This is a genomic window from Thermostichus sp. MS-CIW-25 (genome assembly GCF_054060015.1).
The window spans coordinates 112,468-170,138 of the sequence record NZ_JBSSCS010000002.1; the positions used below are offsets into that span (position 1 = coordinate 112,468).

Genomic DNA, 57,671 nt, shown 5'->3' on the forward strand with positions numbered 1-57,671 from the left:
AACGACCATTTGTTTGGGGCCGATAGGAAGGAGCTAGCCAGTGCGGAATCGCTGCTGCGCCAGGGCAGCCTGACGGTGCGGGAGTTTGTGCGATGGATCGCCAAGTCCGAAGCCTACAAAAAGCGGTTTTTCTACCCCAACTCGCAAACCCGGGCCATCGAGCTCAATTTCAAGCATCTGCTGGGACGCGCTCCCACCAGCCCCAAAGACATCGCCCGCCATTTGGACATCTACCAATCCGGCGGCCATGGGGCGGAGATCGATTCCTACATCGACAGCCCAGAATACCTGGAAGCTTTTGGAGACAACATCGTCCCCTACCCGCGTGGGTTTGAATACCGCAAGGCCCATTCCACCCGCGACTTTACCAATCTCTTCGCCCTCTACGGGGGCTACGCCAACAACGACCGCTCCCAAGGGCCCAGACCCCGTTTGATGATGCCTTTGGCCACCGGGTTTACCCCGGCCATTCGCCGCATTGGGGTGCGGGGGCTGCTGCCGCCCAGCCCCATTTCCAAACACCTGGGGCCGCCAACGGGCCAGTCGGATCGCATGTTCTGTGTGGAAGTGACCCGGCTGCTGAATCCGCCTTCGGCCCTGGCCACTTCCAGCCGAGTGCGCAAATCCAACCAGCAGATCTTCGTCTCTGCCGATCAACTGTCGGCAACAATGCAGCGGTTGCTCAAATCGGGCGCCAAGATCGTCAGTGTCCGCAGCGCTTAATCCCTTCTCGGTGTCCTCTCCGTTGTTGATTCCATGACCACTGCTGTTCCTCTGGATCCCAATCCGTTGGTGGATCTCACCCCGGCTGGACAAATCGCCAAGCTGCGCCACGGGGATCCAGGGGAACGCTACTATGCGGCTTGGTGGCTGGGGCGCATGCGCATTGCCGAAGGGATCCCGGCCCTGATCGAGGCCCTGGCCGATGAAACGGATCGCACCGCTCAAGGGGGATATCCGCTGCGGCGCAACGCTGCTCGTGCTTTGGGTAAACTGGGATCCCTCGCCGGGATCCCGCCCCTGAAGGCGGCTTTGTCTTGCTCTGATGGCCAAGTGGTGGCAGCGGCTGCCCAGGCGCTGGTTGAGATTGCCCTTGCCAACAACCTCCATAGGGATCCCGACGAAGTGGAAAAGCTGGGATCCGCTTTGCTGGAAGGGCTGCGCTTTGTGGAGCAAGGACTGCAGACGGAAGCCCAAGCCGCCCTAGAAGCCATTGTCGAGGCTCTTGGACAACTGCAAGTGACCGCTGCTCTGGAGCCAATCTGTCCCTACCTAGAGCACACTTCCATCCGTTTGCAATGTGCGGCGGCACGGGCCTGCTATCGTCTCACTGGGGATCCGACTTTTGCTCAGCGCCTGCTGTCGGTGTTGAATCACCACAACATCCATCTGCGGCGGGCTGCCCTTTTGGACTTGGGGGCCAGCGGCTATTTGCCGGCAGCACAGGCCATTGCGGCGGCGGCGGTGGAGGCCAACCTTAAGCTTCTTGCCCTCAAACAGTTGGTGGAGATCAACCTAGAACATCAAAAGATCCCCGGTGCTGAGCTGCAGCAGGTGCTCCGGCTGATCGACGAGCTGCTGTGAGCGGTGGCGTCTCTGGGCTCTTGCTGTTCACATTAGCGGGACGGAGTCCTTTGCAACTGGCCTATCAAGGCATTGCCCATGAGTTTGTGCATCCCTCTGCAGCGATTCAAAGCCGTCAGAATCTGTCCGCTCGGCACCAGGGTTGGGCTCCGTGGCTGTAGCACTGCCTCAGTTTTGGAGCAAGGGCAACAGCAAGGATCCCTGAGGTGCAAGGGATCCCCTCAAGTTTCCTCTCGGAAGCACTTCATGACCTTGGTCGAGGAAACCCATCGGCGGAACCTGCTGCACCGGCTGCAGGAGCGCATCCGTTCTGCTCAAGCCCGTGGGGATGAGCATCTGTTGCAGCACCTGGAACAGGAACGGCAACTGTTGGCCTGACAAGCTCGCTGCCTGCCCAAGGGATCCAGCTAATGCCCGACAATTGCCCAGAAGGGTTCGATATTCCCGATAATGGGAAGCGGCTCCTGGGATTCAAAGAGGGATCCGGGATCAGTTTGTTGTTGAGGCAGTGGTTGGGGTGCAGGACACAAGGTAATGGAGGAGTCTGCCACTCAGGAAGAGATCCCTGGGGGATCTCCTTCAGCAGGGCCATCCCGTTCGTTGATGTCGGTGGCGGGCTTGGTGGCCGGGGCGACCTTGCTCAGTAAGGGCATAGGCTTTATTCGCCAAGCTTTGATTGCAGCAGTGTATGGCTCGGGGCCGGAGTACAGCGCCTTCGGGGTAGCCTACATCCTGCCCGGTTTTCTGTTGATTCTGCTGGGAGGGATCAACGGCCCTTTTCACAGCGCCATCGTCAGTGTCCTCAAAAAGCAGCGGGATCGGGACAGGGAGGATGCGGCTGCCTGGCTGGAATCCATTTCCACCTTGGTAGGCTGCCTGCTCCTGCTGGTCAGCTTGGGCCTTTGGTGGGGAGCGGACTGGGTGGTGCGCCTGAATGCGCCGGGAGCCAGCCCCGAAGTCCATGCTCTGGCCGCTGCGCAACTGCGGATCATGGCCCCTTTGGCCTTGCTCTCGGGGTGGATTGGCATCGGCTTTGGAGCGCTGAATGCTGCCGAACACTACGCCTTGCCTGCCCTTAGCCCGCTGATCTCCAGCTTGGCGGTGATCGGGATCCTGGTCACGCTGGGATGGACGGGGATCCCAACTTTGCTGGCCTGGGGCATGCTCATCGGGGCCATTGCCCAATGGTTGGCCCAAGTTCCGCTCCAGATGCGGTTAGGGCTGGGGCGACCGCGCCTGCGCTTTGAGTGGGGATCCCCGCAGGTACGGGCGGTGGGCTTGCTGATGTTGCCGGCGGTGATCTCCTCCGGGATGATCCACATCAATGTTTATGTGGATCTGTTTTTTGCCTCTTTCGTACCTGGGGATCGCACCATCGGCAACTTGGGATATGCCCAGCTTCTGGTACAAACGCCGCTGGGGATCCTCTCCAACATGGTGCTGGTGCCCTTGATGCCTCTCTATGCCCAGTTGGCAGGGGATGGATCCCGTTGGCCGGAGCTGCGCCAGCGTATCCGCCAAGGGCTGATGCTTACGGCAATTGTGACCCTGCCCCTGTCGATGCTGTTGGTGGCTTTGGCCGAGCCCATTGTCCAAGTGGCCTACCAGCGGGGGCGCTTTACGCCGGAGGTGACACAAGAGGTGGCAGCCCTGCTCATGGCCTATGGTCTGGGGATGACCGGTTACCTGCTGCGGGATGTGCTGGTGCGGATCTTCTATGCCCTGGAGGATGGGGCTACGCCTCTGCGCATCAGCAGCATGGCCATTGGCCTGAATGCCCTACTGGACTTTCTATTTTTGCAGGCTTTTGGAGCGCCGGGCATTGCCTTGGCCACGGCGGGGGTTAATCTGGTGGCGCTGATCGGTTTGGGAATCCGGCTGCACCGGCACCTGCCGGGGATCCCTTGGCAGGAGATGGGACAAGCCCTGCTGCCGTTGCTGGGGATCACCGTCTTGGCCGGGGGGCTCAGCCATTGGCTGTGGAGGCAAATGCGCCCGCTGGAGCTGTTGGGATCCCCGCTCCTCACCGCCGTCATTGGGGCCGGGCTGGCCGCAGGGTTGGGCGTGAGCCTGTTTGCCGCCGGAGCCCTCTACCTGCGGATCCCAGAAGTGGAGTGGGCAGCAGCCCAACTGCGGAAACGGGTAGGACGCTGGGGGAGCCAGTGGGCAAGCCGGAACTAGCTGATAGCTTCCAGGTAATCTCGCACGCGGTTGCGCCGCTTCGGCTGACGCAGCTTCTGCAGGGCTTTGGCCTCAATTTGCCGCACCCGCTCCCGCGACAGATCCAAGGCGCGACCGATTTCCGCCAGCGAATAGGTGCGCCCATCCCCCAAGCCGAAACGCATGCGGATCACATCCCGCTCGCGGCTGGTGAGATCCGAGAGCAACTGCTGTAGATCGCGATGCAGGGCTTCCCGCATCATGGTCTCTTCTGGAGAAATGTCGTCAGTTTCCAGCAAATCCCCCAGTTCGGTGTCCTTGTCTTTGCCCACCTTGGTTTCCAGAGAAACCGAGCGGGGCACCCGTACCAACAGCTCGCGTACTTGAGGCGGCGTCATCTCCAACTCGGAGGCGATGTCTTCGATGGTGGGGGTGCGGCCCTTTTCCTGGGAGAGCTTGCGCTGCGCTTTTTTGATCTTGTTCAGCTTCTCGGTGATGTGAACGGGCAGGCGGATGGTGCGGCTTTGGGTGGCAATGGCGCGGGTAATGCCCTGCCGGATCCACCAGTAGGCGTAGGTGCTGAAGCGGTAGCCCTTTTTCGGGTCGAACTTTTCCACCGCCCGCTCTAGGCCCAGCGTACCCTCTTGGATCAGATCCAACAGCTCCAAGCCGCGGTTTTGGTACTTTTTCGCCACCGACACCACCAGGCGCAGGTTGGCCTTGATCATGTGTTCTTTGGCACGCTTGCCAATCCGCTGAATCTGCTGCAGCTTTTCAGGGGTCAGTTGCGCCCACTCGGGGTACTGGTTGGCCTTGGCCACCCATTCCGCAAGAGTGGGATCCCGTCCCAACTCTTTCTGCAAACGCAGACGCAAATCCAAGAGCTTCATGTAGTCTTGGACTTTTTGGGCCAGGGCCACCTCTTCATCGCGCCCCAACAGAGGAACACGACCGATCTCTTGTAAATAGAGACGCACCAGATCGGTGGAGCGGCGGGTCGGCTCCTCTTCCAGTAGCTCGCCATCGGCCAGATCCACCTCTGCTTCTTCGGCGGCCTCGAGGAGATCGGCGGGGCCATCCAACAAAATGTCGTTGAGTTCAGGTTCGTAGTTAGACATGTAAGGTGTTGCTGATGGAGCGACAGGGGTGGACAGTCCGGTGGGCTGAGAGAGGGATGGTAAACGATGTGGAGCGGGTTAAGCTTAAGTGTTCCCCTTTGCTCAACGCCTTGCGGCATTCGGAGGAAAATCACACATTGGCCTCTTCCTCAACCCAACCTCATGCCCATACCCCACAGAGAAAGGCTAACGTGGCAGTGAAGGGATCACGCAACGGGTAGAGCGTGAGTCCCTTATCATAACTTAATTATAGTTGCATTTCTCATCTCAGAGGCATGAGATCCAGCGTAGGATCCCCCCAGTTCAACTGTCACCGCCACTGCGAAAAAGCGTATTGCCCTCAGGGTGAACCCAGCAGCTCGTCCTTGGGGGAAGTAACCCATCCATCCTAGAGGGTCTAAACTTCAAAGGTAGCGTGTAAATTGCTTTGCCTATTCCAATCTATTCGATTCTATTCGATGAACTGTTCCCATTCACCTATCCCACCCAGCTGTGGGGGAGCCAGACTCCCCGAACAGGTCAACCCCCTTCCTCTGGGCGGACTGGGCTCTGCTCAGGCACTTGGGTTGGCCATAGCCCCGCTGACGGGGGAAAAGGTTTCAACCTTGGCGTTGACGACTCTATTGGCCATCGGTCTATTCTTTTTCCTGCGAGCTTCGGGCAAAGATCGCGTTGAGACTCGCGTCTATCTCAGCAGTCGCAGCCTGGAGGAAATGGGATCCGCTCTACGGGAGCACTTGGAAAGGCGTGGCTATCGTCTCCAGTCCGCCGATGCCGAGGGGATCGCCACCTTTGCAGGGCAAGGTCAGGCTAGCGTGGGGCTGACCTTTTTTTTAACGGGACTGGCGGGGACGGGACTGGCCTGTTTGGCCTTGGTGCTGCAGACCCTTGAGCCGGGGTGGGGCGCTTGGCCTTGGATGTTGGTGCTGGCCTCCCCCTGGGCGGGTTGGTACTACTGGCGGCGCAACCAACGCCCGGAGCAAATCCGCCTGAAACTGCAGGAAGCCGACGAGGACTCTGTCCCGCTCCCCTTCTGTGGACAGCACGGTTCCCCCACAGCACCAACGCGAACGGCCCCTGGATCCCACCTGTGGGTGGAGGGGCATCGGGATGAGCTGGATGGGCTGGCTGCAGCCCTGAGGTTGCAAGAACGGGATCCCGACAGGGGTAGGGGAGCCTAAGGCTAATCGGGAAAGAGAGGCGCTGGGATCAAAGACAGTTGATCCCCAACGGCAGGGTCGGGGATCCCATTGGGAGCGGGCTCTTTTTTGGAGTTCTTTTGGGCGAGGCGGCTTTTTCCTTGGTTGCGCAGGCCCAGGCCGATGCGGCTGTGTTTTTCCACCAAGGCCAGCACCTGTTCGGCCCGCTGGATTACCGGCTGCGGCAGGCCAGCCATGCGCCCCACCTCAATGCCATAGGAGCGATCTGCCCCCCCAGGCTGTACCTGGTGCAAGAAGATGATGCGATCTTGCAATTCCTTGACCACCACCTGAAAGTTGGCCACGTTGGGCAGCAAGGTCTCCAGTTGGTTGAGCTCGTGGTAGTGGGTGGCAAAGACCGTACGGGCGCGCACCTGAGTGGCCAGGTATTCCGCCACCGCCCAGGCAATGGAAAGGCCATCGAAGGTAGCGGTGCCTCGGCCAATCTCGTCCAGCAGCACCAAGGAGCGCTCGCCGGCGTGGTTGAGGATGTTGGCGGTCTCGTTCATTTCCACCATGAAGGTGGACTGGCCGGTAGCCAGATCGTCCACAGCGCCAATGCGGGTAAATACGCGGTCGCAGAGGCCCAACTCTGCCCGCCGCGCGGGGACAAAGCTGCCCATCTGGGCCAGGATTTGGATGAGCCCAATTTGCCGCAGGTAAGTGGACTTGCCGGACATGTTGGGCCCGGTGAGGACGATCAAATCGGGGCCGTGGGGGGATCCCAGTTGCACCGAATTGGGCACGAAGAGGCCCTGGGGCAGGGATTTTTCCACCACCGGGTGGCGACCCTCCTCGATCATGAGCCGGCGGTCTGTTGTGAGGAGGGGACGGGTGTATCCCTGCTGCACGGCCACTTCCGCCAGGCCAAACAGAGCATCGACGGCAGCCAGGGTCTGGGCCACTTGGCGGATGGCTTCGGCCCGGGATCCTGCCTCTTGGCGCAACTGCACAAACAGCTCGTATTCCCGCTGGTTGATGTCGGTTTGGGCTGTGAGGATGCGGGCCTCTTTTTCTTTGAGCTCGGGGGTAATGAACCGCTCTTCGTTGGTCAGGGTTTGCTTGCGGATGTACTCTTTGGGGACTTGGTGGGCCTTGGCGCGGCTGATGCTGAGGTAGTAGCCGAAGGCCTTGTTGAAGCCCACCTTGAGAGTGGGGATCCCAGTGCGGTCGCGCTCGCTTTTTTCCAACTGGGCAACCCACTGGCGGTCTTGCTCCACCTGCTGCCGCAGCCTGTCCAGCTCGGGATCCACGCCGGCTCGGATGAGGCCCCCCTCGGTGAGCACAGGGGGAGGGGAGGGCAGGAGGGTGTGCTCGATGCGTTGGCCCAGCTCAACCAGGGCGGGATCCACCTGTTGCAGGCTTTGCAAGAGGGGAGTCTTGGCTTCCCCCACCAGCTCGGCCAACTGGGGCAGTTTGCCCAAGGAGGATCCCAAGGCCACCATCTCGCGCGGGTTGGCGGTGCCCGATCCGACGCGGTTGGCCAGCCGCTCCAGGTCGTACAGAGAGTCCAGAAGGGATCCCAGGCGGGCCCGCAGAGAAGGGTTTTCCAAAAGCTCTTGGATGGTGTCTTGGCGAAGGCGGATTTGCTCTAGATCCCGCAAAGGCTGCATTAGCCAGCGCCGCAAAGTGCGCCCCCCCATGGCTGTACGGCTGTGATCCAGCACCCAGAGCAGGGATCCCACAAAAGCCCCCTCTCGGATGGTCTGGGTGAGCTCCAAGTTACGCCGGGTTTGGGCATCCAAGATGAGGTAATCCGTCAACTGGTAGGTGCGAGGGGGACGTAGGAGGGGGTGGCCCCCCTGGGGAGAAGGCTGCACCAGGTTCTTTTGCGTCTCCTCCAGGTAGTGCAAGAGCCCTCCCGCCGCCCGAATTGCCAGGGGCAGCCCCTTGCAGCCCAAGCCCTCCAAAGAGCGCAGGCCATAGGTCTGTAGCAAGTTTTCTCGCGCCACCGCCAGCTCAAAGGGCTCCACCGGGCGCAGGGTATAGGTGTACTGGCCGGGCAGGCCCAGGGGAGCTTGGGGATCTCCAGGCCGAATTAAGCCCAGGCCCAGCCCTTCCTCGGTGGGCAGCAGGATCTCCGCCGGCTGCAGCCGGGCCAGCTCCTGTTCTAGCTGCTCTTGCCCCTCGCTCTGGCAGACCCAGAACTCGCCGGTAGAAATGTCGGCGTAAGCCAGGCCCCAGGGGGTTTGCTTGGAGCCTCTCAGGCGGACCACGGCGGCCAAGTAGTTGTTTTGCCGTGCCTGCAGCAGCTCCTCTTCGATGACCGTGCCGGGGGTGATGACCCGCGTCACTTCCCGCCGCACCAAGCCCTTGGCCTGATCTGCCGGCTCCATCTGGTCGCAGACGGCCAGGGCATAGCCTTTGGCCACCAACTGGGCAGCGTAGCGGTCGAAAGCATGGTAAGGGATCCCGCACATGGGCACCCGCCCTATGGCCCCTGCTTCCCGCCCGGTGAGCACCAGCTCCAGCTCCCGCGACACCCGCTGGGCGTCCTGGAAGAACATCTCGTAGAAATCCCCCAGGCGGTAGAGCAAGATGGCGTGGGGATACTGCCGCTTCAGCTCCACATAGTGCTGCATCATGGGGGTGAGCAGGGCGGGATCCACCTCTAAGGCATCCCAAGTAGGCTCGGCGGAAGAACTCATGGCATCAAAACGTGGGCAAGCAATGGGCTGAAGGTTCGGAGTCTAGCCAACTCGGGCCGACCAGCTTGGGCCATTCTAGATCCAGGTCTAGATGAAGTTTGAGACGTTTCCCCAGCCCTTCTCCCCTGATTCCCATTTCGCGGTTGGTTGCCATGACCTCGCTCAGGGTAGTTGGATCCCCCCTGAGGTAAGGCCGAGTGGCTGGGCAGAGGCGCTGCCCGGTCTTGTCCAAAAGCCCTGAAGCGCAAGAGGGAGAAATTTAGGCACAAGCTATTGAAACTGACTTGCAACATCCAAGAAGCCTTGCTATTCTAGCGACTACGTTTTGTTGAGTTTGACTTTCAATAAAGCTCGGGAGGGAGGCCTGGCCAACTTGGCTGAGTTTTCCATCCCGCCCTTGCGGGCGGAGGGGGTTTCTTGGCCTCAGAAGGCTCTCTTCCTGGGCAAAGCTCGAGAGGTTTTCCCGGTGCTGGTCGATCGCGAGTGTCCGTATACAGAGGTTGAGGGGGGCGGAGGCTGGGGGCAAAGAAAGCGGCTGCTCTCGCCAATCGGTTTGACCTGTTTGCTATTGAGTTTCATTTTCCTAGTACTTTTGGTCTCGATTGCTTTGGGATCCGTTCCCATGACTTTCCCAGAACTCTGGCAAGCCCTGTGGGGGCAGGGGGATCCCATTCGGCAGACGATTGTTTGGCAGTTGCGGCTGCCGCGGGCGCTCTTGGCCCAGTTGCTGGGGGCGGCTCTGGGGATGGCAGGGGCCCTGTTGCAGGGGATGCTGGGCAATGGGCTGGCGGATCCCTACCTGCTGGGCATTTCGGCGGGGGCGGGCCTGGCGGCGGTGGGGTTGCTCACCTTGGGAGAGTGGACGGCTTGGGTGCCCCTGGCCGCTTGGGTGGGCGGGGTGCTGACTACCGTGTTGGTGTACGGGTTGGCGCGTACTCCCTCGGGACTGGCGGTGGAGCGGCTGATCTTGGCGGGGGTGGCCGTCAGCGCCCTGTTTGGGGCCATTAGCTCCACCTTGTTGTTGATGGCAGATGACCGGGTGCAGGTGGCTCTCACCTGGTTGATCGGCAGCTTGAGCGGGCGGGGCTGGCCAGAGGTGCAGGTGGCCGGGGCGTATATCCTGGTCGGCTTGGGATTGGGATGGGGGCAGGCGCGGGCTTTAAACCTGCTGAGCTTGGGGGAAGAGATGGCGGTGAGCTTGGGGATCCCTCTGGCGCGGACGCGGGTGGTGATTGGTCTGGTGGCGGCTTGGCTGGCGGCAACCGCTGTCAGTGTGGGGGGGGTGATCGGCTTTGTCGGTTTGGTGGTGCCCCACATGGTGCGGCAGGGGGTGGGATCCGATTACCGCTGGCTGTTGCCCCTTTCTGCCTTGGCAGGGGCGACCCTGCTGAGCGGTGCCGACATCCTGAGCCGTTTGGGCCCGATAGAGCTGCCGGTGGGGATTGTCACCGCTGTGATGGGGGCTCCCTTTTTCGGCTGGCTGCTGCGGCAGCAGGGGGCGGGGCGATGAGAGAGCCCATCCTGCAGGTCGAGGACTTGAGCGGGGGCTACGGATCCCGGACGGTGGTGCGACAGGTGAGCTTCAGCGTGCAACAGGGGGAATGGCTGAGCATTGTCGGCCCCAATGGTTCGGGCAAATCGACGGTGCTGCGGCTGTTGAGTCGGGTTCTGATTCCCCAAGCTGGGCGCGTGTACCTGGACGGTCGGGATCTGCACACTCAACTCACTCCCCAGCAGGTGGCCCGGCAGTTGGCTCTTTTGCCCCAGCAGCCGAGGATCCCGGCAGGGCTGACGGTGCGGCAATTGGTGAGTCTGGGGCGTTCTCCCCACCAGCCCTGGTGGGCGTGGCAGTTGACGCCGGCGGATCGGCAGCGGGTGGAGTGGGCTCTGGAGCAAGCAGGACTGGGATCCCTGGCGCTGCGGCGGGTGGAAACCCTTTCGGGGGGCGAGCGGCAACGGGCTTTTCTGGCGTTGGCTTTGGTGCAGGAGCCGCAGGTGTTGCTGTTGGATGAGCCCACCACCTTTTTGGATCTGCGCCACCAACTGGAGCTGCTGGAGCTGTTGCAACGGCTGAAGCAGGAGCAGGGCCTGACGGTAGTTACGGTGCTGCACGACCTGAATTTGGCCATTCGCTACAGCGAGCAGATTGCCTTGCTGGGATCCGGCCAGATGCAGGCCCTGGGGTCTCCCTTGGCGGTGTTGACCCCCAGCCGGGTGCGACAGGTGTTTGGCCTGGAGGTGGAGTGGATCTCGACTCCGGTAGGGCCACAGCTTTGCCCCCTGCGCAGCACAGCTCCAGCGGCAGCAAGGCTCCTCTCCCTGCCGGTGTCAGGGTGCTGAGGGAGGGTTTGTCCAGTTTGGAGTGAGTTTTTCCTGGGGTGGATTTGAGGAGTCTGAGAGGTTATGCGCATGAACGGTCGTTGGTGGCGGGTGGTGAGTTTGGGGTTGAGTTTGGGAGTGGGCTGGGGATCCCTGTCCCAGGCTCAGCCCAATGCCCGGATCCCTGATTCGACAACTCCGCCGCTGTTGGCCCAGGCCACCCCTGCACCGACCACCTTGCAAGAGCAGATTAGGGAGCTAGAGGCGCAAATAGAGGCTGCTCGCCGGCGGGGGGATCAGGCAGAGGTGGAGCGGCTACAGGCCGAGCTTCGGGCTCTCCAGCAGGAAGGCACGCCGATCTTTAACCTGCAACAGGTCACCGTAACCGGTACTCGCACCGAGCGCACCCTAGCCGACTCGCCTGCCAGCATTACCGTCATCGACCGGGAGCGGTTGCGGCGGGAGCTGGTTCAAAACATTCAGGATCTGGTGCGCTACGAGCCGGGGGTGAGCGTGCGGCGCAGCGTTCGCTACGGCCTGCAGGACTTCAACATCCGCGGCCTCGACGCCAACCGGGTGTTGATCCAGGTGGATGGGATCCGCCAGCCGGAGCGATTTTCCTTCGGCCCCTTCACCATTGGCCGGGATACCTTTGAGCTGGAGGCCTTGAAAACTGTAGAAATTATCCGCGGCCCCGCCTCCACCCTCTACGGCAGCGACGCGCTGGGGGGTGTGGTGACCTATACCACTCTGGATCCAGCCGATCTGCTGGGGGAACGGGACAGCCATGTGGGCCTGTCCAGCCAGTACGACAGCAAAAACCAAGGGTACGTCAACACCCTCAGCTTGGCGGGTCGGCAGGATAACTTAGAGGCCCTGCTCATCTACACTCGCCGCGACGCCAGAGAGCCGGATATTAAAGCGGATCCCAGTTTCAAGGATCGGCAGACGGTGGAGGGAGACAATGTTCTGGCCAAGCTGGTCTATCGCTTCAGTCCCTTTGACAGCCTCACCCTGACGGCGGAATACTTCAACAACCGCACCACCACCACCTTTTCGCCCCGCAACCTGGATCCCGGCATCCGCTTTTTCAGGGAGACCATTGAGACCGAGCGCAGCCGCCTCAGTTTGGAATATCGCTACGCCAACCCCGATACCCCCGCTTTTGAGCTGGCCACCGTCCAGATCTACTACCAGCCGGCCCGCACCCAGGAGCCCAGCGTGGAAGAACGCACCCTCACGGTACAAGGTCGGCCCGTGCCTGTGCGTCGGGATACCTTCAACGAGCTGGTCAGCAACATTCTGGGAGCCAGCGTACAGGCCCAGAGCCGCTTCCAAACCGGGGATCTCTCCCACCGCTTGGTGTATGGAATGGAGATCTCCACCACCCGCAACGAACGTCCCCGCAACCGCTTCCAAACCAACCTGCTGACCGGGGCAGTCACCCAAAACATCCCCCCGGACACTTTTCCCACCAAAGATTTTCCCGACTCCGATACCGTGCGCTTTGGGCTGTATTTGCAAGATGAGATCGACTTTGGGGGCGGCAACTTTACCCTCATCCCCGGCATCCGCTACGACACCTACCGCCTCACCCCCAGCCCTGACGAAGCCTTCTTGAAAAGTGGGGCAGAAGCCGCCAGCCTGTTTGCCGATGCCATTTCTCCCAAGGTGGGCCTGGTGTGGAGGATTAATCCCAACCTCACCTTTACGGCCCAGTACAACACCGGTTTTCGGGCCCCTCAGTACAACGAAATCAACAGCGGCTTCACCAACCTGGTCAGCCCCTTCTTCCGCTACCGCACCCTTTCCAATCCCAACTTGCGACCGGAAACCAGCCAAGGCTTTGAAGTGGGGTTGCGGGGGATCTACCCCCAGGCCAGCTTTAGCTTGGCCGCCTACTACAACACCTACAACGACTTTATCGAGGCTTTCCGGGAGGTGGGATCCGAGCCTTCACCCCCCGGCCCGCCAGGGAGCCCGCCACCTCCACCGGTGACTCTCTTTCAGAGCCAGAACGTCAGTCGGGCCCGCATCTATGGTGTAGAAGCCACCGGGCAGTACTTCTTCAGCCCCGATTTGACCGGCTGGAGCCTCAATGGCAGCTTTGCCTGGGCGGTGGGGGACAACCTCACCGAAAACAAACCCCTCCTTTCCATTGAGCCACTGACGGCAGTACTGGGACTGCACTACGACGATCCCAGCCAGATCTGGGGAGCCAGGTTGGTGGCCACGCTGGTGGCGGATCCCCGCGACCCGCAACGGGAGGTAGTGCAACCGAACCCCAACGCTCCACCTCAAATTCCGTTTGTGCCCAAGGGCTACACCGTGGTGGATCTGCTGGGCTACTACAACCTGGACGACAACTGGCAATTGAATTTCGGGGTGTTCAATCTCTTTGATGAAAAGTATTTTCTCTACTCCGAAACCCGCTCTCTCTTTGTCGGCCCTGAAGTGGAACGGCGGGCCCAGCCGGGACGGCATGCTGCGCTCAGTTTTTCCACCCGGTTTTAGGGGCCAAGACCTGAGGCCGTGTTTACTCTGGATCCTGCTCTAACCGATGCTTGCCGAGCCACCTGCCCGCACCCCCAAGGGATCCCTCTCTCTTCTTCGGAAGTCCTGTCCCCAGCTTTTGTGGCGACTGCAGGGGTGGTATTGGCAGCAGGCGGGCATGGCCTGGGAGGCGGGGCTGGCTTGGTTGGCGTTGTGGGTTTGGGCTGGCGCAAGAGAGAGCGGCTGGCTGGAGTGTGCCGAGGAGCTGCTGCAAGAGGCTTGGGTGGCCGGCTATAGCTGGGCTGCCCTCTGGACAGCTTGCCAGGAGGGGGAAGATCCGCCGGGGACCGTCCTCCACCTGCGAGCCAGGGATCCCCGACCGCTGCGCCGGGAGGGGTTGATTTCCCTCCTCTTGCACCTGATGGCGCTGCTGGGGCTGGCTTGGTGGGGATCCCGGCCTTTATCAGACGCAGAACTCCGGATCCCAGTCACGCTTTTGCTGGAGGATCCCGAGCCACAGTTGCTCGAACCGGATTCAGAATCCATAGAATCTCTCCCACCAGAGCCAACAGCAGAGCCGCCCGGCCCGGCCCCGGAATCGCCCCCTGCAGACGATCTATCCCCACCGGAGCCTGTGCCCCAAGAGATCGAGATGCCAGCCATCCCGGAGGCTGAATCTTTGCTGGCCCTGCAAACTCCGACCCCTACGCCTCCACCGACCCCTACACCCATTCCCACGGCAAAGCCAGAACCCACCCCTACTCCTCCACTGACCCCATTACCGACAGCTACCCCGCAACCCACTCCTCCGCCACAACAGCCCACCCCAACTCCGGCGGTTACCCCCACCTCTACAGCGACTCCACTCACCTCCGCCCCGGTTACCTCAAGCACCCCTCTGCCCCGCTTTACCCCCTTGATCCAAGGGATCCGTTCCAGCGTAAAGACTGCCGCCGCTCCGCCTTCCCCCGGCAGCGAGAGCAGATTGGGGCCAAGGGATCCTGAAACTGGGACACCTGGCGGTATAGGTGCAGCCCAACCCCATTCCTCTGCCCCAACACCTGCCACCCCCAGTTCCTCCCCACCGACAGTGGCTGCCAACCCCCAGCCGGACATCTTGGCCCGCCCGATCCCCGGTCGCAATCCTCCGCCCCCCTACCCTCCTCAAGCTCGCCGTCTCGGCCAACAGGGGCAGGTGCTGCTGCGGGCCAAGGTCAATGCCCAGGGGCAGGTGCAGCAGGTGGAGATCGCCTCTTCCAGTGGGTTTCCCGCCCTGGATAGGGCAGCGCAGGAGGCGGTGCAGCGGTGGGAATTCAGCCCGGCCTTGAGAAACAACGCCCCCATCGAGTCTTGGGTGGTGGTGCCCATCCAGTTCACCCTCAATTGATTGCTGTTTGGGAATTGTTTTGGAGCATGACTCTAGTCAATAATAAGCTCAACTATACTGAAAATAATGTATAATATGTTCAGTACGGATTACTACCAGTTGATCTTTCTGTTTACTTTCGAGTCTGCCAACATGGTAGCCAAAGCAAAGCAGAAAATTGGTAGTAAGACGACACGGAAACTGCGCTTTGGGTATTCTACTCAAAGCTTTGCGGGATACCGCCATTCTGTTCGGACTCCGTCCCGCTGACGCGAATGGAAACAAACAGAATGCTATCGCTGCATAGTTGAACAGTGATGTTCAGCAGTGTTCAGCGTAAATGTATCAGATTGTCTATGCTGTCTCGTCTTTCTCGCCGTCAACTGTTCGCCTTTGGTCTGGCCAGCGTGGGGGCCTGGGGAATGGGGCGTTTGGCCCAAGCCCAAGGTCGGATCCCTCAGGAGCCACTCCTGTCAGCGAGACAGAGTCCTTTTCGTCGGGTAGCCAGCCTCACCACCTTGACTGCCGATATCCTCTATCGCTTGGCCCCCGATAGGTTGGTGGGGATCCCTGCCGGTCGTTTGTTGGAGGAGGATCCCCGCTTCCAAGGCTTGACCCGCCTGGGGCTGGGCAACCAACCCAACCTGGAGCAGCTTGTGGCCCTACAACCGGACTGGGTGGTGGGGGCCAGTGGCTTTCACGAGGCTCTGGCAGAACGGCTGCAGGAGCTGGGGATCCCCACCTACCTCACCCGCGTGGACAGTTGGGCTGCTTTGGAAGAGACGATTGCCACCCTGGCTGCTGCTTTGGGGGCGGATCCCGATCCCTTGCTGCGGCAGTATGGATCCCTTTTGCCCCAGGAACTGCCCCGCGTTCGACCCAAAACCTTGCTCTTGGTGGGCACCCAGCCGATTCTTTCTCCCAACCGGCAAAGCTGGGCCGGGGATCTGCTGGAACGCTTTGGCGCGGACAATCTCACCGCTACCTTGCAAAGCCAAGGGCCTTTTCGGGGCTACGTCACCCTTTCGGCAGAGCGCATCCTGGAAGCCAACCCAGAAGTTCTGCTGGTGGTCAACCCGGAGGCGGCGGATCCCTTGGCGTTTTTCCGTTCCCGCCCCTTTTGGAATCGGTTGCAAGCCGTCCAAACTGGGAAAGTTTATGGATTTGACTACTACGGCTTGGTCAATCCCGGTAGCTTGGAGAAAATTAGAGTTGCCTGCGAGCAGTTAGCCCGCATTTTTTGAACGGACTTGGAGTGTCTCTGATACATTTACGCTGAACACTGCTGAACATCACTGTTCAACTATGCAGCGATAGCATTCTGTTTGTTTCCAAACAGAATGGCGGTATCCCGCAAAGCTTTGAGTAGAATACCCAAAGCGCAGTTTCCGTGTCGTCTTACTACCAATTTTCTGCTTTGCTTTGGCTACCATGTTGGCAGACTCGAAAGTAAACAGAAAGATCAACTGGTAGTAATCCGTACTGAACATATTATACATTATTTTCAGTATAGTTGAGCTTATTATTGACTAGAGTCATGCTCTAGTCCAAGCTATAGCGGGTCAGGCGCTGCACTTGCTCGGGAGCAAGGCCAAGCTCTTGGGCAATCTGAGCCGACACCTGGTCTGGATCCAGTTGTGGAAATTCAAATTCCAGCTTGCGCAGGTGGGGATTGGTGGTAGTCACCTCCACCTTGGTGTAGCCACGGGAGCGGCGGATCTCCGCCTGAATGGAAAGAATATCCAGAGCCAAGGTGGCTTGTTGCTGGCTGCGAATCGCCAAAGGTTGCTCTAGCCGGCGAGGACGGCTCAGCGCTTGGCCCGTCACCCACTCTCCCCCCGCCACAAAAAGAAGCCCTGCCAAGGGCAGCACCAGCCAAAAATCAAACCCTAGATCTTGCCACCGATGGATTTTGGGCCACCCCACCGTTGTCCTCTCCCTTGCAGAGGGCTATTTCCGTGATCCATCCTAGCCTGGGCAGTGGGAACTGGCCGTCTTGGTCAACGGCGCACAGGACGATGCGAATTTTGCTGGTGGAGGACGACCCGGAACAGTTGGAGCCTTTACAGGCTGCCCTGTCCAAGTGCGGCCACGTGGTTGACTGTGCCAAGGAAGGGGAGATGGCTGCCTGGCTGATGGAGGAGAAAGCCTATGATCTCCTGATTTTGGATTGGATGCTGCCGGGGCCAAGTGGGATCCAGCTCTGTCGGCAATACCGCCAATCGGGGGGATGTGCGCCGGTGCTGATGTTAACTGCCAAAGACGCAACATCGGATGTGGTGCAGGGGTTGGATGCGGGGGCGGACGACTATTTGGTCAAGCCGGTGGATCTGGTGGAGCTGCTGGCACGGGTGCGGGCTTTGGGACGCCGTTCCCCCCAATGGCAAGGAGACAGCCTCAGCCTGGGATCCCTGCACTTGCACTTGGCCAGCCTGACCCTAGAGCGGCAGGGGAGGCAGGTACAGCTTTCGGGCAAGGAGTTTCAATTGATGGAATACCTGATGCGCCATCCCAACCAGGTGCTCAGTCGGGGCCAGATCGAGCAGGCGGTGTGGGAATGGGGCTGTGAGCCGGAGAGCAATGCCGTGGCTGCGTTGGTGCGGCGGTTGCGGCTACGGTTAAAAGAGGTGGAGGCCCAAGATTGGCTGGAATCGGTGTATGGCCAGGGGTACCGGCTGCGCATAGCCTCTCCAGAAGAGAACCCATGAAAGCAGTTTCTAGGGGGTGGCGATGGAGGTGAAAAGAGCTGAACACAAGCATTCTCTCCCATGGCTGGGCTGGAACTGGGTTTCCCTGGCACACCCCCTTCAGCCGCACCTGGGGCAGAAGGCTGCGACAAGAGGGACGGGATCCCTGGTGTTTCACCACAGCCGCCGTCGCTTGGCCCGCAGCTTTGCCGGGGTCATGGGGGGGATCCTGCTGGTGTTTGCCGCCGTCTTCTACCGCTTGGAAGTGGAGAACCAGTTGCAGGCTTTTGACGAGGAGCTGCAGGTTCAGGCCGGGATCATGGCGGCAGCCATTAAGTACGAGCTGCGCCAGGGGCAGTGGCGGTTGGTGTTGAACGAGGTGCCCTTTTTGGGGGGGAAAACCCAACCCCTCGACCATCACTTGGCCTATGTGCGCTGGTTCGATCCTGCTCCCGGCACCGGAAGGGAAAGCTTGGGATCCCTGCGCCAGTACACGGGATCCCGGCCTCCTCTGGAGCTGTTTGACTTGGATGGCCCGCCTCACCATCTCCAACTGGGTTTCCAAACGGTGGAAGGAGAGAGCGGCTTACTGTTGCGCCAGCTCACGCTGCCGGTGCAGCAGGAGGAAAAGCTACTGGGCTACTTGCAACTGGCGGTGCCCCTGGAACCGCTGCAACTTACCCTGGGTCGCTTGCGCTGGGGGTTGGGGATCGGGATCCCGCTGACGCTGGCGTTGATCGGCGGGGCCGGCTGGATCTTGGGGGGGCTGGCGATGCAGCCGATTCGTCGCTCCTACGAGCAGTTGCAACGCTTCACTGCCGATGCTTCCCACGAGTTGCGCGCCCCCCTGGCCGCCCTGATGAGCAATGCTCAAATGGCTCTGCTGGCCCCGGAACAAGCTCAACCTCGCCTGGAAAAGGTGGTGAGCGGTGCCCGCCGCCTCAGCGTGCTGATCGATACCTTGCTGCAGTTGGCCCGCCAGCAGGGATCCCTGCCCCTGGAGGATCTGCCGCTTCTGAATTTGCGAGCGCTGTTGCAGGAGCTGAGCGAGCAATACCGCCCCCAAGCTGAGGCCCTTGGCCTTCACTGGCAATGCCACCTGCCTGAGACGGATCTTTCTGGGGGTTGGCTTGTGCGGGGGAACGCTGCCCTGCTGCGGCAGGCCATCGAGAACCTACTGCGCAATGCCCTGCAGTACACCCCTGCAGGCGGCACAGTGCAGGTGAGCCTGGAAAGCCAGCGCCAGCGCGCTTACCTCCACGTCAAGGATACAGGCATTGGCATTCCCCCCGAGCATCTGCCCCATCTGTTTGAGCGGTTTTACCGGGTGGATGAAACCCGTGCTCGCCATACGGGTGGGTTCGGTCTGGGCCTGGCCTTGGCCCAGCAGATCGTCACCGCCCATCGGGGATCCCTGCGAGTGGCCAGCCAAGTGGGAGAGGGATCGATATTTACGGTAGAGCTGCCCTTGTCATCTTCACGTCATTTTTCTCCGCCATTCTCAAGATGAGCCGCGATAACCCAAACCGGCTTGTTCTGTCGATTGGAGTCTATGACCAATGACGATTCGTTCCTCTTTTGCTCGCGCTCTGGGTTGTTCTCTGCCGATTTTGGTTCTGCTCACCCCCCTGGTGCTGGGATCCCCGGCGCAAGCCCAGCGGGGCAGACGCTCTGCTCCTGAAGCCACAGCTCCCCTTCAGGTACAGCCAACTTGGCAGCGCCCGCGGGATCTTGAGCGAGCCAGCCGCGATCTGGCTAAGGCGCAGCGACACCTGGCCGAAGCCAGCTTCCTCTCTCAGCGGGGGTCTTCCCCAGAGGCTGCCCGCCTTTTGGAACACGGCCAGGAGAGTTTCACCAACGCCCAAGCCTCACTTGAGGCGGGGAACTTCTTCGCCGCCCGCGAGCAGGCCAAAGCAGCGGAAAACTTAGCCAAAGCAGCCAAAGTTCTCTACGAAGCGGAGCTGGGTTTCATGGGCCGCCCTGGCCGTTCCTTCTTCGAGGCCCCTTTCCGGGCTCAGGAGTACCTCAGCCGGCTGCAAGCGGAGATGGCCTTCGCCAACATCAACTCCGGCAGCGTCTCTGACCTGCAGAATCAAGTGCAGAACCTGTTGGGCGACGTAAGTACGGATCCCAGCAGCTACACCTTCGCCGACTACAGCCGTAGCAAAGCTGCCCGCTACTCCGCCCGCGCTGCCCTACACCTGTTGGCGGCTGAGCGCCTCGGGGGGATGACTACCCTGACCAGGCGCTGATCTGGCCTACCCGGAACTGGGGATAGAGGGGATCCCTGCTGGCTGAGTCTTCGGGGTTAACCCCTCTACCTTCTCTGGCCCCTGCTGCAGTTGGGTTAAAGTGAAAGCCCCCAAAGCGGGGGCTGTTCTTGGTTAGATATTGATCGCGTCTTTACATCTGCCCTTAGTGTACCTGCGTTCTCTGCACCTGCGCCACTTTCGCAACTACCGGGATCAAGAGATCACCTTTGACGCGCCCAAAACCATCCTGGTGGGGGAGAACGCCCAGGGCAAGACCAACCTGCTGGAAGCGGTGGAGCTGTTGGCCACCTTGCGCTCGCGGCGGGCCGCTCGGGATCGGGAGCTGGTGCATCAAGAAGAACAGCAGGCGCGGATTGCCGCCACGGTGGAACGGCTGGGGGTGGCCCACGAGCTGGTGATGGAGCTGCGCAGCAGCGGCAGGCGATCCCTGAAGGTGGACGGGCAGGTGCTGCGCCGCCAGGCGGACTTTTTGGGACAGGTGAATGCCGTGGTGTTCTCCAGCCTGGATCTGGAGCTGGTGCGGGGCGCTCCGGAGACGCGGCGCCATTGGTTGGACGGGGTGTTGCTGCAACTGGAGCCGGTTTATCTCGGCCTGGTGGAGCAATATCGCCAGATCCTCAGGCAGCGCAACGCCCTTTTGAAGCAGGATCCCAAGGACTCTGTCCCGCTAACGCAAGCGGCTGCTGGCGTTCAGTTCTCGCAGATGGCCTTCTGGGATGCCCAACTGGCCACCACCGGTAGCCGAATTATGCGCCGCCGCGCCCGACTGCTGCAACGGCTGGAGCCTTTGGCTGCTCACTGGCACCGGGTCATTAGCGGTGGACGGGAAACCCTGACCCTTACCTATCGACCCCAAGTGCCCCTGCCGGATCCCCAGGCCAGCCCCGAAGTGATCCAAGCCCAGTTTTTGGCCGAGATCCGCGCCAAAGCCGCCGCCGAACACTCCCTGGGCAGCTCTCTGGTGGGCCCCCATCGGGATGAAGTGGAGCTGTGCATTAACGGAGTTGCCGCCCGCGCCTATGGATCCCAAGGCCAGCAGCGCACCTTGGTCCTGGCCCTAAAGCTGGCCGAGCTGGAGCTGATCGAGCAGGTGGTCAGGGATCCGCCCTTGCTGCTGTTGGACGATGTGCTGGCAGAGCTGGATCTGCACCGGCAAAACCAACTCTTGGAAGCCATTCAGGAGCGCGTGCAAACCTTGGTTACCACCACCCACCTGGGATCCTTTGACGCCGGCTGGCTCAAAGCCGCCCAAATCCTTCAGGTGCAGGGGGGACAGCTTTTTCCCGACAAAACAGGGGGTGGGATCCCGTAGGGCAGGCCGGAGCTCTGGCAGTGAGGGAAACCCTATCTGGGAGGGGGGCTGGGGGTGGTCGCGTCAGCGGCGCCGAGCGCTTGGGCTTTACAGCCGAGCGCGATCCAGGCTGCGGTATTGAATCGCTTCGGCAATGTGGGTGGGGGCAATGGCCTCCGCGCCCTCGAGATCGGCGATGGTGCGGGCCACCTTGAGGATGCGGTCGCTCCCCCGCGCAGACAGGCCCAGCTTTTGGATGGCGTTCTCCAAGAGCTTGCGACAGGGATCCGAAAGGGAGCACCACTGCCGCAGGTGGCGGGATTGCATCTGGGCGTTGCAGTGGATCCCAGGCTCGTTTTGAAAGCGCTGCCGCTGCCGTTGTCGTGCCCGCTCCACCCGCCGCTGCACCGCTTGGGAAGATTCGCCGCCCTGGGCGCGGACAATTTCTTCCGGCTTAAGGCGGTTGACCCGCACCTGCAGGTCGATGCGATCCAGCAGCGGGCCGGAGAGCTTGGACCAGTAGCGCTCCCGCTGTTGCGGCGTACAGGTGCAGGGGTGAACGGGATCCCCGTAAAAGCCGCAGGGACAGGGGTTGGTGGAGGCCACCAGGGTGGTTTGGGCGGGAAACTCTAGGGAAACGCGGGCGCGGGAGATGGTGACTTTGCCATCTTCCAGGGGTTGGCGCAGCACCTCTAACACCTCCCGCCGGAACTCCGTCAGCTCATCCAGGTACAGGATGCCATGGTGGGCCAGCGAGATTTCCCCGGGCTTGGGGTAGGGGCCGCCACCCACCAGCGCCACTGCCGAAGCCGAATGGTGGGGAGCGCGAAAGGGCCGCTGGGCGATCAGGGGGGTCTGGCGTCCCAGGTGCAGGTTTTGCTGCAACAGGCCGGCTGCCGAGTAGATGCGGGTGATCTCCAACATCTCTTCCCACTGCAGCTGGGGCAGAATGCCGGGCAGTCGCCGCGCCAGCATGGTCTTGCCCGCTCCCGGGCTGCCCACCAGCAACAGGTTGTGCCCGCCGGCTGCCGCGATCTCCAGAGCCCGCCGGGCATGTTCTTGCCCCTTCACATCGGCCAAATCCAGCAGGGGTTCCGTTTCGGTTGGCAACATCTGTTCTGGCTGGATCCGCACCGGCTCAACTCCCTCTGGGTTTTGCAGCCAGCCCACCACCGCCGCCAAGGAGGGCAGCCCATACACTTGGATCCCTTGCACCACCGCTCCTTCCGGCCCATTTTCCTGGGGTACCACCAGGCGGCGGATCCCCATCTCGGCAGCGCTGGCGGCAATAGGCAGAACCCCGGCCACCGGGCGTAGGGTGCCGTCTAGGGCCAATTCCCCCACCATCAGGGTGTTGGCCAGCGCTTCCCCCTCGATCACCCCGGAGGCCGCCAAGATCCCGATGGCAATGGGCAGATCGAAGCTGGGGCCCTCTTTGCGCAGATCGGCAGGGGCCAAGTTGACGATGATCCGCCGCTGGGGTAAAGCAAAGCCGGAGTTCTTGATCGCCGCCCGCACTCGCTCTTTGGCCTCCTGAACGGCAGTATCGGGCAGTCCCACCAAGGTGATCTGGGGCAAGCCACCGCCCACATCCACCTCCACCGTAACCTGCACGGCCTGGAGTCCCAGCAGAGCGGCAGCAGTGACTTGGGCAAACAATGCAGTCACCTCCCTCGGATAGTTCTTTTACCCTTTGCACAAGTGGCCGCAGGCCTATTCTGTCCCAACACGTATCCTGGCCGAAATTGGGATCCCCACGCTGCCGGCTGCATTTGCCCAAGGAGAATGTCACAATCATCTCAGGTTTTTCCTGCCCCAAAGGAGGCACGTCGGTTTTCGCAGTCGCAGTCTTTAATGAATGCGGGATCCCGGATCCGAGCTTGCCGAATGGCTCAGGCTTGGGTTGGCTGTTGCTGCCGCCTTTGCGCAGCACAGCAGCGGTGAGGCTATGTTCTGACCAGGATGGGAACCCCCAGGGGGGGATAGCAGGGATCCGGATCCCTCTGATCGCAGCCTGCACCTCCAACCCAGATTTCCCCAGCCATTTGCCCTTTGGCAGAGGTCAAAAGGCGGGCACACCCCTCTGCCGACAAGCCAACAGAGGGACGACCCCATCTCTAGGAGGCTGATGCCGGTGGTCTTTCCTGCTGCTGAACCCCCTTTCGAGCGTTTCTCTGGCTCTGGGAAAAAGCGCGCCCTAACCTGGAATGAACTGGAGGAGCAGGTGCAGCAGTTTGCCCAGCGCTACCGGGGGCAGGTGGTCCAGCTCAGCCCGCCAGAGCTGGCGGTGGCGCTGCAGGAGTTGTCGGAGCTGACGCAGGCGCTCGCCCTGGCAGCCCATCTTGCCGAGGGTTGCGAGAGCAGCAGCCTTCCAACAGCGATCCCGGCTGAGGCCGAACCAGAGATGGCCTGGACGAAGGCAGACCCCAGCTGGAGGGATCTGGAGCGGGTCATCTCCCTGCAGAGCCAGCTGTTGTTTTTCCCCCTGGAACTGCAATCCCTGACCGCCGTTCCCCTCGGCGAACCCGCAGCTGAGACGCCGCAGGAGCGAGAGGATCGGCCCTCGGATCCCTTGGCCGCTGCTTGTGCCGAGCCGGAGCTGCGCCCCTTTCGCCAGTTTTTGTGTCGCCTCCTGCAGCAGCGGGGTCACCAACAACCGGAGCCTCTGGAGTGCCTGCTCCACCAACAGTACCCAACAGGAAGGTTAGCTTGGCGGCAGTTGTGGCAAGTGACCCTGAACTCGCCTGCCGCGCTCCCAGATCACACCCTTGTCCAGCTAGGAACTCCGTCCCACTGGCGCGAACAGAGCTTACCAACCCACGCCAGCGCCGAAATCCGCTGGGTGGCCTACCAGCGGCTAGTCCAACACCTAGAAGCCCATGCCGATCTGGGTGGGTTTATCCTCAGCACCCTGATCCGCGACCACCTGTGGGAGGCCCAATGGCGGGGCTATGACTCTGCTGCCGACCTGTATCTGGCCCGCCACGGCCTGACTCAAACTTTTTTGGAGAACCTCCTGGAAGGGATCCGCGATCGGTTGGATCTGTTCCAGCGCTATTACCGCCTCAAAAGCCGAAACATGGGGCGTTCCATTCGCATCTGCGATCTGCATGCGCCCTGGGGGGATCCCGTGCCGCCCCTGACCTCTGCTGAGGCCACCTCTCTAATCTGGGCTGCTTTGCAGGACTTTTGCCCTGAGTGTGCTGCCCAGGCCAAACCCTGGCTGCTGGAAGTCGGCGCTATCGCAACCGAGGCAGACAAGCCCACTCGCGTCAGCGAAACAGAGTCCTCGTCTAGACCAGGAGAAACGGGATCCGGCGGGAGCGAGCTCTTGTTGAAGGTTCTTGCTATCATCAGCCAGCGGCTCCGGCCTGAGGATCCCCAAGTTTGGCTGGATCTAGAGGAGATGCAAGGGGCTACTCAGCCGTGGTGCTCTCTACCTCCAGCGCGAACGTGGGGAGTGCAGGCCCACACCATCTTTTTGCAGCAGATACTCCTGGATCACCTGGTTGCATTGGCAGTGGGATCCCCCCGCGTGGGCAGGCCCGCTCTTTACGACCCGGAGGGGCAAGCTGTTCCGCACCGCTGGCGGGAACGCTCCGGCAGCCTCCAGTTGGCCCAGGCCCTGTTGATACATCATCTGGAAGCCCAGTTGCAGGCGGTGTTTTACCAGGGTTTGATCGGTCGGCTGGAGCTGCTCCTCTATCGGTCGGGGATCCCCGAATGGGAAAACGGTGTAACCTACTCCTCCTGGGTGAGCGAAGAGTGGTTGAAGCTGTGTCAGGAGCTGTGCGGAGATGCGGTGGAACTGTTGCCGGAACACCAGTTCTACTGGGTGGGGATGCCGGAGCTGTTTCTCCGCCCCTTCAGTGCCTATCAGGCCAGCCTTGCCAGCCTGGTGGCCTTGGCCTGTCACCGCCGCTATCATGATTCTCCGCGCAACTTTCTGCCCCACTACCTTCGTTGGTTGGCCAGCCCGCCCGGATCCCTGACTTTGGCAGAAACCACCCAGATGCTGCAGGCGGATCTGAGCGACCCAGAGGGAGTGTTGCAGGCGCTGGAGGAGCTGGAGCATTGGATCGAGACGCTAGAAAAGCTGCTGGAAGAGGATCCGGATCGCTGACCCACCCTTGTTCTCTTGGACGTAGGCATGCCCTGCGGCGGGAAGATCCTGCGCCCGACTCCTGCGAACCCACTCCGGCAGCACCAGCCATTAAAGCGCGTCCCTTCCTAAAATGGGCAGGGGGGAAAGGGCAACTGCTCAGCCAATACGAACCCTTTTTCCCTCGCACCTGGAACACCTATCACGAGCCCTTTTTGGGGGGTGGAGCGGTCTTTTTTCATCTGGCCCAAGGGATCCCATCGGGTTCTCGACACTTTGTTTTGTCGGATATCAACCCTGAGCTGGTGAATGTGTATCGCTGCGTGCGGGATCACGTGGAGGAGCTTATCGCCCTGCTCAGCCACCACCAAGCCCACCACAGCCGGGATTATTACTACACCATCCGCGCGGCTCGATTTGAAGATCCGGCGCAACGGGCTGCCCGCCTGCTGTATCTGAACAAGACCTGTTTTAATGGCCTCTACCGGGAAAACTCGCGGGGAGAGTTCAATGTCCCTTTGGGCCGTTACCGTAATCCCCGCATTTGCGACGCGGAGAACCTACGGGCCGTGGCACGAGTTTTGCAAGGCGTGGAGATCACAGTGCAGCCGTTTTGGCAGGTGCTAGAACGGGCCGAACCCGGAGATTTCGTCTATTTGGATCCCCCTTACCATCCCCTTTCTGCCAGCAGCAGCTTCACCGCCTACAGCCGGTTTGCCTTCGGCGAAGCGGAACAGATCCGCCTGCGAGAAGTGTTTGGAACCTTGGCCGACCGAGGCGTGCAGGTGCTGCTCTCCAATTCCGATTGCCCCTTCGTGCGGGAACTGTACCGGGATTACCCCATCCAGACCATCTCCGCCAGCCGTGCCATCAACGCCCAGGGCCACAAACGCGGCCCCATCACCGAGGTCTTGGTGCTGAGCCATCCCAGCCTGGCCTCTGCCCGTAGTGGGCCGGAAGGGATCCCGTTTTGCCCCAGAACCGTCTAAGGTGGACGCGATAGCGGTGCGGAGCACAATGGATGAGCAGGTCGAGATCCGAGGCGGGATCTTGAGCTTGGACACAGTGAGACCACGGGGACAACAGCGCATGGATCCACGAGAAATTGAGGCGTTGGTACGGGCCGCCCTGCCCGGTGCGAGAGTACAGGTGGAAGACACGGTCGGCGATGGCCACCATTTCCAGGCCATTGTGGTGGCGGAACAATTCCAGGGCTTGCCCCTGATCAAACAGCACCGGCTGGTGAATGAGGCCCTGAAAGCCTACCTGCAGGATGGCCGCCTACATGCTTTGGCCCTGCGCACCTTTACCCCCGCTCAGTGGGAGCAACTCCAGGGGCCGGATGGCTGATCGCGACAGCAGGACAGAGTCCCCTTGAGCCAAGAGGGTCATTTCCGGTCGCGCTGGGCATCGCCTCGATTCCCGGCTCCTCTCTTCCTTTGGGAAAGGGGCTGGAGCTGTCGCAAACGGGAATCCTCAAGGGATCGCCTCAAAGCGGCTTGAAACAGCCACAACCCACCTCTAACCAAAGCTGACGCGGAGCAGGGAAAAATCATCTTCAAAGTCCGTCCGCCCCTGAAAGGATTGGGCCTGATGGATCACCTGATCCAAACTATTGCCAGCGCCCTTGCTCAGCAGGGCTATCAAATTGTCCAGCCCCCAGATTTCTCTCTGGGGGTTTATGACTTCGTAAACTCCATCACTGAACAGGTAGAGATGGCTGTTCTCCGGGATCCGCACCTGATCCCTTTGAAAAGTGAGGTCGGGCAAAATGCCAATGGGCAAGTTGGCAGTCTTCAGCAGGAGCGAATCCTGACCCTGGATGAGCAGAGCAGGTGGGTGGCCGGCACTGGCAAAAGAGAGCAGACGGGATCCCGGCTGATAAACCCCATACCAAAGGGTGAAGTACATCTCATGGTGGGATCCCATTTGAAAAGAGTGGTTGAGGGCGCGCAAGACCGCGTCCGGCTGGCGGGGATCGGCATCGGCCAAGCCTTGAGCGCGCAACTGGTTCATCACCGACACCGACAACAAAGCGGATCCCACCCCATGCCCCGACACATCCAGCAGATAGATGGCCAGGTGTTCCTCATCCAGCCAATGATAGTTAAACGAATCTCCCCCCAATTCCTGGGAGGGTAAAAAGCGCCACTCGAGGGTCACTTTGCAGTCGGGAAAATAGGCCGGCTCCGGCAGGAGAGAACGCACATAGCTGGCCGCCTCGGCCAATTCTGCCCGTAACCTGGCCGTTTGCTGCTGCAGGTCATAGCTGAGCTGGTGCAAGCGCAGCCCGGCCCGCACACGTGCCCGCAACTCATTGGGGTCGATGGGTTTGCTTAGAAATTCATCTGCTCCGGCATCCAGGCCCTGGATGCGGTCTTCGACCTCGGTGCGAGCGGTGAGCAAAATAAAAAACGTCGTGGAAAACTTGGGATCGGCTTTGATGCGTCGGCAAACCTCTAGTCCATCCATGTCCGGCATCATCCAATCGCAGATGATCAGCCCCGGCACCAGCAGGTGGGCTTGCTCCAGTCCCTCGGAACCGTTGCTGGCCATCTCCACGGTGTAGCCCTGTCGCTCCAGGGATCGCTTCAACACCAGCCGAATTGTGGGATCGTCGTCAACAATCAAAATGGTCGTCATGACCGCTGCACCCCAATCCCAAAGTCAAAACGCATTCAAACCCAACTCCAGCCCAATACCCCATACTGGTAGGCAGATCTTTCATCCTAGCTTAGGGGTTGCAGCAGGAAAACCAGCTCGGCAAGCAGTCCACGACAAAGGGGTGAAGCCTCAGCAGCCTCATCCATCAGAGCTGAAGGTACGTATCGATTTGTGGATCCTCAAAACCGTGGTTGCACGCTACCCAAAAGCTAACCGTTTCCAGATACTGGTGGCGGGAGACAATTCGAGGCAGATTCTGGGCAGATTCTTCTTGAGAGACTTTCATTGGATACAGAGATACAGATCACACTCATCCATCCTTCGCCGACTTAGAGTGAACGTTAAGATTCAATAGCCTTTACCGCATGAGCACATCTCCCCCATCCTTATCCCCTTCCGCCGTTCAGGATTCGCGGGCGAGCTTGCCTCCGGGACCTAGCGAAGCTCACAGGGGAGAAATCCGGCTGGAGGACTTGGATGAGAAGCAATTGTTGGCCGGCCTATCGTCGGTGGTGTTGAACCCAGCAGCTTGGAGTTGCTTCAGCGTCAGCGAAACCAGCCGCCTGCTACGCCCCCTGCAAATCTGCCCCGACTTGACAGGAACTCCCGTTCTCTCCCCAGGGGCCACTGCCGAAGTGGTCTATAAGTTCCTGCTGAGCGACGGTCGGATCGGGACTATGAAGGGGCTGATCTCCATCGAAGACTTCCGCAGCGAGCGGCTGCGCTCTGTTTACGATCAGCTTCACATCGAAAAGGTTATCCCGGCCTTCACCGAGTCGGTTGTGGTGCAGATTATCGATCATTTAAAACCGATTTTTGCCCGCGACTTGGATGAGCTGCTTTGGCAAGAAAGCTTTTACTTCACCCCTCAGGATCTGCGCCAGCAGGAGTTTCTGTTGCGTGGCCTACGGCCCGAGGCGATCCCACGCAGCTTTCGGCCTCACCTGCAGAGGGTCTACACCCAGATTATGAGGGTGTGCCGCAGCTTGCCCAACATCGCTTTCCAACTGTGTCTGCGGGCCTACTTAGAGTACAACGAGGTCAAGAACAGGCATCTGCTGGCGCTTCTGCTCAGCAAGTATTTTTACACGCTCTACCGCATTGGTGGGTTGGACGGTTGGGAAAGTGGGGATTCGGTGGAGCTGGGATCCCTGCGCTCTGCCAGTGGGCGAGTTCGCCTCCAGGCTCTTTCTCGCCTCTTAACCCTGAACAATGACAGCGACGCTCCCCTGGTGGGGATTGGGGGCACCGGGCCGGGGGGCAGCTATTTCAGCGGGGAACGGGAGCCTACTGGTGTTGAGATGGTGAGCTCAGAAGAGATTGAAAAGCTGCGGCAAGATGTGGAGGTGGCCCGCGGCCAGATCACCGAGGCCCAGCAATTGGTGGCCCAATATCAGGAGGAGAAAAAACAGGAACTGCTCACCCGCCTTCAGGATCCGGAAAAGTTTCTCCTCTTCAGCATTCATCAGTTTTTTGACACCCTCTTCGGATCCCTGCCCGGAGAGGTGAAAAGCGAGTACGGGGCAGTTTGGGTGCCGCGCACCTCCTACTTGGATGAGAAGGAGCGAGACAAGCTGACAGAGCATTTGCGCCTGATCACCAGCGAGGCCTATTTGGTCAGCGTTCCCTCTGCCGAGGCCACCCTCATCGGCTATTGGCGAGTTTTGGCGGATTCCTTCTACAACCAATGGGTTTTGAATCAGTATAAGCAATTGCAGAGCTATGGGGTGGATTTGGAGCAACAGGGCATCCAGATTCTGGAACGAGAACGATTTCTGGATGAGGTTCAGTTGCGCTTTGCCGCCCGCCACCGAGAAATTGTGACTCAAAATGTAGAGAAAATCACCCGAATTGTGGTGGATAGCCTGGCCAAACGGGTGGCCCTCAATACCAGCCAGCAAAGTTTTCAGGCCATGCGGGCCAAGTTGACCACTGTTTTGGATATGGACATTTCCCGCAAGGACGTGGGAGAAGTCAAGCGGCTGATCGACTACTTCACCGATGTGTTTTTGGGCAAGCGGGAGGAGCTGCGCTCCCCCTATCCGGTGGGCACGATTTTACAAGTCAAGGCGGCCATTGAGGCTCGCCCCCCCGATAGCCGCACCCGCATTGGTCTGGAAATTTTGGGTCAGCTCTACCGCGAGTACGTTCCCCTGCTGGGATCCGCACCGAGGTAGGAGGGGGGCAGAGCGGCGGATCCCGTGGGCCGACAGGTTTTGGGCAGAATGGGGACTGGCGTGCTGTCTAGATGGAGATTCCCCATGCGCTACCGCCAGCTTGGCCACAGCCCTTTGCAAGTTTCGGAGATCTGCCTGGGCACCATGACCTTTGGGCAGCAAAATACTTTGGCCGAGGCTTTTGAACAACTCGACTACGCGGTGGAGCACGGGATCAACTTCATCGATACCGCCGAGATGTACCCGGTGCCGGCGCGGGCGGAAACCCAGGGATCCACCGAGCGCTACATCGGCGAGTGGCTGCAACACCAACCGCGGCATCGCCTGATCCTGGCCACCAAGATCACCGGCCCTGGTCGGCCCTGGCATTGGATTCGCGGCGGATCCCTGTCCATCACCCGCGACAACCTCAAGCAGGCGGTGGCCGATAGCCTCAAACGCCTGAAGACCGACTACATCGACCTCTACCAGATCCACTGGCCGGATCGCTACGTGCCCCTGTTTGGGGGCGTTGCCTACGATCCCAGCCAAGAGCGGCCCACCGTTCCCATCGCCGAGCAGTTGCAGGCTCTGGCGGAATTGGTGCAAGAGGGTCTCATTCGCTACATCGGCCTGAGCAACGAAACCCCTTGGGGGGTGAGCAAGTTCTGCCACGTGGCCGAGCAGCTGGGCCTGCCCAAGGTGGTCTCGATTCAGAATGCCTACAGCCTCATCAACCGCACGTTTGAAATGGGCCTGGCGGAAGTCTGCCGCCACGAGCAGGTGGGATTGCTGGCCTACAGCCCCTTGGCCTTTGGGCTGCTGACGGGCAAGTATCTGGGGGGGGTGAAGCCGCCGGGATCCCGTTTGGCCTTGTTTGAAGGCTTTGGCCAGCGGTACCGCAAGCCCAATGTGGAAGAAGCGGTGGCCGCCTATGTGCAAATTGCCCGCCGGCACGGCCTGACACCGGCCCAGTTGGCTTTGGCCTTTGTGCGCAGCCGCTGGTTTGTTACCAGCACCATCATCGGGGCCACCAGCCTGACCCAACTTAAAGAGAACCTCAGTTGCCTGGATGTGGAACTGTCCCCGCAGCTCCTGGCGGAGATCGAGGCGGTGCACCAGCGCTACCCCAATCCTGCCCCCTGAAAGGTTGGCGAAACCGGTGGCCAGACAGAACTTTTCAGAAGGTTTCCTCGTCTGGATGTGCGGTTTGGATATCCTCTCCAACTTTTCTGTCCGGCCAGTTTCTATGGCCTCTCCCAGCCAAGAGTGGGGATCCAAGACTGTAAATCCCGTACCCAGAACCTGAGGTGTGAACGATGCGTGAGCTTTCCCTTTGGCAGGGTTGGAAAACCGCCGCTTTGGTGATCAGTTGCAGCAGCTTGGCCTGGCTTGGGGATCCCGCTTGGGCCCAACTGTCCGATATCAGCACCTATTGGGGTGCCCAGTACATTGCCGGGTTGAATGAACGACAGATCATCGGTGGCTTCCCGGATGGCACCTTTCGCCCCAACGAGTCCATCACCCGTGCCCAATTTGCCGTTATTGTCACCAAGGCTTTTGGCCTAGATACCAACGTTCCTGTGCGCTCCTTTGCCGATCCCATTCCCAGTTGGGCGGCTCCCTCCATCGGCGCGGCGGCAGCGGCAGGGTTTGTTTCCGGCTTTCCGGACGGCACCTTTCGCCCCAACGATGTGCTCACCCGTGCGCAGGCCATCACTGTCCTGACCCGTGCCGCCACCAACGGTAGGCTCATCGAGGATCCCGGTCAAATTGACGCGATCCTGGCCGGGTTTGGCGATGCCAATTTGGTTCCCAACTTTGCCCGCGCCCCCATCGCGACAGCGGTTCAGGAAGGGCTGTTGGTGCTCTACCCCAACCCCACTCAATTGAATGCCCAGGCGGTGGCCACGCGGGGGGAAGTGGCTGCCCTTACCTACCAAGCGCTGGCCAAGGTGGGCCGGGTGCCCAATTTGGATCCGCCGGTGGGGGCTGCCATTCCCGGCCCTGGGATCCGCACCGAGCTCCTTGCCCAGGTCACCCCTACGCCCGAACCCCTGGCCACGCCAGACATTCCCATTGAGCCTCTGGTGGAAACGCTGCCCGCCGCTCCAGAGGTGAGAACCTTCTTTGCCCGCGAAGAGCTGGGATCTGTAAACCCAGGAGATACGATTACCGTGTTTTTGCTGGGATCCCCAGGTGCGCAGGGATCGTTTTCCATCCCCGGCATTGCCTACAACCTGCCGCTGCAGGAAACCCGCCCAGGGCAATACGAGGGCAGCTACACCTTCCGCAGCCAAGACCGAGCCTCAGAAGCCCCTGTTTTCGCCCGCCTGGAGCGGGATGGACTGGTGACCCTGGTGCAGTTGCCGGACAAAACCATTACCATCGGGCGGGTTACCGACACCACCTTCCCCACCATCAGCGAACTGGCCCCTCCCAATGGATCCCTAACCGACAACTCTCGCCCCTCCATCTCAGCCCGTTTCCAGGACGACCAGGGAATCGACCTCAATAGCTTTACCTTGCTGGTGAACAACGCGGATGTCACCGCCCAAGCCCAGCTCACCCGCACCGGCTTCGCCTACACCCCAGCCGAGCCGCTGCCCACCGATCGACCGACCTTGATCGCCGTCCAAATTGCCGATACCAGCGGCAACACCACCATCCAGCAGTGGTCTTTCCAGGTGCAGGCCGCCCAGCCCACTCCCACACCAACTCCAACACCAACCCCGACACCAGCAGCGACACCCACACCGACCCCAACACCAACCCCAACACCGACAGCAACACCCACTCCCACGCTGACTTCAACACCAACCCCGACACCTACGCCCGCCCCAACACTCACCCCCACGCCACCCACACCGACCCCCACGCCGGAAGCTACACCCACTCCGACTCCACAGCCTGGCGGGGAGCCTTCACCTTCTCCTTCTCCAGAAGGACGGTCTCCTGCAGAACCCAAGCCGGAGTCCAGCCCCGAGGCTCAGGAGAGTGAGGCTACAGAGTCTCCTAAGCCAGAATCCCCAGCCCCCCAGCCAGGGGATCCCGGCGGACCGACTCCTTCTCCTTCCCCCAGCCCCTAGGGAAAACTCGATCCAGACCCCGAACAGGCTCAATAGTGTTTTAAGAGCTTCTGATCCCTTAATACCTACTAAATCTAGTGGGCACAAGCGGGGCAGGATGTTAAGCTACTGCCAGTTGCGACCGGATGGGATCCATGAGCTCAACCTTGCAGCCGTTCCTGCATTTGTTGCAGAGGAGTTCCTTTTGGGGGGTGTCGGGTGGGATGTTGATGGCCGCTGCTGTTGCCCCGGTTGCCGCTCAGCAGTTCGAGTTCACCCCTCAGCCGGTGCCCCCCAGGGGGGATCCCGTCCCTACCTTGCCCTTGCTGAGTGCTCCGCCCTCCCCCAGCTCTGCCACGGCCCTGCCACCGGTACCTCAGGTGCCGCAAATGCCGCTGGATCCCACAGCTCCGGCCTTGGATCCGATCCCGGTGGTGCCCGTTCAAGCGGCCCCAGGTGGACAACTCCCCCAAGGCGAGGCCTATTCCTATCAACGTCGGCCCGACCTCAGCCCAGGTGGGGATCTCCCTGGAGCCACGCGGGGCGAGCTGCCTGCCGGCACCCGTATTCTCCTCACGGTCTACCGCCCCATCACTTTCCAGCCCTACCAGGCCATCAACGGCCACCTGGAAGTCTCCGAGCCGGTGGTGGATCGCTTTGGCCAGGTGGTGATCCCGGCAGGGAGTGTAGTGTGGGGCACTTTTGAGCCGGTTTACCGAGAACTGAAGTTGTCTGGCCGGGAGGCGGAGAGCGCCGATCCCCAAGAGCGGGTCGTCGGCAGCCGCTTTGTGGCCAACCGCCTCACCATCGGCTCTTCCACCTACTTGGTGAGAGGCCAATCTGCGCCGCTACCAGTCGGGTTGGATCGCAACGCCGACGTCGGCACAACTGTAGCCCGCGGGGCAGGCTATGGGGCAGCAGGTGGGTTGGCCTTGGGGATCCTCACGGGGGGATGGGGCTTTTTGCCGATCTTGGCCGGCAGCTTGGCCGGCGCTGCGGCAGGCAGTACCAATATTGACCGGGTGGTGACGCTGCAGCCCAATACGTTGGTGGAGCTGGAACTGACCGATAGCCTGATCATCCAATAACTGGTCAACGCTCTCTTGCGCTGGGGCAGGTCAGTAGAGTAGAAGAGAGCACCCTCAATTGCTTCCATGGCCTTCTGGATCTACGTTGTGCCCCCGCTGGCCGGGCTGGTGATCGGCTATTTCACCAACGACATTGCCATCAAAATGCTGTTCCGGCCCTACCGCCCCTATCGGGTTTTCGGCTGGCGCATCCCCTTCACCCCCGGTTTGATCCCGCAGAACCAACCCCGTCTGGCCAAGCAGATCGCCAAGACCATCATGGGATCCCTGCTCACGCCGGAGGAACTGCACAATCTGGCCCGCAAGCTGCTGCAAACCGAGCGCATGCAAGCTGGGATCCGCTGGCTGCTGGGGGTAGCTCTGGATCGGCTGCAAAACCCTGAGCAGCAGCAGCAAACCGCCCAGGTGTTGGCGCGCATTTTGGCCGATCTGTTTAACGAGTCGTTGCCCCGCCTGGTGAAGGTGCTGGCCCGTCAAGAAACCTTTTTGGAAGGGCCGATTAACCAACTGTTCGACCAAGTGTTGCTGGAGCTGCGTCTCAGTGCCGAGCAGGCCAAGCAGCTCTCGGAGTGGATCCTGAAGCAGGCGCTGCCCCCAAAGGTGTTGCGGCAGAACTTGGTGGACTTTCTCACCGATCGCAACATCGAATCCCTTGACGAGGAGTTTCGTGAACGAGCGACCGGCTCCTACTGGGTGGTGGCCAACTTGTTCGGCCTGAAAAATGCCCTGTTGCGCCTGCGCACCTATTGTCTAGAAGAGCCGGAAGGGGCAGAAGCCATCTTGGAAGATCTGCTCAAAGACATCAACGCCTCCCGCCGCCTGACCGAGATCCTGCAGAACCTCTCGCTGCAAAACCTGCCGGTTTCCGCCGTGCGTCAGTTGCGCCGTGCCCTCCGCGACGGGATCCAAGATTACCTGCGCAGCCAAGGGCCAGAGGTTATCAAAGGGCTGGGGGAGACCATCGATTGGGAAAAAGTGGCCAGCCTGGTGTTGGGACGCCTGCGCAACTCCAAGGCGTTGATCACCTCCATCGATCAGATCAGCGCCGACCTGGCTTTGGTCTTGGAGCGCTACCTAGAACGGGATCTCGAATCCCTGATGATGCAGGTGATCCCGGTGTTGAACCTGGATCAGGTCATCGCCGATAAAGTCAACGCCACCTCCCCTGCCGACCTGGAGCAGGCCATCCAGCAGATTGTGCGCCAAGAACTCCAGGCCATTGTCAACTTAGGCGGCCTCCTCGGCTTTTTGGTGGGCTGTGTGCAGGTGCTGTTCTTGCTGGGCTGACGAGTTTGGGTTGGGCTTTGACTTTGGCTATGATATGAGAATGCGATTAACAATTCTCCACACTTCGGATCTCCATGCCAATCTACATCCCTGGAACTACTTCACCGGGATCCCTGCGGAGCACGGTTTAGCCAAGCTGGCCACCCTCATCAAGCGCGTGCGAGCAGCCAGTGAGGATCCCGTCCTGCTCATCGACAGCGGCGACACCATTCAGGGATCCCCTTTAGGCAGCTACTATGCGCAAGTGGAGCGCGTCTCCCCTCACCCCTTGGCTCATGCTCTCAACGCCTTGGGCTACGACGCCTTTACCCCCGGCAACCACGACTTTAACTTTGGGCTGCAAGTTCTCCAGGATTTTATCGGCGATCTCCGCTGTCCGGTGCTCTGCGCCAACATCCTCCGCCAGAATGGGGATCCCCTCTTCCAGCCCTACCTGATCCGGGAATTGGCCGGGGTTCGCGTTGGCTTGCTAGGGCTGACCACCCCCCGCATCGACACCTGGGAGCGACCCGACTACATTGCGGGGCTGCGCTTTGCCCCCTTGTTGGAGACCGCCCGACACTACCTATCGCTGCTGCGACCTCAGGTGGATGTTTTGATCTTGATCCTGCACAGCGGCCCCAACCAATTGCCCGCCCTGCGCACCCCTGAGCATTGGCACAACCCAGATCGCTCCGGCTGGTGCAGCAACAAAAGCCTGGCAGGGGAAAACGAACTGTTGGCCCTGGCCGAACTGGACGGCATTGACGTCATCCTCTCCGGCCATACCCACCAGACCATCGCCGGTCTGGGGGGATCCCAAGCTCTGGTAGTTCAGCCCGGCTATTGGGGCAGCCACCTCTCCCAGGTATCCCTGGAGCTGGAGCGCCAGGGCAGCCGCTGGCAAATCATCAGCAAAAGCGCACAGCTCCTCTCCGCCGAAGGGATCCCTCCCGATCCCGAACTCTTGGCCTTGACAGAGCCCTATCATCAAGCCACCCTGCGCTACATCCGTCAGCCCATTGGCCAAGCCCGTTCTGCCTATAGCGGCGGTCTGGCAGCCCGTCTGGGGGCCAACCCTCTGGCAGAGCTGCTCCATCAGGCCCAATTGCAAGCAGTGCGGGAGGCAGGATTCCCCGCAGAGCTCTCCCTGGTCAACATCTGCAGCAGCGCCGGCCTGTCAGCAGGCCCCATCTCCCTGCAAGATGCCTACAGCCTCACCGTCTACGACAACACCCTCTGCGTTTTGGAGATCACCGGAGATATTCTGCGGCGCGCCCTGGAACAGACTGCCGGCTATTTTCGCCAGTTGGATCCCAATCACCTTCCCGCCGATCCTGCTGCCGTCGTGGCCCCCGAAGCCCGCGGCTACACCTTCGACCTCTACCACGGCATCGACTACTGCTTCGATCTCACCCGCCCCGTAGGAAAGCGCCTGGTGACCTTACAATTCCGCGGACAGCCGGTGGAACCAGCACAGACCTTTCGCCTGGCCATTAACCACTACCGAGCCGGCGGCGGCGGCGGTTACAGCATGTTCCAAGAAGCCCAAACCCTGTGGATCTCAGCCGATAGCATCCGCGACTTTCTGGTCTACTATATTCACACCCACTCCCCCATTCAACCCATCTACAGCCCCAACTGGCGCCTAATCCCCGACTTGGCCAAGATCTACTTCCCCGATTGCCTGGGCCGGCCACGGGAACATCTGCTGGTCGGCTAGGAAAGAAAAGATATTGACTTCAACTGGCTGAAAGAGAACCCGGTAGAATACGATCAACACAGAGCCTGGTTTGGCTGAGTGCAGCGGCGGTTTTGAAACTGCCAAACTGGGGATATCCGAGTCACTGCTCATTGCTCACACTTGCCGACATCGCCCATGACTGCCGAAGAGAAGCAACCGATGGCCCCAGAAGATACCTATCCTGAACTACAGGAAGAAGAGATCGACGTAGAGGCAGAGCTGGAGAAGCTGATTTTGGAAGATAGCGAAGCAGAAGCCGGTACCTCCTCCGGAGAAACCGCAGCTGAGCCTTCTCCAGATCCCGGTGAAGCTCTCAAGCAGCTCCAGCACGAGTTGGAAGTTGTCCGCCAGCAACTCAAAGAGAAAGAAGACGCCTACCTGCGCCTCTACGCCGATTTTGAAAACTACCGGCGGCGTACCCAGCGGGAAAAAGAAGAGTTCAGCCAAAAAGAACGGCAGAAATTTGTGCTGGAGATCTTGCCTGTTGTGGACAGCTTTGAGCGGGCTCAGCAGCAGCTGAAGCTGGAAACCGACCGCGAGCGGGAGTTGCACAACAGCTACCAGAGCGTCTACCGCCTGCTGGTGGAATGCCTGAAGAAGATGGGCGTCTCCCGCATGAAATCGGTGGGCCAGCCCTTCGACCCCAACCTGCACGAAGCCATAGCCCGTCAGCCCAGCCCAGACTATCCCGAGGATGTGGTAGCCATCGAATATCAGCCAGGTTACAAGCTGGGGGACTTGGTGATCCGTCATGCCATGGTGGCCGTCTCGGCGGGCAGCCCCAGCTCTGAACCATCCCCCCCAGCCCAAGCCACCATCGAAGCTGGTCCGGAAAACACGCCCGCCTCTCCCCAAAACCCCCAACCTTCCTAGCCGAACTTGCTCACTTGAACCTTGACAAACAGAGCCAGAGCAGTCTCAGAAACGCTACAGTAAAGCTACGGAGACGAAAGCAACGTCTGAAGGTTTCTGCGGGATTCTGGGCAGAATGCTTTTAAGATCCGTGGAATCGCGTTCTTGGGTTGAGACTTGGCGCACGGGAAGAGGGGGCTATGGGTAAAGTCATCGGGATTGACCTGGGAACCACCAACAGTTGCGTGGCGGTTTTGGAAGGTGGTCAGCCCGTTGTGATTACCAACGCCGAGGGAGGGCGCACCACCCCCAGCATTGTCGGCTTCGCCAAGAACAACACCCGCTTGGTGGGCCAACTGGCCAAGCGCCAGGCGGTTACCAATGCTGAAAACACCATCTTCAGCATCAAACGCTTCATTGGCCGCACCTTTGCCGAGACCGAAGATGAGCGGAGGCGGGTTCCCTACAAAGTCATCCCCGGTCGAGACAACATGGTGGAAGTGGCGGTGCAAGATCGCGCCTACACTCCGCAGGAGATCTCCGCCATGATCCTGCAAAAGCTGAAGGCCGATGCGGAGGCCTATCTGGGGGAGCCGGTGACCCAAGCCGTGATCACCGTTCCCGCCTATTTTACCGATGCCCAGCGGCAGGCCACCAAAGATGCGGGCACCATTGCCGGCCTGGAGGTGCTGCGCATCATCAACGAGCCGACAGCAGCCGCCCTGGCCTATGGCCTAGACAAACAAGATCAAGACCTACGCATTCTGGTTTTCGATTTGGGTGGCGGCACCTTCGATGTCTCGGTGCTGCAACTGGGCAGCGGCGTGTTTGAGGTGCAAGCGACTGCCGGCAACAACCACCTGGGGGGGGATGATTTCGACCAAAGAATTGTCGATTGGCTCATCCGTCAGTTTTTGGAGACGGAAGGGATCGACCTCTCGCGGGATCGCATGGCCCTGCAGCGGATGCGGGAGGCTGCTGAGAAGGCCAAAATTGAGCTGTCCAGCACCCAGGTTACACTCATTAACCTGCCTTTTATCACCGCCGACGATTCGGGGCCCAAGCACCTGGAAGTGGAGCTGACCCGCGGCAAGTTTGAGGAGTTGGTGCGGGATCTGGTGGAGGCCACCGTGGAGCCTACAGAACAGGCGCTGCGGGATGCTGGCCTCTCCCCTGCAGACATCGACCGCGTGCTGCTGGTGGGCGGCTCTACTCGTATTCCCGCTGTCCAGGAGAAAATTCGGCAAATCTTCAAAAAAAACCCAGATCGCTCTGTCAACCCGGACGAGGCGGTGGCCCTTGGCGCTGCCATCCAGGCAGGCGTGGTGGGTGGAGAAGTGAAAGATCTACTGCTGCTGGACGTGATCCCTCTCTCGATTGGGGTGGAAACGCTGGGGGGAGTCTTCACCCGCATCATCGAGCGCAACACCACCATTCCCACCAGTAAAACCCAGATTTTCTCCACTGCCACCGATGGCCAGAGTGTGGTGGAGATTCACGTCCTGCAGGGAGAGCGGGCCATGGCCAAAGACAACAAAACCTTGGGCCGCTTTCAGCTGACCGGGATCCCGCCGGCTCCCCGTGGGGTGCCCCAGATCGAGGTTTCTTTTGACATCGATGCCAACGGGATCTTGAAAGTCTCGGCTCGGGAAAAGGGGACAGGAATCGAGCAGAGCGTCAAGATCACCAACAACGGTGGCTTGAGCAGCAGCGAGATCGAGCGAATGCGTCGGGAAGCGGAGGCCTATGCCGAAGAAGATCAGCGCCGGCGGCAGTTGGTGGAAGCCCGCAACCAGTCAGATAGCCTGCTCTACAACTACGACAAAACCCTGCAGGAGCATGGCAATCGCCTCAGCGAAGCTCGAATCCAGCGGGGGGCTCAGGTGGCGGGCACATTGAGGGCATTGCTGGCAAATGATAACGTAGACTTAGCAACTTTACGGAACGCAATGGAAGAACTGCGGGCTGTCCTGCTGGAGATGGGTAGCGAGATCTATGGAGCTCGCTGAGGATTCTAGGCAACTGCTTGCTCTCCCCCAGCTCCGGTGCCTTGTAGGTCTGCTTCGGTTGTGCTGCCTGACAAGTTGCATCTCAAGTGTGTCTGATGTTTTGATCTTTAACCTCTTCTGAAGCGCTTCTATGGCTCGCGACTACTATGAAATCTTGGGAGTTAGCCGCGATAGCTCCAAAGAGGAGATCAAGCGCGCCTATCGACGGTTGGCTCGTAAGTACCACCCGGATGTCAACAAGGAGCCAGGCGCCGAGGAGCGCTTCAAAGAGATCAACCGTGCCTATGAGGTGCTCTCTGATAATGAGCTAAAAGCCCGCTACGATCGCTTTGGAGAAGCGGGTTTGAGTGGAGCTGCTGCGGCAGCAAGTGGATTCCAGGATTTTGCGGGGATGGGTGGCTTTGCCGACATTTTCGAGAGCTTTTTCACCAACTTTGCAGGGGCAGGAGCCAGCTATGCCCGCAGTCGCCAGGGGCCGGTACGGGGCGATGATCTGCGCTTTGACCTAAAACTGGAGTTTCTGGAAGCCATCTTCGGCGGCGAAAAGCAAATTCGCATCAGCCACCTGGAGGTCTGCAATGTCTGTGGGGGCAGCGGGGCCAAGCCCGGTACGGAGGTGAAAACTTGCCCCACCTGCGGGGGCAGTGGTCAGGTGCGGCGGGCAACCCGCACGCCGTTTGGCAACTTTACCCAGGTCTCGGTTTGTCCCACCTGTGGTGGCAGCGGTCAGGTGTTGGAAGAGCCCTGCTGCAACTGCAACGGCGAGGGCTTGGCCCAAACCACGAAGAAACTGCGCATCAACATCCCAGCCGGTGTAGACAGTGGCACCCGTTTGCGGGTTTCTGGGGAAGGCGATGCCGGTCGACGCGGTGGCCCGCCCGGGGATCTCTACGTCTACCTGTTTGTGGAGCCGGATCCCGACTTCCAGCGAGATGGCCTGACCATTCTCTCGGAGGTGCGGGTGAGCTATTTGCAGGCCATCTTGGGGGCCAAGGTCTCTGTGCCCACCGTGGACTCGAAAGCCGGCCTGGAGGAGGAGGTGGAGCTGACCATCCCAGCCGGATCCCAGCCGGGTACAGTGCTGACCCTGGAGGGCAAGGGGGTACCTCGCATTGGCAACCCGATGTCTCGGGGCGACCACCAAATCACCTTGGTGGTGGAGATCCCCACCCGCATCAGCTCAGAAGAGCGGGAATTGCTCATGCGCCTGGCTGAGCTGCACGGAGAACGCATCAACAAGCGGGATGGTTTCTTGGGCGGGTTGTTGCGGGGGCTGGCCCAGATGCCTGGCAACCGGGAGCGTGAGGAAGAATGACTGCAGAGGCTGTTTCGTCAGAAGAGGTCAAGCTTGTCCTTGACCAGCGCGGGATCCCTTGCCCACTCAACTACGTGCGGGCGAAGCTGCGCCTGGAGCGCATGGCTCCTGGAGAACTGCTGGAGCTATGGCTGGATGCGGGAGAACCTCTGGAGCAGGTGCCCAACAGTCTAGCCATGGCCGGGCATCGGATTGAGGGACAGGCAGCTTCCCCCGAAGGCCATTACATTCTCTGGGTGCGTCGCGGCACACCTGCGTCGCCATGAACCCGGTGAAACCGGAAGGAAAAGATTGTACCGGCTGGGTGCGCGCAGCGCAGGCCAACTTTTATCGCGTGCGGATCGATCCGAGTTTGGCCGCCCTTTTTCCCGAGATCCCGGCTCAGTTTCCGGCTCAAAAGCCCACCCCGGCAGAGATTCTCTGTACCTGTCGGGCCAAGCTGAAAAAAACGGGCCAGCAGGTGATGGTGGGGGACTGGGTGGAGGTGCACTTGCCGCCTGCTGCCGCCGACCTCTGGCCGGAGCGGGGGGTGATCGAGGCGATCCTGCCGCGGCGCACTCAACTGCCTCGACCTGCTATTGCCAACGCGACCCAAGTTCTGGTGGTGGTGGCCCTGGCCGAGCCCGACCCTGAGCCCAACGCCCTCAGTCGTCTGCTGGTGCAAGCCGAGGCCAGCCAACTGCGGGTTCAGGTGGTGTTGAACAAATGCGACTGCGTGGATCCAGAAGTGGCGACAACTTGGGTGGAGCGTCTGCAGAGGTGGGGATATGAGCCTCTGTTGGTCAGTGCCCACACCCAAGCTGGGATCCCCCAGTTGCAACAGTGCTGTCGAGATCAGATCTCGGTGGTGACAGGCCCTTCTGGGGTGGGCAAATCCAGCTTGCTCAATCGGCTGCTGCCGGAAGTTCGGCTGGCCACTCAGGCCGTCTCCAGACGTTTGGGCCATGGTCGGCACACCACCCGCCATGTGGAGCTGTTTCCTTTGCCGGAAGGCGGTTGGATCGCCGATTCGCCGGGATTCAATGCTGGCGAAGGGATCCCGCCGGTGCATCCTTTGCAGTTGATACGGTGCTTCCCCGAAGTAAGGGATCGCTTGGGCGCCTGTCAGTTTCGCGATTGCCTGCACCATCGAGAGCCGGGCTGTGGGCTCCGAGATCTGGATTGGGAACGACGGACTTTTTACTTGCAGCTTTTGCAAGAAGTCCAGCAGGTGCAAAAGGCAGCGGTGGGCCTTATCCAGCCTGGCCAAGATCCCAGTCTCGCCAGAATTGCGCGAAAGACCCCAATCTGAGGACTATAGTCATTCCAAACTAGATTGAGACACTCCTCAAGCATTCCGTGCAGCTTCTGCGACCACTCCCAGCCCCTCTTCCTTTGGGAGAGGGGAGTTAGGAACCAATACACAATACAACAGAAATGTTTCATTCCTGTCTAAAATGACTATAAAACGACCGTAGAATGTCAGGTGGACCAGATCTTGCGGATGGGCAAGGTGAAGCCCGGCAGCACGTCCTCTCCCGATAAGGTTTCCGGATCTTCGACCAATTGCGGCGCTTGCCCTTGTCGGTAGATCATCACCCGCTTGGCCTTGGGATCCAGCAGCCACCCCAGCCGGCAGCCGTTGTCCATGTATTCTTGCATCTTGGCCTGAGTTTGAATCCAAGAGTCGGTGGGCGAGAGGATCTCCACCACAAAATCGGGGCACAGGGGCAAAAATCCTTGACGGACTGAGGGATCCAAAGCTTCCCACTTTTCAATCGGGATCCAGGCCAAATCAGGGGAGCGGTCGCTGCCTGAAGGCAAGGAAAATCCGGTGGAAGAATCAAAGCTTTTCCCTCGGCCCGATTGCCGGTTCCAAACATAAACTTCCCCGGCAATTTCAAAGTTAAGATTGCCCGTTTCCCCACCGGTTGGAGACATGATGACCAATTCTCCTTGGGCAGTACGCTCCAGCTTCAGCTCAGGATTGGCGGCACAAAGCCGGATAAAATCTGCTCGGCTGAGGGTTATCAGGGGAGATAGATTCAGAGTCAGAGCAGCCATGGTAGTGTGACTCCGCCTGTTTTTGGCCTATCGCTCAACATTTTTACTGCAGCTGTTTCCAAGGTTGGGAGAGTTCTGCAATTGCGTGGGATCCCTGTCATGCAAGAGATCCATCAGAGTTGGCTGGGTTAAGGGTGTGGAAAAAAGCTGTATCAGGGATCGTAAATCCGTGAAAGCTACTCATATCAAGCCGACCAGATCTTGCGAATGGGCAAGGTGAAGCCCGGCAGCACGTCCTCTCCTGATAGGGTTTCCGGATCTTCGACCAATTCCGGCGCTTGCCCTTGTCGGTAGATCATCACCCGCTTGGCCTTGGGATCCAGCAGCCACCCCAGCCGGCAGCCGTTGTCCATGTATTCTTGCATCTTGGCCTGAGTTTGGATCCAAGAATCGGTGGGCGAGAGGATCTCCACCACAAAATCGGGGCACAAGGGCAAAAATCCTTGACGGACTGAGGGATCCAAAGCTTCCCACTTTTCAATCGGGATCCAGGCCAAATCAGGGGAGCGGTCGCTGCCTGAAGGCAAGGAAAATCCGGTGGAAGAATCGAAACTTTTCCCTCTGCCCGATTGCCGGTTCCAAAGAGTTAAGTCTGTGGTGATTTCGGCATTCCAGTGGCCGGTTTCCCCGCCGGTTGGAGACATGATAACCAATTCTCCTTGGGCAGTGCGCTCCAGCTTCAGGTCAGGATTGGCGGCACAAAGCCGAATAAAATCTGCTCGGCTCAGGGTTGTCAGGGGGGATAGATTCAGAGTCAGAGCAACCATGGCAGGCGTTTGGACACTCCTAAACCATTCTTAGAATGAGTCTAATGGGACCTCAGGATTTGCCCTCTGCTCTTAACCAAGCCACATCTTAACTGGGGTGAGGGGCGGGTTTGGTCAGGCCGATCACCTGAGTGTATGCACCGCGGGCCTGGGTTACACCAATGGTGTGCTCAGCTTTTTCGATCATGGGGCGGCGTAAACTGACCACCAAAAACTGCGCCTGACGAGATTGCTGCCAGATCATATTGGCCAATTTTTCCACATTGGCCCCGTCCAAAAACATATCTACTTCATCAAAGGCGTAAAAGCTGGAAGGGCGGAATCGCTGCAGAGCAAAAATAAAGCTGAGGGCTGTCAAGGATTTTTCTCCTCCCGACATGGCGCTGAGACGGCGCACCGGCTTACCTTTGGGGTGGGCCACCAAGGTTAGACCGCCCGCAAAGGGATCCTCTGGGTTTTCCAATTCCAAATGGCCATCCCCATCGGAAAGTTGGGCAAAGATGGTCTGAAAATGGCCGTTGACGGCATGAAAGGCATCCAAGAAGGCTTGCCGACGCAGGGTGGAAAAGTTCTCGATGCGCAGCAACAACTCGGTGCGCTCTTGGTGCAGGGTTTCCAGTTTGGCGCTGAGATCCCGCAGGCGAGCTTGGGTCTGTTCGTATTCGGCAATGGCCAGCATGTTTACCGGCTCCAGGGATCGCAATTGCTCTTCGATTTTGCGTTTTTGCCGCTGCAGCTCGTCTAAGGTCAGGGTGGCGGGCAAGTCGGGCAGCGGATCCGGCAGCTCTTGAACCACCGCTTGCAGTTGGGTTTGCAGTTGGGCCAGCAGAGCCTCTTTTTCCTGTTGTTGGGTGAGGGCGTTGTAGCGTTCCCACTCCAGGCGTTGGATTTGCTGTTGTTGAGCCCGCAATTGGAATTCTTGCCGATCCCGCTCTTGGCGCAGGTGGGCGAGGCGGGCCTCGATCTGGCTTATCTGTTGCCGTTGCTCGGCAAGGTGCTGCTGGATGTGACCAAGGGTGGCTTGGGCTTGGACGATCTGCTCCTGCAGATGGGCTTGGCGCTGTTCGCTCTCTTGCAGGCGCTCCTGGTGGTGCTGGATTTGGGCCTGTTTCAGGTGTTGTTGGCCGGAGTTCTCCTGCTGTTGCCGCTCCAGTTGGGCCAGTTGCTGCTGCAGCTCTGCCAAGCGACTTTCCTGCTGCTGCACCGTCTGCTGCAGTTGCTGCCAATGTTGGTTCACCGGGGATCCCTCCAGTTGGCTGAGCTTGAGGGTGAGATCGGCCAGGCGCTGTTGCAAGGGATCCCAACGCAGTTGAATCTGCTGGAGCCGCTGCTGGATCTGGTGGCTTTCGCTTTGCCTTTGCGCCAGGGATCCCTGCAGGTGTTGCAGGCGGGCCTGTTGCTTTTGGCAGTCGGCTTGGTGCCGCTCCAGATATTGCTGGGCTTGCAGGGCGTCTTGGCGAGCCAGGAGCAGGGCTTGGGCCAGTTGTTTTTCGCGGGCTTGGGCTGCTTGTAGGCGCAGGGTGAGGGCGGCCAGCAGTTCCTCCAGCTCGGCCAAGCGGGAGCGCAAGGCGGCCTCCTCGGAAGGTTCGCCGGCAGAAAAGTGGATCCCAGCTCGCTGGGGGGCGCTGCCGCCGGTCATGGCGCCCGAAGTTTCCAACAGCTCCCCTTCCAGAGTAACCATGCGGTGCTTGCCGATGTGGGGCTGGGCCAGCTCTAGGCTTTGGAAAACCAGGGTGGAGCCGAACACAAAGCCGAAAACATCCCGGTAGCGCTCTTCAAAACGCACCAAACGAATGGCGTAGTCGATCAGGCCGTCCAATTTCAGGGGGCTGGGGGGGCGGGTGGGCTGGAGCTTATTCAAGGGCAAAAAGGTGGCGCGTCCGGCTTTTTCCCGTTTCAAAAAGTTGACAGCGCTCACGGCCACGGTGTCATCCTCCACCACCACAAAGTGCAGCCGGTTGCCTGCTGCAACCTCCAGGGCCAGTTGATACTGGGGATCCACCTGCCCCAACTGGGCCACCAACCCCAAAACCCCCGGCAGACGGGCACTCAGGATGGCTTGGGTCGCCCGGGATCCCTGGGATTCTTGCAACACTTGGCGGCGGGTTTCCCATTTGTCCAGTTGCCGCTGCTTGGCGTGCAGCTCGACGGTGAGGCGCTCGTGGGTGGCGCGATCCAGCTCCAGGCCGGCCTGCAGTTGCGCCAGCTCTTGGGCCAAAGTTTGAACCTGAGCTTCCGACTGTCGGCAAGTGTGTTCCAGCTCGGCGGTGAGGGCCAGGTGGGATCCCAGCCACGCCTCGATCTGGGCAATCTCCGCCTGGATCTCTTGGCTTTGCCGTTCCAGTTGCCGTTGTCGCTCTTGCAGGCGAATTTGCTCCTGTTGGAGAGGCTCCTGTTCGGCGCGAAGTTCCTCAATGTGGCGGGTGAGGTAGCGCTGCTGTTTCACCCAGGCATCAGCGGATTGGGCTAGGGCGCGCAGCTGTTCGCGGCTCTGTTCCAAGCTAATTTGGGCTTTCTGAACCTGGGCCTGCAGGGATCCCTGGGCTTGGGCCAGTTGCTCCTGTTGGCTGTGCAGGTGTTCCAGCTCCGCCTGCAGATGCTGCTGTTGGGTTTGCCGCTCCTGATGTAGGCGCTGCGCTTGCTCGATCTCCTGCTGCCAGGCTGCGATCTGTTGGCTGACCTGTTGCCGCTGTGCTTCGGCGGCGGCAATCTGGGCTTGCAGGTGCAGGTATTCCTCCTCTCCAAGGGCGTGGATGCGGCTTTGCAACTCGGTCAGGGCGGCTTCGGCTTGCTGCAAATGCTCGCTCAAGGTCTGCACCTGAGCGGTGGCCTGCTCCTGAGCCTCCAGAAGCTGCTGAATGGCCGCCTGGGTTTCTTCCACTTGGGCCTGCAAATGCCGCCAAAGCAACACCTGTTGCTGCTGCTCCAGCGTTTGCAACTGCAGCCGCAGTTGCTGATAGTGTTGGGCCTTTTCGCTCTCTCTGAGCAGCCGCTCTCCTTGAGCTTGCCATTCTTGTTCGATGAGCCGAAAGCGCTCAATTTGTTCCCGTACCGCCTCCAGCTTGCTGTTGGCCTGGGCGATCTTGCGGTCGAAGGTGGCCACCCCCGCCAATTCGTCGATGATCTGCCGCCGTTCCTTGGGGTGCATGGAAATGATGCTGGTGACATCCCCCTGTAAAACGACGTTGTAGCCGTTGGGGTAGATGTGCATCGCCTCCAGTTGTTCGTGCAGCTCGCTCAGGGTACAGGGCACATCGTTGATGTAGAAAGTGCTGGTGTAGGGGAGAGAATCCGTCCCGCTATCGCGAGTGGGATCCTCAGCCTTTCCGGGCTTGACCCGCAGCCGGCGACTGACTTTCCATTCCCTGGGCTGACCATCTTCTCCCGGCCCCAGCTCAAAGGTGACAGAAACATGGGTTTCCACCTGCCGATTGCCGTTGAGGCTGCCGGAATGCACCAAATCCAAAAGCCTCTCTGCCCGCATCCCCCGCGAGGACGATAACCCCAGCGCAAACAGGATCCCATCCAGGATGTTAGACTTACCGGAGCCATTGGGGCCAGAAATAACCGTGAACCCCGGCAACAGAGGTATCGAGGTTGTGCTGCCAAACGACTTAAATCGGGTCAGCTCAATCCGCTTGACGTACATGACACCCCATATCTAGCGTGACCACCGGCAGATGATGGCAACAGGCTAGCATGGGTAGCAAAAACCTGTGCAGCTCAAGTTTCTTAGGACGGCTTGGCATCTGAGTCTGCACCTGTTGAGTCTACATCTGTGCCGACGAGCAGATCGGCCTTTTGTAAAAGACGATGCACCTCTGCCCTCAGCTCCGGCCATCGGTAGGTCAGCAGGTTTGCCTTGGAGATGAACAGCAGCCGGTAGCCGGGTTTCAGGTTTGGGCACAGGGGGCGCAAGATTTCTCGCAACTGGCGGCGCAGCCGATTCCGCTTTACGGCAGATTTGCTCACCTTTCTGCCGATCACCAGTCCCACCTGGCTGGGGATCCCTTCGCACCCTGCGGGCATCGGCTGAAACAGCAGGGTCAAGCCTGCACCGGAACGACGTTGGCCTCCCTGGTAGAGCGCCTGAAAAGCTCGTCGATCCCGCAATCGATGAGGAGCCGGCAACATTGGGCACCGAGGAGAGTCTGCCCCAGAAGTCAGCGAGTTTTGGGCTGCAACGCTCCAAAAATCCCAGATTAGGATCCAATATCCAACCAAAGGGCTTAGGAAACCGCCAGGCGATAACGCCCCTTGGCCCGCCGTCGCCGCAAGACCTGCCGCCCGGTTGCAGTTCGCATTCTGGCCCGAAACCCAGAGACGCGAATGCGTCTGCGATTGGTGCCACGAAGGGTACGCTGAGTCATGGTGAGAAGCCAACCAATGAAGCCAAGATCATCTGCCAGAGCTGACCAGACTGCCATTCAGCCTGCTGGCAACTGATCACAGGTGGTTAATCTTAGCAGACTCAATGGAAAATTGCTAGATTGGCCACCCCGCGCCGAGCAGTTAAATTGGGAATCCCGAAGCTCCTGTCGAGGAAGCCGCCGCTGTTTCCTCTGGGCTTCTGCTGTGTCGCTCTGAGTGTGTGGTGTGGATATTTCCCTGGATCAGCTCTGGGATGAAGCCCTGTGTCATCTGCAGGTGCAGCTCAGCCGTCCAACCTTCGAGGCTTGGATCAAAACGGCGCGGGCTGAATCGTTGGTGGACAACCGCCTCACCATCTGTACCCCCAGCGAATGGGCACGGGGCTGGCTGCAAAAGCACTACGCTTCCACCATCACCGAGGTGGTGCAGCGGGTAGCCGGGATCCCTTTGCAGGTGGAGTTTTCCGTTTCCCCCCACGCTTCTGTCGAGGCAGAACCCCCTTCAAGGGCGATTTCCCCAACATCGGGCAGAGCCGGCAGCTTACCTGCCTCCACCACCCTAGGACTGGAAGTCGGCGGCAGCCTGCCCATGCGGGCGCCGGATCTCAACCCCAAGTATTCCTTCTCGCGGTTTGTGGTTGGCCCCAACAACCGCATGGCTCACGCTGCAGCTCTGGCTGTGGCCGACAAGCCTGGGCGCGCCTACAACCCCCTGTTTCTCTGCGGTGGGGTGGGTCTGGGCAAAACCCACCTGATGCAGGCCATTGGCCACTACCAACTGGAGGCCAATTCACGCGCCAAGGTCTTCTACGTGTCCACCGAACGGTTTACCAACGATTTAATCGATGCCATCCGGCGAGACAGCATGCAGTCTTTCCGGGAGCACTATCGGGATGTGGATATTTTATTGGTGGATGACGTTCAATTTATCGAAGGCAAAGAGTACACCCAAGAGGAGTTTTTTCACACCTTTAATACGCTGCACGAGTCCGGCAAACAGATCGTACTGGCCGCCGACCGCTCTCCTCATCTGATCCCGCGTCTGCAGGAGCGGCTTTGTTCTCGTTTCTCCATGGGTTTGATTGCGGAAATTCAATCGCCCGATATCGAAACCCGCATGGCCATTCTCAAGAAGAAAGCCGAGTACGAGGGAATGAACTTGCCCGCCGACGTGATCGAGTACATTGCCACCACCTACACCAGCAACATCCGCGAGCTGGAAGGCGCCCTGATCCGCGCCGTCGCCTATGTTTCCATTTCCGGCTTGCCGATGAGCGTGGAGACGATTCAGCCCATCCTCAATCCCCCCAGCGAGCCGAAAGAGATCACCGCCGACATGATTACCGATGTGGTCTGTGAAGAATTCGGCATCGACCGAGAAAGTTTACTGGGATCCTCCCGCAAGCGTGACATCAGCCAAGCACGGCAAATTGCCATGTTTTTGATGCGCCACTACACCAACCTCAGCTTGCCCAAAATTGGCGATTACTTTGGGGGAAAAGATCACACCACCGTTCTCTATAGCTGTGAGAAAGTCAGTCAGCTACAGCGGGAAAGTCTGCAGTTTGAACGGCAACTGCAAAAATTGGTCGAGCGCTTGCGGGTGGTTGCCAACAGCCGGAACAGCTAGGCTTTCTGTTGTCGTTGAGCCGTCTTTGAGGTGTTGTTGCCGCCCTTTGGCTCTGCCCGTCTGCGTGGAGAATCTCTCGGAAAGCAGCTACAGTAGGGACGCGATGCATGGGGTTGCAGGTGGTGAGACAGTCTGGCAAAGGGCTTCGCCTGGGTATGCTGCTCCTCTGGGCTGGACTGGTGCCTGAGCGGCCGGTTTGGGCCAATTCCCAGCAAGCCCCTATTCCAGATCCGGTGCCGGCCACCCTCTCAGCCGCTTTGGATTTGGGCTTGGATGACCGAATTTTAGAAGACAGCCCCGTGTTGCGCCGCTGGCTGCAAAACCCGCCCAATCTCCTGGAAGAAATCCGCAACACGCCCGTCTTGCCCACCCGCTTGCAGGCCGGCTTTGAGTCCTCTTCGCACTGGCGAATCAGCCTGCAGGATTTGCGCCTGGGAGATCGCCTCACCCTCAGTGGTGACTATCGCCAATCTTCCGAACATCCCGAAGTGCGCCAGTACGGGTCGGAGATGCGCTACTTTCTGGCCCCCCTGGGATCCCCTTTTAATCTGGCGCCACAACTGGGGTATCGGGCTTTGGAACAAAAAAACCGCAGCCTCAGCGGAGTTAGCTATGGGGCTTTTGCCGTTTTGGCCTTGGCTCCCGGAGCTGCAGATTTGACCGGTAGCTACAGTTGGGTTGCCCCCCAGGAGCCGGAAGAAGGACAGGCCACCCTGGCGGAGATCACCGCTGCCTATGCCATTAGCCCTTCTTTTCGTCTTTCTGCTCGCTATAGCCTGCGCAACTCGACCTTGGATCGGGAGTTTAGCTTTGGCGTTGGGCTGGAGTGGATCCCATAGAGTGCGCCCTCACTCCTAGTCTCTCTCTTGGTGGAAGAGGGGAGCCAGGGATCGGCATGACTTGGATTGGGGTAATGGCTCCGACATCGACTCGATGGCCACTGCACAACTTAACCCGGCCAAGATCAGAGGCGCACCGCCCGCACAAAGGCCACCCAACCCAAGCTGAGATAACGCTCCAACTGCAGCCCCACCTGTTGAAGGTGCTCGCGCAACTGGGTTTCTGAGAAAAAATGAAGGCCGGTGGCTTCCAGCCATTGCTGCACCATCTGCCCCCATCCCTGGACCTGCTGGCTGTGCATCGAGACAAAGGCTCCTCCCGGTCTCAACACACGGGCAATTTCCCGCAAACAGGGATCCAAAGGCAATTCGTTCAAGGTGGCCCCGCTGATCACCGCCCCAAAAGTTCCAGAGGCGAGGGGAAGCTGTTCAGCCCGAGCCCGCATCAGGCTGTAGTGCTGCCAGTGGGGCTGCGCTTGTTGAGCGGCTTCCGCCAATACTCCTGCTGCATTGTCCAGGCCGATCACCGTCCGTTGTGGATCCTTGGCCAGGAGCAAGCGGCTCCAGTACCCCCCGGCAGTGCCCAAATCCAAGATGGGATCCCCCTCCCCCACCAACTCGGCCAGCAGTTGACCCTCCCGCTCGCTGCCAAAGCTCTCCCCCGTCAGCAGCGACAGGGCCCAGGGCCGCCAGAGGCGATCGTAGCCCCAGGCAAACCCAGGCAGATGGGCAATGGCTTGGGCCGGCGTGAGATGCAGGTCCGATGAGCTGCCGATAAAATCCACAGCCCCAGAAGCGGTGATGGGGTAAATTTGGCCACAACTGGGACAATAAACCCGATCTGCCACGGATCCCTGTTCCCGCCCTGGTGATTGGGTCAACCCTTCCCGACCGCAGCTCAGGCAGCGATAAAGGTGAACCGGCAAAGCAGAGAGAGAAGAGCGCATGAGATAACCCGACGCAACAGAAAACCCGCTAAAAAAAGGGCAGTTGCCGGGATCCAGCCCCAACAACCACCCTCCCAAGTCGTCTATCCGGCGATGGAGATGGGATCCCTTAGACCAGCTTTGGACTCCGTCCCGCTTCCGCAAGTGGACTGGGCAGGCCGACCTTCTCCGGGATGGGCACATACTCTGAGACAATCGCCCGGAATTCGTCGCCATCCAGGGTTTCCCGTTCCACCAAGGTATCGGCCAATCGATCCAGCAGAGGGCGGTGCTCCAGCAAAATCTGCTTGGCTTTCTGGTAACAGCTCTCCAGGATCTGCCGCACCTGGCGGTCGATCTTGGCGGCCACATCCTCCGAGTACTCGACGCGGTTCATCCAGCCGCCGCCCAAGAATACCTCGTTGTTGGGGGGATCCAACATCAAGGGCCCCAGCTCGGACATGCCAAAGCGGGTCACCATCTGCCGCACCAGATTCGTGTTCTGCTGTAGGTCGTTGCTGGCTCCGGTGGTCACTTCGGAGTAGCCGAAGACGATCTCTTCAGCCGCCCGACCGCCAAAGCCCACCACCACCCGATCCAGCAGCCAAGCGCGGCTGTACATGCCGGAGTCGATCTGCTCCTCGTTGGGCAGTTGCTGGGCAAAGCCACCTGCGCCGCCGGAACGGGGGATGATGGTCACCTTGTTCAAGGGATCCGCGTGGGGCAAAAGTGTCATCAACAGGGCATGGCCACACTCGTGGTAGGCGATCAGGCGCTTGCTCTTGCCGTCCAGAAGCGGCGGCTTGGTCAGGCCAATGGTGATGCGGTCAATGGCGTCCTCAATGTCTTGGTTGGTGATGGCCATGCGCTGACGGCGGGCCGCCAAAATGGCCGCTTCATTGAGCAGGTTGGCCAGATCCGCACCGGCAAAGCCAGGGGTACGGCGGGCAATCGCCTCCAGGCTGACCTCTTCCGCCAGCTTCTTGTTGCGGGCATGCACCCGCAAGATCTCGTAGCGCCCCTTGAAACTGGGCCGATCCACCGTAACCTGGCGGTCGAAGCGGCCCGGACGCAAGAGAGCCGCATCCAACACATCAGGGCGGTTGGTGGCGGCAATCACGATAATGCCGGTGTTGCCCTCAAAGCCGTCCATCTCGGTGAGCAACTGGTTCAGGGTTTGCTCGCGTTCGTCGTTGCCCCCGCCAATGCCGGCCCCCCGCTGCCGGCCCACCGCGTCAATCTCGTCGATGAAGACGATGCAGGGCGCATTCTCCTTGGCCTTCTTGAAGAGATCCCGTACGCGAGAGGCACCCACCCCGACAAACATTTCCACAAACTCAGAGCCGGACAGGCTAAAGAAAGGCACTCCTGCCTCGCCGGCAATGGCCTTGGCCAGAAGGGTTTTGCCCGTCCCCGGCGGCCCCACCAACAACACACCCTTGGGGATCTTGGCCCCCACCGCTGTGAAGCGCTCCGGCTTCTTCAGGAAGGTGACCACCTCTTGCAATTCTTCTTTGGCCTCTTCGATGCCGGCCACATCGTCGAACTTAACGCCGGTTTTGGCTTCCATCTGAAAGCGGGCCCGCGATTTGCCGAAGTTCATTGCCTGCCCAGGGCCGCCCGCTCCAGCACCGGCACGCCGCAGGAAAAAGAACAACCCCCCCAACAGCAACAGCGGGATCACCAGGTTGCCCAGAAGCGCCCAAAAGGCGCTGCCATTGCGGGTGGGTACCACTGCCACTTCGATCCCCTGCTCGGTGAGGCGGTTCACCAGTTGCGGTACGGTGTTGGGCAGCAGGTTCACTCGGTAGCGGGTGGAATGCTGGGTCTGGGGATCCACAGCCGTAACTTCAGCTACCAGATTGTTGTCCGTGAGGCGCACATCCGTAACCCGCCCCTCCTCGACGTAGCGCAAAAAGCGATCGTAGGTGAGGGCCGAGGCCAAAGCTGCATGGGCGGGTGCAGGCTGCAGCACCAGGCCGGATCCCTGCCAGAGACAAAAGCCCAGCAGGAGGGCGATCAGCCAGCGCTGGGGAGATAGAGGCTTGTTCATAGGGAAGAGAACGCTCGGTTATTAAAAGTCCTTTAACAAACTTAACCTGTCCCTCCTGGAAGGCACAACCCTACCCCCGCAAGGATGAGCTCCTGAGGGATCCCTGCCCCATCCGATGCCCGCCACCAGCCTGCAGTTAGGCCGAGCCGGGGGATCCCAGACCATCCAGCCCATAGACGCGCCGCCACATAGAGTCGGCCAGAGAGGCCGGCAGCAGCCGCATCAGCCCCAACGCCACCTTGCCCCCTGTGAAAGCAGTGTAGCGGTCGGAAGGGTGAGGATCGGTCATCGCCCTCAGGATCGGCTCCACCACCTTCTCCACCGGCCAGGCCATTTTGCTGAACGAGCTGGCCAGATCGGCGGTCTTGTCCAAGATCGCCTTGTAGGGGCCGTTGGGGTTGACAACAGCGGCAAAGGTTTCTTCCGCCACGCGGCCAAACTCGGTGGCCACCGGCCCCGGCTCGATCAAGATAACCTTGATGCCGAAGGGGGCCACCTCCACCCGCAACGCATCGCTGAGGGCCTCCACAGCAAACTTGGTGGCGCTGTAAACGCCACTGAAGGGCATGGACAGCTGGCCGGCCACCGAGCTGAGGTTGAGGATGCGGCCACTGCCCCGTTCCCGCATTTGGGGCAAGAGGGCACGGGTGAGAGCATGCAGGCCAAACACATTCACCTCAAACTGGCGCCGCATGGCCGCCACATCCACCTCTTCCACCGGCCCCATCTGGCCATAGCCGGCGTTGTTCACCAGGATATCCACCCGGCCAAAGTGATCCAGAGCCTTTTGGGCCAGCGCCTCCACCTGGGCCGTATCGGCCATGTCGGTGGGCACCACCAGCGCCTCCGCTCCCCGACTCTCCACCAAGTCTTTGACGTTTCGCAGCAGCCCTTCCCGGCGGGCCGCCAGCACCAAGCGAGCCCCGCGTTTGGCCGCCTCCAGAGCGACGGCTTCCCCAATTCCAGCAGAGGCGCCGGTAATCAGCACCACCTGATTGGCAAGTGAAGGCATGGTTTCTTTGATCCAAACTCTCCACCATCCTAGAAGAACGACTGGGATCCCTGGAGAGGGGCAGCTCCGTCTTCCGAACTTCTGGATTCGGCATCCGCTATCATGGCTACATTGGGTAAACCCAGAAAACAGCCGGGACAAAGCCCGATAGACAGGTCTCTGCTTGGGCTGAAGTCCTATGGTGCTTTGATTGATTTAAAGTAGAGAGTTGTGTATAGGGTGCAGCGACTGTGAAGTACTTCTGCAGACGAATTGGCCGAGGTCGATCTCTGTCGCCGGAAGAGCGTTGGGTTGTTACTGAGGTTCGATTGGCTCAATTGCTCAGGGCAGCGGAAGCCAACTTGCGGGCCAATTCTGAGTTGCGCCAACAGCAGCAGGAGCAGCAAAAGCAACTGGAAGCCGAGCGCCGCCACAGCGAAGCCCTGAGAGACTCGACCGCCGATTTGCGCACCAGCGTAATGGAGCTGCGGGAAGGACAGGCTCTTTGGCAGAACCAGGTGGACGAGCTGCGCTCCTGTCTGCGGGAGTTGCTCAAGGAACAAAGTGAACTGGTGCAGATTGTTGCCCAGCAGCAGCACATCCTGAAGGATTGTCAGGAAGTCATCCGCGCCATGCTGGAGCAAATGCGAGATGACCACCGAGACTTCCGCTCTGCCATCAGCATCTTGCTGGAGGAGCTGTACCAAACCGTGCGCTGTTTGGTTATCAGGTCAGGTGGCACCCTACCCAAGCCCGTTCGCCATCCCGAAGTGCCGGAGACGGATCCCGGCTCCCCGCCGACCGATTCGGCCTCGCCTGGGGAAGGCTCTCCGTCCTAGGGATCTTCTGCTCCCCCAAGAGCTATCCCACATCGCCTTCCGGCAGCCACTGTGGACAAAACAGGCGCAACTCCCTGACCCGCTCCCCTTTGACCAGGAGGGATCCGTCCCCGGATCGGCTTTGCAGCGGGATGTCAGCAGGGGAGAAGGAGTACATCCGTTCAGACTCCGTGAGCACATCCAGTTGCAGATGGGAAGGCCTCTCCAGCTCGGGGGGGAGACCCACCAAGCCCACCAGCACATCCCCTCGGTCGGAGAAGTGAAAGGCCGGCGCGCCCACCGGACTCCGCTCCAAGATGGGGATCTCCTCCAGAGACAAGCGCTTCAGATAGCCCGACCGGCTGGCCAGAACCAGGATCCCTTGCGGGGGCAGCAGCGCCATACCAACTATTCGCTCGGCGCGCCCCAAACGCAGGGCCGGCGATCCCATAGCCGCCCGACCCATCAGGGGAATCTGTTGGACATCCAACCGCAGCACCCGCCCGCCAGAGGTGGCCAGAACAACGCTGTAGCCTTGGCAGCCGGGATCCCAAAGGGCTGCCCAGCCCAGCTCATCTCCCTCCTTTAGTTTGAGGACGGTGGATCCCCGTTGGGTAAGGCCCATCAACTCTGCCAGGGCCAGCCGCTTGATCCGCCCCTGCCGGCTGAGCACCACCAAACTTGCCTTGCCCGGATCCGGAGCCAACGTGAAGGTGGCAACCATCGGCTCGGGGTTGGGGAGAAGGGTAACCAGAGGCACCCCCCGTGAGGACCCAGTGCTGAGGGGGATCCCTGCGATGGGCACGGTAAAAGCCTTGCCGCCAGCGGTGAGCACCAAGATTTCCTGCTCCAGCGTGACGCATTCCAGGCCGACCAGCACATCTTCCCCCAGTTCCCGTTGCGCCGGGTTGCTGCGGGAGCGACGGCTAGGCAGAGGCAGGCGGCGCACATAGCCCTTGCGGGTGAATTGCAGCAAGAAGTGGGTCTCTTCCGTCTCTTCGCCGCTGGGGATTTGGGCCACTTCCGCTTCCAGCTCCGAGGCCGAGAGGATCTGGGTGCGCCGGGGATCCCCGAAGGTTTTCTTCAAGTGGCGCAGCTCTTTTTTCAAATGATTCAAGAGCTTGCGGCGGTCGCTGAGGAGCCCCTGCAGTTCTTCGATGCGGGTCTGCAACTGGGCGTGTTCCTGGTGCAGCCGTTCCCGCTCCAATCCCGTCAGGCGACGCAGAGGCATGGCCAAAATCGTCTCTGCCTGCTGGGGGGTACAGCCCAGGCGAGTTTGCAATTGGGCTTTGGCCGTGGTGCCATCGGGCGCTTGCCGCAGCAGCTCGATCACCCCCTGCAGATCCGCCAACGCCAGCAACATTCCTGCCACCTCTTCCGCCTTGCGCTGCACCTGCTGCAACTCGGCACGGAACATCCGGTTGAGGGTGGCCTCGCGAAATTGCAAGAAGTGTTGCAGGATGTCCTTGAGGCTGAGCTGCCGCGGTTCCCCGTTCACCAAAGCCAGCAGGATGGCTCCAAAGTTGCTTTGCAAAGGGGTGAGCTTGTACAACTGCTGCAAAACCGCCTGCGGGTTGGCTTCTCGCTTGAGCTCCACCACCACGCGAATGCCGCTGCGATCCGACTCATCCCGCAGATCGGCAATGTCGCTGAGGCGGCCCTGGCTGGCCAACTCCGCCACCTTCTCGATCCAAGCGGCTTTGTTCACCTGGTAGGGAAATTCAGTGATCACCAGAGCAGGCCGCCGGTGGCGTCCTTTGCCCGGCTGGATCTCCTCAAATCGGGCTACCCCCCGCAGGGTGATGGAACCGCGCCCGGTGAGGTAGGCTTCG

45 protein-coding genes and 1 pseudogene (2 of these 46 only partly in view) are annotated in these 57,671 nt (G+C 60.2%); 31 read left to right on the forward strand and 15 right to left on the reverse strand.

What is annotated here, in order from left to right:
• The 4 genes from ACVWZ1_RS01455 to murJ all read left to right on the forward strand — a co-directional run.
• Window positions 1–723, forward strand: partial view of a phycobilisome rod-core linker polypeptide gene (locus ACVWZ1_RS01455; RefSeq protein WP_457502341.1) — the 3' portion only. 135 nt of this gene lie to the left of the window's left edge; the window shows 723 of its 858 coding nt (coding positions 136–858); the start codon falls outside the window, past its left edge; it ends in the stop codon at window positions 721–723.
• Between the two features lie 33 nt (window positions 724–756).
• The gene (locus ACVWZ1_RS01460) at window positions 757–1,584 is read left to right on the forward strand and encodes a HEAT repeat domain-containing protein (protein ID WP_457502342.1); all 828 of its coding nucleotides are present in this window, start codon (window positions 757–759) and stop codon (window positions 1,582–1,584) included.
• A 246-nt stretch (window positions 1,585–1,830) separates the two neighbouring features.
• On the forward strand, window positions 1,831–1,962 hold the full coding sequence (locus ACVWZ1_RS01465; protein ID WP_457502343.1) for a hypothetical protein: 132 nt from the start codon (window positions 1,831–1,833) through the stop codon (window positions 1,960–1,962).
• 156 nt (window positions 1,963–2,118) lie between these two features.
• Window positions 2,119–3,765: a murein biosynthesis integral membrane protein MurJ gene (gene murJ / locus ACVWZ1_RS01470; protein WP_457502344.1), complete on the forward strand. Its 1,647-nt coding sequence runs from the start codon at window positions 2,119–2,121 to the stop codon at window positions 3,763–3,765.
• Here the strand turns inward: murJ and sigC are convergent.
• Window positions 3,762–4,862, reverse strand: a complete 1,101-nt coding sequence (gene sigC, locus ACVWZ1_RS01475) for an RNA polymerase sigma factor SigC (RefSeq protein WP_457502345.1) — start codon at window positions 4,860–4,862, stop codon at window positions 3,762–3,764. The genes murJ and sigC overlap by 4 nt on opposite strands.
• A gap of 605 nt (window positions 4,863–5,467) precedes the next feature.
• Here sigC and ACVWZ1_RS01480 point away from each other — a divergent pair.
• The gene (locus ACVWZ1_RS01480) at window positions 5,468–6,043 is read left to right on the forward strand and encodes a cofactor assembly of complex C subunit B (RefSeq protein WP_457502346.1); all 576 of its coding nucleotides are present in this window, start codon (window positions 5,468–5,470) and stop codon (window positions 6,041–6,043) included.
• 2 nt (window positions 6,044–6,045) lie between these two features.
• Here the strand turns inward: ACVWZ1_RS01480 and mutS are convergent, their stop codons facing one another.
• A complete protein-coding gene (gene mutS / locus ACVWZ1_RS01485) occupies window positions 6,046–8,709 on the reverse strand; it encodes a DNA mismatch repair protein MutS (RefSeq protein ID WP_457502347.1) in 2,664 nt (887 codons plus the stop codon).
• Between the two features lie 466 nt (window positions 8,710–9,175).
• Between mutS and ACVWZ1_RS01490 the strand changes: the two genes are divergently transcribed.
• From ACVWZ1_RS01490 to ACVWZ1_RS01510, 5 genes are all read left to right on the forward strand, one after another.
• Complete coding sequence (locus ACVWZ1_RS01490; protein WP_457502371.1) at window positions 9,176–10,219, forward strand: FecCD family ABC transporter permease; 1,044 nt, start codon at window positions 9,176–9,178, stop codon at window positions 10,217–10,219.
• Window positions 10,216–11,049, forward strand: a complete 834-nt coding sequence (locus tag ACVWZ1_RS01495) for an ABC transporter ATP-binding protein (RefSeq protein WP_414408480.1) — start codon at window positions 10,216–10,218, stop codon at window positions 11,047–11,049. The genes ACVWZ1_RS01490 and ACVWZ1_RS01495 overlap by 4 nt, the downstream gene beginning before the upstream one ends.
• 69 nt (window positions 11,050–11,118) lie before the next feature.
• A complete protein-coding gene (locus ACVWZ1_RS01500; RefSeq protein WP_457502348.1) occupies window positions 11,119–13,542 on the forward strand; it encodes a TonB-dependent hemoglobin/transferrin/lactoferrin family receptor in 2,424 nt (807 codons plus the stop codon).
• Between the two features lie 46 nt (window positions 13,543–13,588).
• Window positions 13,589–14,908 (forward strand): energy transducer TonB, encoded by a 1,320-nt coding sequence (locus ACVWZ1_RS01505; protein WP_457502349.1) that lies wholly within the window; start codon window positions 13,589–13,591, stop codon window positions 14,906–14,908.
• A 335-nt stretch (window positions 14,909–15,243) separates the two neighbouring features.
• Window positions 15,244–16,131 (forward strand): ABC transporter substrate-binding protein, encoded by an 888-nt coding sequence (locus ACVWZ1_RS01510; RefSeq protein WP_011434267.1) that lies wholly within the window; start codon window positions 15,244–15,246, stop codon window positions 16,129–16,131.
• A gap of 59 nt (window positions 16,132–16,190) precedes the next feature.
• Here the strand turns inward: ACVWZ1_RS01510 and ACVWZ1_RS01515 are convergent.
• Together ACVWZ1_RS01515 and ACVWZ1_RS01520 are read right to left on the reverse strand one after the other, a co-directional pair.
• Window positions 16,191–16,374, reverse strand: a pseudogene (locus ACVWZ1_RS01515) (hypothetical protein); the annotation flags it as partial.
• A 55-nt stretch (window positions 16,375–16,429) separates the two neighbouring features.
• A complete protein-coding gene (locus tag ACVWZ1_RS01520) occupies window positions 16,430–16,813 on the reverse strand; it encodes a hypothetical protein (protein WP_011434266.1) in 384 nt (127 codons plus the stop codon).
• Window positions 16,814–16,905: 92 nt separating this feature from the next.
• Here ACVWZ1_RS01520 and rppA point away from each other — a divergent pair, with 92 nt between their 5' ends.
• The 4 genes from rppA (at window position 16,906) to recF (ending at window position 21,159) form a co-directional block, all read left to right on the forward strand.
• Window positions 16,906–17,595 carry a two-component system response regulator RppA gene (rppA, locus tag ACVWZ1_RS01525; protein ID WP_414355523.1) on the forward strand — a complete coding sequence of 230 codons (690 nt, stop codon included), beginning with the start codon at window positions 16,906–16,908 and terminating at the stop codon, window positions 17,593–17,595.
• A gap of 22 nt (window positions 17,596–17,617) precedes the next feature.
• Window positions 17,618–19,084, forward strand: coding sequence for a sensor histidine kinase (locus tag ACVWZ1_RS01530; protein ID WP_414374970.1), 1,467 nt, complete (start codon window positions 17,618–17,620; stop codon window positions 19,082–19,084).
• 49 nt (window positions 19,085–19,133) lie between these two features.
• On the forward strand, window positions 19,134–19,826 hold the full coding sequence (locus ACVWZ1_RS01535) for a DNA-binding protein (protein WP_457490864.1): 693 nt from the start codon (window positions 19,134–19,136) through the stop codon (window positions 19,824–19,826).
• Window positions 19,827–19,992: 166 nt separating this feature from the next.
• Complete coding sequence (gene recF, locus ACVWZ1_RS01540) at window positions 19,993–21,159, forward strand: DNA replication/repair protein RecF (RefSeq protein WP_457502350.1); 1,167 nt, start codon at window positions 19,993–19,995, stop codon at window positions 21,157–21,159.
• Between the two features lie 87 nt (window positions 21,160–21,246).
• Here recF and ACVWZ1_RS01545 read toward each other — a convergent pair whose 3' ends face one another.
• Window positions 21,247–22,797 carry a YifB family Mg chelatase-like AAA ATPase gene (locus tag ACVWZ1_RS01545; protein WP_457502372.1) on the reverse strand — a complete coding sequence of 517 codons (1,551 nt, stop codon included), beginning with the start codon at window positions 22,795–22,797 and terminating at the stop codon, window positions 21,247–21,249.
• A gap of 469 nt (window positions 22,798–23,266) precedes the next feature.
• On the opposite strand from ACVWZ1_RS01545, the gene ACVWZ1_RS01550 reads away from it, so the two are divergent.
• From ACVWZ1_RS01550 to ACVWZ1_RS01560, 3 genes are all read left to right on the forward strand, one after another.
• Window positions 23,267–25,261 (forward strand): peptidase M3, encoded by a 1,995-nt coding sequence (locus tag ACVWZ1_RS01550; RefSeq protein ID WP_457502351.1) that lies wholly within the window; start codon window positions 23,267–23,269, stop codon window positions 25,259–25,261.
• A gap of 32 nt (window positions 25,262–25,293) precedes the next feature.
• On the forward strand, window positions 25,294–26,229 hold the full coding sequence (locus tag ACVWZ1_RS01555) for a DNA adenine methylase (protein ID WP_457465570.1): 936 nt from the start codon (window positions 25,294–25,296) through the stop codon (window positions 26,227–26,229).
• Window positions 26,230–26,329: 100 nt separating this feature from the next.
• Window positions 26,330–26,590 carry a BolA family protein gene (locus tag ACVWZ1_RS01560; protein ID WP_414419595.1) on the forward strand — a complete coding sequence of 87 codons (261 nt, stop codon included), beginning with the start codon at window positions 26,330–26,332 and terminating at the stop codon, window positions 26,588–26,590.
• 171 nt (window positions 26,591–26,761) lie between these two features.
• On the opposite strand, the gene ACVWZ1_RS01565 is transcribed toward ACVWZ1_RS01560, so the two are convergent.
• On the reverse strand, window positions 26,762–27,883 hold the full coding sequence (locus ACVWZ1_RS01565; protein ID WP_457502352.1) for a PP2C family protein-serine/threonine phosphatase: 1,122 nt from the start codon (window positions 27,881–27,883) through the stop codon (window positions 26,762–26,764).
• Window positions 27,884–28,326: 443 nt separating this feature from the next.
• Here ACVWZ1_RS01565 and ACVWZ1_RS01570 point away from each other — a divergent pair, with 443 nt between their 5' ends.
• The 11 genes from ACVWZ1_RS01570 (at window position 28,327) to rsgA (ending at window position 42,693) form a co-directional block, all read left to right on the forward strand.
• On the forward strand, window positions 28,327–30,081 hold the full coding sequence (locus tag ACVWZ1_RS01570; RefSeq protein ID WP_457502353.1) for a hypothetical protein: 1,755 nt from the start codon (window positions 28,327–28,329) through the stop codon (window positions 30,079–30,081).
• A gap of 84 nt (window positions 30,082–30,165) precedes the next feature.
• Window positions 30,166–31,206 carry an NADP(H)-dependent aldo-keto reductase gene (locus ACVWZ1_RS01575; RefSeq protein WP_457502354.1) on the forward strand — a complete coding sequence of 347 codons (1,041 nt, stop codon included), beginning with the start codon at window positions 30,166–30,168 and terminating at the stop codon, window positions 31,204–31,206.
• Window positions 31,207–31,379: 173 nt separating this feature from the next.
• Window positions 31,380–33,149: an S-layer homology domain-containing protein gene (locus tag ACVWZ1_RS01580; protein ID WP_457502355.1), complete on the forward strand. Its 1,770-nt coding sequence runs from the start codon at window positions 31,380–31,382 to the stop codon at window positions 33,147–33,149.
• 134 nt (window positions 33,150–33,283) lie between these two features.
• The gene (locus ACVWZ1_RS01585; protein ID WP_457502356.1) at window positions 33,284–34,216 is read left to right on the forward strand and encodes a hypothetical protein; all 933 of its coding nucleotides are present in this window, start codon (window positions 33,284–33,286) and stop codon (window positions 34,214–34,216) included.
• Window positions 34,217–34,282: 66 nt separating this feature from the next.
• A complete protein-coding gene (locus ACVWZ1_RS01590; RefSeq protein WP_414374087.1) occupies window positions 34,283–35,503 on the forward strand; it encodes a DUF445 domain-containing protein in 1,221 nt (406 codons plus the stop codon).
• 40 nt (window positions 35,504–35,543) lie between these two features.
• On the forward strand, window positions 35,544–37,205 hold the full coding sequence (locus ACVWZ1_RS01595; protein ID WP_457502357.1) for a bifunctional metallophosphatase/5'-nucleotidase: 1,662 nt from the start codon (window positions 35,544–35,546) through the stop codon (window positions 37,203–37,205).
• 156 nt (window positions 37,206–37,361) lie between these two features.
• Window positions 37,362–38,099 (forward strand): nucleotide exchange factor GrpE, encoded by a 738-nt coding sequence (gene grpE, locus ACVWZ1_RS01600; RefSeq protein ID WP_414407151.1) that lies wholly within the window; start codon window positions 37,362–37,364, stop codon window positions 38,097–38,099.
• A 179-nt stretch (window positions 38,100–38,278) separates the two neighbouring features.
• Window positions 38,279–40,087, forward strand: coding sequence for a molecular chaperone DnaK (gene dnaK / locus ACVWZ1_RS01605; protein ID WP_414329166.1), 1,809 nt, complete (start codon window positions 38,279–38,281; stop codon window positions 40,085–40,087).
• Window positions 40,088–40,217: 130 nt separating this feature from the next.
• Window positions 40,218–41,402 (forward strand): molecular chaperone DnaJ, encoded by a 1,185-nt coding sequence (gene dnaJ / locus ACVWZ1_RS01610; RefSeq protein ID WP_457502358.1) that lies wholly within the window; start codon window positions 40,218–40,220, stop codon window positions 41,400–41,402.
• Window positions 41,399–41,668: a sulfurtransferase TusA family protein gene (locus ACVWZ1_RS01615; protein ID WP_414398404.1), complete on the forward strand. Its 270-nt coding sequence runs from the start codon at window positions 41,399–41,401 to the stop codon at window positions 41,666–41,668. The genes dnaJ and ACVWZ1_RS01615 overlap by 4 nt, the downstream gene beginning before the upstream one ends.
• Window positions 41,665–42,693, forward strand: coding sequence for a ribosome small subunit-dependent GTPase A (gene rsgA, locus ACVWZ1_RS01620; RefSeq protein ID WP_457465402.1), 1,029 nt, complete (start codon window positions 41,665–41,667; stop codon window positions 42,691–42,693). The genes ACVWZ1_RS01615 and rsgA overlap by 4 nt, the downstream gene beginning before the upstream one ends.
• A gap of 170 nt (window positions 42,694–42,863) precedes the next feature.
• Here the strand turns inward: rsgA and ACVWZ1_RS01625 are convergent, their stop codons facing one another.
• The 5 genes from ACVWZ1_RS01625 to rpmH form a co-directional block, all read right to left on the reverse strand.
• Entirely contained in the window at window positions 42,864–43,445 is a 582-nt protein-coding gene (locus ACVWZ1_RS01625; protein WP_457465401.1) for a Uma2 family endonuclease, read from the reverse strand.
• Window positions 43,446–43,630: 185 nt separating this feature from the next.
• On the reverse strand, window positions 43,631–44,212 hold the full coding sequence (locus ACVWZ1_RS01630; RefSeq protein WP_011434474.1) for a Uma2 family endonuclease: 582 nt from the start codon (window positions 44,210–44,212) through the stop codon (window positions 43,631–43,633).
• 88 nt (window positions 44,213–44,300) lie between these two features.
• Window positions 44,301–47,861, reverse strand: a complete 3,561-nt coding sequence (smc, locus tag ACVWZ1_RS01635) for a chromosome segregation protein SMC (RefSeq protein ID WP_457465400.1) — start codon at window positions 47,859–47,861, stop codon at window positions 44,301–44,303.
• An 83-nt stretch (window positions 47,862–47,944) separates the two neighbouring features.
• Entirely contained in the window at window positions 47,945–48,346 is a 402-nt protein-coding gene (rnpA, locus tag ACVWZ1_RS01640; protein ID WP_414355543.1) for a ribonuclease P protein component, read from the reverse strand.
• Window positions 48,347–48,441: 95 nt separating this feature from the next.
• A complete protein-coding gene (rpmH, locus tag ACVWZ1_RS01645; protein ID WP_011434477.1) occupies window positions 48,442–48,582 on the reverse strand; it encodes a 50S ribosomal protein L34 in 141 nt (46 codons plus the stop codon).
• Between the two features lie 226 nt (window positions 48,583–48,808).
• Between rpmH and dnaA the strand changes: the two genes are divergently transcribed.
• A complete protein-coding gene (dnaA, locus tag ACVWZ1_RS01650) occupies window positions 48,809–50,212 on the forward strand; it encodes a chromosomal replication initiator protein DnaA (RefSeq protein WP_457465398.1) in 1,404 nt (467 codons plus the stop codon).
• Window positions 50,213–50,331: 119 nt separating this feature from the next.
• Entirely contained in the window at window positions 50,332–51,051 is a 720-nt protein-coding gene (locus ACVWZ1_RS01655) for a hypothetical protein (RefSeq protein WP_414350058.1), read from the forward strand.
• Between the two features lie 125 nt (window positions 51,052–51,176).
• Here the strand turns inward: ACVWZ1_RS01655 and ACVWZ1_RS01660 are convergent, their stop codons facing one another.
• From ACVWZ1_RS01660 to ACVWZ1_RS01670, 3 genes are all read right to left on the reverse strand, one after another.
• A complete protein-coding gene (locus tag ACVWZ1_RS01660) occupies window positions 51,177–51,998 on the reverse strand; it encodes a class I SAM-dependent methyltransferase (protein WP_457502359.1) in 822 nt (273 codons plus the stop codon).
• A gap of 109 nt (window positions 51,999–52,107) precedes the next feature.
• Complete coding sequence (gene ftsH / locus ACVWZ1_RS01665; protein WP_457502360.1) at window positions 52,108–54,030, reverse strand: ATP-dependent zinc metalloprotease FtsH; 1,923 nt, start codon at window positions 54,028–54,030, stop codon at window positions 52,108–52,110.
• Between the two features lie 136 nt (window positions 54,031–54,166).
• Window positions 54,167–55,042 carry an SDR family NAD(P)-dependent oxidoreductase gene (locus ACVWZ1_RS01670; protein WP_457489920.1) on the reverse strand — a complete coding sequence of 292 codons (876 nt, stop codon included), beginning with the start codon at window positions 55,040–55,042 and terminating at the stop codon, window positions 54,167–54,169.
• Between the two features lie 230 nt (window positions 55,043–55,272).
• On the opposite strand from ACVWZ1_RS01670, the gene ACVWZ1_RS01675 reads away from it, so the two are divergent.
• Entirely contained in the window at window positions 55,273–55,860 is a 588-nt protein-coding gene (locus tag ACVWZ1_RS01675) for a hypothetical protein (protein WP_457502361.1), read from the forward strand.
• Window positions 55,861–55,882: 22 nt separating this feature from the next.
• Here the strand turns inward: ACVWZ1_RS01675 and ACVWZ1_RS01680 are convergent, their stop codons facing one another.
• Window positions 55,883–57,671 carry the 3' portion of a DNA gyrase/topoisomerase IV subunit A gene (locus ACVWZ1_RS01680; RefSeq protein ID WP_457502362.1) on the reverse strand. The gene runs 737 nt beyond the window's last position, so the window shows 1,789 of its 2,526 coding nt (coding positions 738–2,526); its start codon lies off the right edge, out of view; it ends in the stop codon at window positions 55,883–55,885.

Excerpts from the sequence above, each read along its gene's own strand:
- ACVWZ1_RS01495 (WP_414408480.1), top strand. The coding sequence starts at position 10,216 with ATGAGAGAGCCCATCCTGCAGGTCGAGGACTTGAGCGGGGGCTACGGA.
- rsgA (WP_457465402.1), top strand. The coding sequence starts at position 41,665 with ATGAACCCGGTGAAACCGGAAGGAAAAGATTGTACCGGCTGGGTGCGC.
- ACVWZ1_RS01595 (WP_457502357.1), top strand. The coding sequence starts at position 35,544 with ATGCGATTAACAATTCTCCACACTTCGGATCTCCATGCCAATCTACAT.
- rppA (WP_414355523.1), top strand. The coding sequence starts at position 16,906 with ATGCGAATTTTGCTGGTGGAGGACGACCCGGAACAGTTGGAGCCTTTA.
- ACVWZ1_RS01565 (WP_457502352.1), bottom strand. The coding sequence starts at position 27,883 with ATGACGACCATTTTGATTGTTGACGACGATCCCACAATTCGGCTGGTG.
- murJ (WP_457502344.1), top strand. The coding sequence starts at position 2,119 with ATGGAGGAGTCTGCCACTCAGGAAGAGATCCCTGGGGGATCTCCTTCA.
- ACVWZ1_RS01575 (WP_457502354.1), top strand. The coding sequence starts at position 30,166 with ATGCGCTACCGCCAGCTTGGCCACAGCCCTTTGCAAGTTTCGGAGATC.
- ACVWZ1_RS01585 (WP_457502356.1), top strand. The coding sequence starts at position 33,284 with ATGAGCTCAACCTTGCAGCCGTTCCTGCATTTGTTGCAGAGGAGTTCC.
- ACVWZ1_RS01580 (WP_457502355.1), top strand. The coding sequence starts at position 31,380 with ATGCGTGAGCTTTCCCTTTGGCAGGGTTGGAAAACCGCCGCTTTGGTG.
- ftsH (WP_457502360.1), bottom strand. The coding sequence starts at position 54,030 with ATGAACAAGCCTCTATCTCCCCAGCGCTGGCTGATCGCCCTCCTGCTG.
- ACVWZ1_RS01510 (WP_011434267.1), top strand. The coding sequence starts at position 15,244 with ATGCTGTCTCGTCTTTCTCGCCGTCAACTGTTCGCCTTTGGTCTGGCC.
- dnaK (WP_414329166.1), top strand. The coding sequence starts at position 38,279 with ATGGGTAAAGTCATCGGGATTGACCTGGGAACCACCAACAGTTGCGTG.
- ACVWZ1_RS01590 (WP_414374087.1), top strand. The coding sequence starts at position 34,283 with ATGGCCTTCTGGATCTACGTTGTGCCCCCGCTGGCCGGGCTGGTGATC.
- ACVWZ1_RS01550 (WP_457502351.1), top strand. The coding sequence starts at position 23,267 with ATGCCGGTGGTCTTTCCTGCTGCTGAACCCCCTTTCGAGCGTTTCTCT.
- ACVWZ1_RS01660 (WP_457502359.1), bottom strand. The coding sequence starts at position 51,998 with ATGCGCTCTTCTCTCTCTGCTTTGCCGGTTCACCTTTATCGCTGCCTG.
- sigC (WP_457502345.1), bottom strand. The coding sequence starts at position 4,862 with ATGTCTAACTACGAACCTGAACTCAACGACATTTTGTTGGATGGCCCC.
- ACVWZ1_RS01505 (WP_457502349.1), top strand. The coding sequence starts at position 13,589 with ATGCTTGCCGAGCCACCTGCCCGCACCCCCAAGGGATCCCTCTCTCTT.
- ACVWZ1_RS01630 (WP_011434474.1), bottom strand. The coding sequence starts at position 44,212 with ATGGTTGCTCTGACTCTGAATCTATCCCCCCTGACAACCCTGAGCCGA.
- ACVWZ1_RS01500 (WP_457502348.1), top strand. The coding sequence starts at position 11,119 with ATGAACGGTCGTTGGTGGCGGGTGGTGAGTTTGGGGTTGAGTTTGGGA.
- dnaJ (WP_457502358.1), top strand. The coding sequence starts at position 40,218 with ATGGCTCGCGACTACTATGAAATCTTGGGAGTTAGCCGCGATAGCTCC.
- ACVWZ1_RS01625 (WP_457465401.1), bottom strand. The coding sequence starts at position 43,445 with ATGGCTGCTCTGACTCTGAATCTATCTCCCCTGATAACCCTCAGCCGA.
- rnpA (WP_414355543.1), bottom strand. The coding sequence starts at position 48,346 with ATGTTGCCGGCTCCTCATCGATTGCGGGATCGACGAGCTTTTCAGGCG.
- smc (WP_457465400.1), bottom strand. The coding sequence starts at position 47,861 with ATGTACGTCAAGCGGATTGAGCTGACCCGATTTAAGTCGTTTGGCAGC.
- ACVWZ1_RS01615 (WP_414398404.1), top strand. The coding sequence starts at position 41,399 with ATGACTGCAGAGGCTGTTTCGTCAGAAGAGGTCAAGCTTGTCCTTGAC.
- rpmH (WP_011434477.1), bottom strand. The coding sequence starts at position 48,582 with ATGACTCAGCGTACCCTTCGTGGCACCAATCGCAGACGCATTCGCGTC.
- ACVWZ1_RS01535 (WP_457490864.1), top strand. The coding sequence starts at position 19,134 with ATGACGATTCGTTCCTCTTTTGCTCGCGCTCTGGGTTGTTCTCTGCCG.
- mutS (WP_457502347.1), bottom strand. The coding sequence starts at position 8,709 with ATGAGTTCTTCCGCCGAGCCTACTTGGGATGCCTTAGAGGTGGATCCC.
- ACVWZ1_RS01670 (WP_457489920.1), bottom strand. The coding sequence starts at position 55,042 with ATGCCTTCACTTGCCAATCAGGTGGTGCTGATTACCGGCGCCTCTGCT.
- ACVWZ1_RS01530 (WP_414374970.1), top strand. The coding sequence starts at position 17,618 with ATGGAGGTGAAAAGAGCTGAACACAAGCATTCTCTCCCATGGCTGGGC.
- grpE (WP_414407151.1), top strand. The coding sequence starts at position 37,362 with ATGACTGCCGAAGAGAAGCAACCGATGGCCCCAGAAGATACCTATCCT.
- ACVWZ1_RS01460 (WP_457502342.1), top strand. The coding sequence starts at position 757 with ATGACCACTGCTGTTCCTCTGGATCCCAATCCGTTGGTGGATCTCACC.
- ACVWZ1_RS01560 (WP_414419595.1), top strand. The coding sequence starts at position 26,330 with ATGGATCCACGAGAAATTGAGGCGTTGGTACGGGCCGCCCTGCCCGGT.
- ACVWZ1_RS01465 (WP_457502343.1), top strand. The coding sequence starts at position 1,831 with ATGACCTTGGTCGAGGAAACCCATCGGCGGAACCTGCTGCACCGGCTG.